The sequence below is a fragment of the Candidatus Gracilibacteria bacterium genome (genome assembly GCA_041660965.1).
Classification (GTDB): Bacteria; Patescibacteriota; Gracilibacteria; order BD1-5; family JAGOOR01; genus JAGOOR01.
The window spans coordinates 1-57671 of the sequence record JBAZVH010000002.1; the positions used below are offsets into that span (position 1 = coordinate 1).

At 40.2% G+C, this 57671-nt stretch carries 42 protein-coding genes and 2 tRNA genes (1 of these 44 running past the window's edge); 26 read left to right on the forward strand and 18 right to left on the reverse strand.

All coding sequences use genetic code 25. The annotated features are described in order from the left end of the window. The coding region (locus WC753_03505) for a hypothetical protein (protein MFA6080515.1) at window positions 1-324 on the forward strand (324 nt) is incomplete at its 5' end. A 24-nt stretch (window positions 325-348) separates the two neighbouring features. Here the strand turns inward: WC753_03505 and WC753_03510 are convergent. The 4 genes from WC753_03510 to WC753_03525 form a co-directional block, all read right to left on the reverse strand. Then, window positions 349-636 (reverse strand): YdeI/OmpD-associated family protein, encoded by a 288-nt coding sequence (locus WC753_03510; protein ID MFA6080516.1) that lies wholly within the window; start codon window positions 634-636, stop codon window positions 349-351. A 20-nt stretch (window positions 637-656) separates the two neighbouring features. After that, window positions 657-1373 (reverse strand): VIT family protein, encoded by a 717-nt coding sequence (locus WC753_03515; protein MFA6080517.1) that lies wholly within the window; start codon window positions 1371-1373, stop codon window positions 657-659. Between the two features lie 76 nt (window positions 1374-1449). Next, entirely contained in the window at window positions 1450-2025 is a 576-nt protein-coding gene (locus tag WC753_03520; protein ID MFA6080518.1) for a histidine phosphatase family protein, read from the reverse strand. A 32-nt stretch (window positions 2026-2057) separates the two neighbouring features. After that, window positions 2058-2615, reverse strand: a complete 558-nt coding sequence (locus tag WC753_03525; GenBank protein ID MFA6080519.1) for a hypothetical protein — start codon at window positions 2613-2615, stop codon at window positions 2058-2060. Window positions 2616-2764: 149 nt separating this feature from the next. Here WC753_03525 and miaA point away from each other — a divergent pair, with 149 nt between their 5' ends. Then, window positions 2765-3733, forward strand: a complete 969-nt coding sequence (gene miaA / locus WC753_03530; protein MFA6080520.1) for a tRNA (adenosine(37)-N6)-dimethylallyltransferase MiaA — start codon at window positions 2765-2767, stop codon at window positions 3731-3733. Between the two features lies 1 nt (window position 3734). Here the strand turns inward: miaA and WC753_03535 are convergent, their stop codons facing one another. Together WC753_03535 and ychF are read right to left on the reverse strand one after the other, a co-directional pair. Continuing rightward, complete coding sequence (locus tag WC753_03535) at window positions 3735-4280, reverse strand: hypothetical protein (protein MFA6080521.1); 546 nt, start codon at window positions 4278-4280, stop codon at window positions 3735-3737. Window positions 4281-4283: 3 nt separating this feature from the next. Continuing rightward, window positions 4284-5375 (reverse strand): redox-regulated ATPase YchF, encoded by a 1092-nt coding sequence (gene ychF / locus WC753_03540; GenBank protein MFA6080522.1) that lies wholly within the window; start codon window positions 5373-5375, stop codon window positions 4284-4286. A 237-nt stretch (window positions 5376-5612) separates the two neighbouring features. Here ychF and WC753_03545 point away from each other — a divergent pair, with 237 nt between their 5' ends. From WC753_03545 to WC753_03555, 3 genes are all read left to right on the forward strand, one after another. Further along, window positions 5613-6971: a hypothetical protein gene (locus tag WC753_03545; protein ID MFA6080523.1), complete on the forward strand. Its 1359-nt coding sequence runs from the start codon at window positions 5613-5615 to the stop codon at window positions 6969-6971. Between the two features lie 37 nt (window positions 6972-7008). Then, window positions 7009-9885, forward strand: coding sequence for a hypothetical protein (locus WC753_03550; GenBank protein MFA6080524.1), 2877 nt, complete (start codon window positions 7009-7011; stop codon window positions 9883-9885). Between the two features lie 81 nt (window positions 9886-9966). Further along, a complete protein-coding gene (locus WC753_03555; GenBank protein MFA6080525.1) occupies window positions 9967-10962 on the forward strand; it encodes a hypothetical protein in 996 nt (331 codons plus the stop codon). Window positions 10963-10971: 9 nt separating this feature from the next. Here the strand turns inward: WC753_03555 and glmS are convergent, their stop codons facing one another. Further along, a complete protein-coding gene (glmS, locus tag WC753_03560; GenBank protein MFA6080526.1) occupies window positions 10972-12783 on the reverse strand; it encodes a glutamine--fructose-6-phosphate transaminase (isomerizing) in 1812 nt (603 codons plus the stop codon). A gap of 167 nt (window positions 12784-12950) precedes the next feature. On the opposite strand from glmS, the gene WC753_03565 reads away from it, so the two are divergent. Genes WC753_03565 through recJ form a run of 3 tightly spaced genes read left to right on the forward strand, consistent with a single transcriptional unit; the run spans window position 12951 to window position 16201 of the window. Beyond that, window positions 12951-13253 (forward strand): hypothetical protein, encoded by a 303-nt coding sequence (locus tag WC753_03565; protein ID MFA6080527.1) that lies wholly within the window; start codon window positions 12951-12953, stop codon window positions 13251-13253. Between the two features lie 8 nt (window positions 13254-13261). Further along, the gene (locus WC753_03570) at window positions 13262-14557 is read left to right on the forward strand and encodes a thioredoxin domain-containing protein (GenBank protein MFA6080528.1); all 1296 of its coding nucleotides are present in this window, start codon (window positions 13262-13264) and stop codon (window positions 14555-14557) included. A 9-nt stretch (window positions 14558-14566) separates the two neighbouring features. Beyond that, window positions 14567-16201 carry a single-stranded-DNA-specific exonuclease RecJ gene (recJ, locus tag WC753_03575; protein MFA6080529.1) on the forward strand — a complete coding sequence of 545 codons (1635 nt, stop codon included), beginning with the start codon at window positions 14567-14569 and terminating at the stop codon, window positions 16199-16201. Window positions 16202-16245: 44 nt separating this feature from the next. On the opposite strand, the gene WC753_03580 is transcribed toward recJ, so the two are convergent. Next, window positions 16246-16321 (reverse strand) — tRNA-Lys (locus WC753_03580). Between the two features lie 124 nt (window positions 16322-16445). Between WC753_03580 and WC753_03585 the strand changes: the two genes are divergently transcribed. Both WC753_03585 and WC753_03590 read left to right on the forward strand, forming a co-directional pair. Continuing rightward, window positions 16446-17693 (forward strand): DUF4215 domain-containing protein, encoded by a 1248-nt coding sequence (locus tag WC753_03585; protein MFA6080530.1) that lies wholly within the window; start codon window positions 16446-16448, stop codon window positions 17691-17693. Window positions 17694-17785: 92 nt separating this feature from the next. Beyond that, window positions 17786-18715: a CorA family divalent cation transporter gene (locus WC753_03590; protein ID MFA6080531.1), complete on the forward strand. Its 930-nt coding sequence runs from the start codon at window positions 17786-17788 to the stop codon at window positions 18713-18715. On the opposite strand, the gene WC753_03595 is transcribed toward WC753_03590, so the two are convergent. From WC753_03595 to WC753_03630, 8 genes are all read right to left on the reverse strand, one after another. Next, a complete protein-coding gene (locus WC753_03595) occupies window positions 18712-18948 on the reverse strand; it encodes a DUF167 domain-containing protein (GenBank protein ID MFA6080532.1) in 237 nt (78 codons plus the stop codon). The two genes, WC753_03590 and WC753_03595, sit on opposite strands and share 4 nt — an antisense overlap. Before the next feature lie 11 nt (window positions 18949-18959). After that, a complete protein-coding gene (locus tag WC753_03600; protein ID MFA6080533.1) occupies window positions 18960-20858 on the reverse strand; it encodes a DUF4153 domain-containing protein in 1899 nt (632 codons plus the stop codon). A gap of 406 nt (window positions 20859-21264) precedes the next feature. Then, a complete protein-coding gene (locus WC753_03605) occupies window positions 21265-22380 on the reverse strand; it encodes a hypothetical protein (GenBank protein MFA6080534.1) in 1116 nt (371 codons plus the stop codon). A gap of 5 nt (window positions 22381-22385) precedes the next feature. Next, window positions 22386-23060, reverse strand: coding sequence for a queuosine precursor transporter (locus WC753_03610; GenBank protein MFA6080535.1), 675 nt, complete (start codon window positions 23058-23060; stop codon window positions 22386-22388). A gap of 48 nt (window positions 23061-23108) precedes the next feature. Then, complete coding sequence (locus tag WC753_03615) at window positions 23109-23612, reverse strand: NUDIX domain-containing protein (GenBank protein ID MFA6080536.1); 504 nt, start codon at window positions 23610-23612, stop codon at window positions 23109-23111. A gap of 542 nt (window positions 23613-24154) precedes the next feature. Further along, window positions 24155-24364: a hypothetical protein gene (locus tag WC753_03620; protein ID MFA6080537.1), complete on the reverse strand. Its 210-nt coding sequence runs from the start codon at window positions 24362-24364 to the stop codon at window positions 24155-24157. Window positions 24365-24696: 332 nt separating this feature from the next. After that, complete coding sequence (locus WC753_03625) at window positions 24697-25395, reverse strand: hypothetical protein (protein ID MFA6080538.1); 699 nt, start codon at window positions 25393-25395, stop codon at window positions 24697-24699. A gap of 50 nt (window positions 25396-25445) precedes the next feature. Beyond that, window positions 25446-27068: an AAA family ATPase gene (locus tag WC753_03630; GenBank protein ID MFA6080539.1), complete on the reverse strand. Its 1623-nt coding sequence runs from the start codon at window positions 27066-27068 to the stop codon at window positions 25446-25448. Between the two features lie 157 nt (window positions 27069-27225). Between WC753_03630 and WC753_03635 the strand changes: the two genes are divergently transcribed. The 3 genes from WC753_03635 to WC753_03645 are packed head-to-tail and all read left to right on the forward strand — an operon-like array spanning window position 27226 to window position 30183. Further along, window positions 27226-27885, forward strand: coding sequence for a hypothetical protein (locus WC753_03635; protein ID MFA6080540.1), 660 nt, complete (start codon window positions 27226-27228; stop codon window positions 27883-27885). Window positions 27886-27922: 37 nt separating this feature from the next. After that, the gene (locus WC753_03640; GenBank protein ID MFA6080541.1) at window positions 27923-29440 is read left to right on the forward strand and encodes an RsmB/NOP family class I SAM-dependent RNA methyltransferase; all 1518 of its coding nucleotides are present in this window, start codon (window positions 27923-27925) and stop codon (window positions 29438-29440) included. A gap of 20 nt (window positions 29441-29460) precedes the next feature. Beyond that, window positions 29461-30183 (forward strand): hypothetical protein, encoded by a 723-nt coding sequence (locus WC753_03645; GenBank protein MFA6080542.1) that lies wholly within the window; start codon window positions 29461-29463, stop codon window positions 30181-30183. Between the two features lie 323 nt (window positions 30184-30506). Here the strand turns inward: WC753_03645 and WC753_03650 are convergent, their stop codons facing one another. Beyond that, window positions 30507-30938 carry a hypothetical protein gene (locus tag WC753_03650; protein ID MFA6080543.1) on the reverse strand — a complete coding sequence of 144 codons (432 nt, stop codon included), beginning with the start codon at window positions 30936-30938 and terminating at the stop codon, window positions 30507-30509. Between the two features lie 382 nt (window positions 30939-31320). Between WC753_03650 and WC753_03655 the strand changes: the two genes are divergently transcribed. From WC753_03655 to WC753_03675, 5 genes are all read left to right on the forward strand, one after another. Further along, complete coding sequence (locus WC753_03655) at window positions 31321-31677, forward strand: hypothetical protein (GenBank protein ID MFA6080544.1); 357 nt, start codon at window positions 31321-31323, stop codon at window positions 31675-31677. Between the two features lie 509 nt (window positions 31678-32186). Continuing rightward, complete coding sequence (locus WC753_03660) at window positions 32187-32363, forward strand: hypothetical protein (GenBank protein ID MFA6080545.1); 177 nt, start codon at window positions 32187-32189, stop codon at window positions 32361-32363. 57 nt (window positions 32364-32420) lie between these two features. Beyond that, window positions 32421-34904, forward strand: a complete 2484-nt coding sequence (locus WC753_03665; protein ID MFA6080546.1) for a S8 family serine peptidase — start codon at window positions 32421-32423, stop codon at window positions 34902-34904. Window positions 34905-34914: 10 nt separating this feature from the next. Beyond that, the gene (locus tag WC753_03670) at window positions 34915-35826 is read left to right on the forward strand and encodes an ATP-binding protein (GenBank protein MFA6080547.1); all 912 of its coding nucleotides are present in this window, start codon (window positions 34915-34917) and stop codon (window positions 35824-35826) included. Window positions 35827-36249: 423 nt separating this feature from the next. Next, complete coding sequence (locus WC753_03675) at window positions 36250-36966, forward strand: SHOCT domain-containing protein (protein ID MFA6080548.1); 717 nt, start codon at window positions 36250-36252, stop codon at window positions 36964-36966. A gap of 2138 nt (window positions 36967-39104) precedes the next feature. Here the strand turns inward: WC753_03675 and WC753_03680 are convergent. Beyond that, a tRNA-Thr gene (locus WC753_03680) sits at window positions 39105-39180 on the reverse strand. A 106-nt stretch (window positions 39181-39286) separates the two neighbouring features. On the opposite strand from WC753_03680, the gene WC753_03685 reads away from it, so the two are divergent. From WC753_03685 to WC753_03720, 8 genes are all read left to right on the forward strand, one after another. Next, window positions 39287-39922, forward strand: coding sequence for a 3'-5' exonuclease (locus WC753_03685; GenBank protein ID MFA6080549.1), 636 nt, complete (start codon window positions 39287-39289; stop codon window positions 39920-39922). 104 nt (window positions 39923-40026) lie between these two features. After that, on the forward strand, window positions 40027-40983 hold the full coding sequence (secF, locus tag WC753_03690) for a protein translocase subunit SecF (protein ID MFA6080550.1): 957 nt from the start codon (window positions 40027-40029) through the stop codon (window positions 40981-40983). Between the two features lies 1 nt (window position 40984). Next, window positions 40985-42490, forward strand: coding sequence for an LCP family protein (locus WC753_03695; GenBank protein ID MFA6080551.1), 1506 nt, complete (start codon window positions 40985-40987; stop codon window positions 42488-42490). Window positions 42491-42530: 40 nt separating this feature from the next. Further along, entirely contained in the window at window positions 42531-45692 is a 3162-nt protein-coding gene (locus tag WC753_03700) for a transglycosylase domain-containing protein (GenBank protein ID MFA6080552.1), read from the forward strand. 62 nt (window positions 45693-45754) lie between these two features. Next, window positions 45755-46060 (forward strand): 50S ribosomal protein L21, encoded by a 306-nt coding sequence (gene rplU / locus WC753_03705; GenBank protein ID MFA6080553.1) that lies wholly within the window; start codon window positions 45755-45757, stop codon window positions 46058-46060. An 80-nt stretch (window positions 46061-46140) separates the two neighbouring features. Then, on the forward strand, window positions 46141-47085 hold the full coding sequence (locus WC753_03710; protein MFA6080554.1) for a LysM peptidoglycan-binding domain-containing protein: 945 nt from the start codon (window positions 46141-46143) through the stop codon (window positions 47083-47085). Window positions 47086-47091: 6 nt separating this feature from the next. After that, window positions 47092-48249 (forward strand): LysM peptidoglycan-binding domain-containing protein, encoded by a 1158-nt coding sequence (locus WC753_03715; GenBank protein ID MFA6080555.1) that lies wholly within the window; start codon window positions 47092-47094, stop codon window positions 48247-48249. A 107-nt stretch (window positions 48250-48356) separates the two neighbouring features. Next, a protein-coding gene (locus tag WC753_03720) for a VCBS repeat-containing protein (protein ID MFA6080556.1) crosses the window boundary here: on the forward strand, window positions 48357-57671 show its 5' portion. It continues 2769 nt past the right edge of the window; the window shows 9315 of its 12084 coding nt (coding positions 1-9315); its start codon is at window positions 48357-48359; its stop codon lies off the right edge, out of view.

Sequence of the window (57671 nt, forward strand, 5' to 3'; positions counted from 1 at the left end):
CAGAAGAATATTGACGCTGTCCTTGCTGGAACTATTGTGTGTGAGGTCACAAAGAAGCCCTTTAAAATAATTCAACAAGAACTTCTTTTCTACATAGAAAACAGCATTCCTATTCCTACTAAACATCCTGATCAGAGACATACAGAAAGAATGGATCTGAGAAATCCAAGGAAACTCTATGAAAGCGTTTGTTCTGAGTGTAAAAAGGATATAATCACTACCTATGCACCGGAAAGACCTGCCGTTCGAGGCTCTGAAGAGCCCTCAGGCTCCTGAAGAGAGAAAGTTCTTTGCGAGGAGTGTTATAGGTGATTAGTGTACTAATCTGAGGTAGTATCTGGAAAAATTTTAGATCTTTTTTCAAAACCATTTTGCTGCGTTTGGCCTACGATGAGGACATCCTGGCCAGCAACATGGCCTTTTTTTGCCATCTGCAATATCTGCACACAAGCGCTCGATATGTTCTTGTCTGGTTTCTGCCCTTTTTACGATAGTTACCCAGCAAATCCATTCATTGCGTGCAAGAGGGGTGAGCGCATTCCATTTTTCTCTTACTTCCGGATGCGCTAAAAGTACCTCTTTGAGATCATCAGGTACTTCATGGATGACGCCTGTTGCGATAAATTCTTGTTTCATAGTGATTTTTCCAAAAAATATTACACGACATTCACTCCAAAGAGGTATCCAACAAAGTTTGTAAGGAACATGGCAGCTGCACCCCAGAAGACCACACGGAGAACTGCTTTTGTAGCGCTTGCTCCTCCTGTCTTTGCGGAAACAGTTCCTAAAATAATCAATGAAACAATAGCGGCTCAATAGAGTGTATACACCATAAATTGTATTGGTGCGAAGAGAGTTATCATAAATGGGAGGATACCGCCACTGACGAATGCTATTCCAGATGACCATGCTGCCTGCCCAGGTCGTGCTTGACTGGACTCGGTGATGCCGAGCTCATCTCTCACATGTGCTGCGAGTACATCGTGATCCGTCAGTTCATGTGCTACCTTTGTCGCCGTTTCTTGTGATATTCATCTTCTGGTGTAGATCTCGACCAAGCGTCGAAATTCTAACTCGGGCGCCTCTTCGAGCTCCTGTTTTTCTCGGAGAATATCTGCATGTTCGATATCGGTTTGAGAGCTCACAGACACATATTCTCCCGCTGCCATAGAGATGGCTCCAGCGACGAGTCCTGCCAGTGTCGCGAGTATCACAGGCGTATTACTCGTGCTCGCAGCAGCGACACCGATAGCGAGACTGGATATCGAAATAACCCCATCATTTGCTCCGAGCACAGCAGCTCTGAGCCAATTACTTTTGTGAATATAGTGTTCTTGGAGATGTTCTTCCAGTGTTTGTTCGCGAGTATGCATAGTTGTTACAGTATAGTGTGGGATGAGGGAAATTCAATTTTTTATATTAAAAAATTTTTGAAGAGTAATTAGGAATTTATCTGACTACATCTTTAATAACTGTGTAATTTTTTATAATACCCCAATCACAGAAATCATTCTTTTGTGTTCTCTCATACACTTGATCCAATTGTCCCAATAGTTGAGAAAAATACAAGTTTATCGTAAAACCGTGTCCACACACAATAATATTTTTTCCTTCATATTGGGTATCAATTTCTTTGATTTTCCGAGAAAATCTCTCCAAAGCATGAGATGCGGATTCCCATTTTCCCTGTGGGGTTTGATACGGTGTATCTAAATTCATTAGGCATTCTTTAACGGCGTTTTCATACTCATCAAATTGCATGAAACCACCTGTATCTCTATCTAATTCACTGATTTCATCATAACAAATGATCTCTTTATTGAGTTTATCAGCAAGCGGTTTTATTGTCTGATAGGATTTTGTTTCTCCAGAGGCAATTATGATATCGGTATCATAGAATCTACTTTCATTGAGCAGATTCTGTGATTGCTCCTCTCACTTTGAGGATAGCACCCATTCACTTATTGGTTTTGTGTTGTCGACTTGAGTTTTGCCATGCCTGATAAAATAAAATGTATTATTCATATGTTAAACACTAAAAAATAAATACCTATTTTCTATATCCATCCAAATAATTGTAAGATTGTAGTACAATTTTCTTCCGCTTCTTTGATACAATCATCGAAAGTAAGTAAAGCCCTTTTTTGATTCATTTTCTGGATCACTTTATCTACTGCTTCTTCAAAAGGAACTTGCCTTATTCCTAACTCATGTAACAAAATCAGACTTCCTTCAACAGTCACGAACTTGAAACATTCTGCATTTTTTACAACTTCTGCAACTTTTGATTGAGTCGGAACCTTATCATGATGTGCTTCGATAGCATTGAGAATTATTGCTTGTTCATGTTCATCAACGCCCCATTCATCCAAATATTTTTTTACAAAATCAGAGCTTAATTTCGGATGATTTTTTTGAATATCTCCTTTCCAAACCGTACTAAAAATAGTATGTGCAAGATATAATGACGATAAAACCAATCTCTCATCAGTATTGTATTTTTTTGAAAGCTCTTTTCCTTTTTTTATGGCCAGCTCTGTCAATAACCATGCAGGAGCTTTATTTTTTAGAGTTTGCTGACGCATCAGATCTTCAGATAATTTGATAATGTCCATATTGTTGGAATAAAATCCTTTTAAATAAAAATATTTGAGTGTCTTAATCTTGTTTTTTTGAAACAGCAATACTATTCTCTTCTTTTTACACTGAATTGCAATCATTTTTCTCATCTTTGCTTTCTCCTACAAATCTCTACAATATCGCTATGTTTTCCGATATCTCCACATGGCTTAATATACTATCCGATAAACCAAAATTGCTGGTTGTTTATTGACCGACAGCATGCGGTAAGACGGCTTTGACAGTAGAGCTTGCTCGGCAATATAATGGCGAGGTGATTTCTGCGGATTCTCGGCAGATTTATCGCCGGATGAATATCGGAACTGGGAAAATTACACCAGAGGAGATGCAGGGAATACCACATCATATGCTCGATATTCGAGATATCTCTGAATCATATTCTGTGGGGGAATATGTACCTGAAGCAAAACGCATAATTGCTGAGATTCATAGTCGTGGAAAACTTCCGATTCTCTCGTGAGGAACGGGACTTTTTATTGATGCTATTATTGGGAATTTTGACCTCTGACGTGCAGAGCCAGATTGGGAGCATCGTGCAGAACTGGAGAAGATTCGTGAGGCAGAGTGAGAACAAAAATTGTGGGATATGCTTGCCGAGATAGATCCTGACTATGCAGCAGAGTTAGACCCAAGAAATTATCGCTATGTGATGCGAGGATTGGAGGTATTTCGGACGACAGGGAAGTCAAAAAAATCTGATAATCGACTCGGAGAATGACAGTATGATACATTTTTTGTGACGCCTTTTGATGGTGATCGAGCGGGATTATATGAACGCATCAATGCCCGAGTGTTGGGGATGTTTGAACAAGGACTTGTCGAAGAAGTTACTCATTTAATACAAAGTACATTCGCCGCGGCGAACAAAGTACAAAGTGAAGGAAGTGTTTTCTCTCCTTCAGAAATACTGGAAAAATTGCCAGGACTCAATGCGATTGGCTATCGAGAAGTGATTGATTTTTTGGCGTGAGCGAAGACTCTGCCGGATGTAATAGAAGCGGTGCAGACAAATAGTCGACATTATGCAAAGCGACAACTGACCTGGTTTCGTCGGTATCAAACAGAAAAAATTGATGGATTTTTTGGAGCGTAGATTACTTCTTTTTTTCAGGTATTATAAGGGGGTTTAATGGCTCCTCTTTTTTTGGAAGGGTTTTCTCGACAGCATCTTCGAGAGCTTCTTTTACCGTCGATTGAGCTTCCGTTTCGGTGAGAGGTTTTTCTGCTGTATTTTCTGCAGGTGTTATTTTTTCTATCTCGCCTGTTTTATTTGCTGTAATAGTTGCATCAGGCGTGATGACTTGTATAGCGGGTTCTACACCATGAGGATTGATAATGACTGTGTTCCTTGGCTCCTTTTTTCCTGTAATAATTTTATTAACTTTGGTAGTAATAGTGCTTGAGGTGGTATCTATTATGAGAGGTGCTCATTTTTTTTCTGCCTGTGATTGCATTCCAGATATTTCTCGAGCATCCTTCTCATCTATATTTTTGCGAACAAGGAACCATATAGAAAGAGCAAGAACACAAGAAACTGCTTTTTCTATTCTTCTCTCCAACTTATTGGCTGGTTGAATCCGTTTTGGTTTCTTTCGAGTTGTCGGAAATTCTTCATCAGAAAATTGACTTCTTCTAGACATAATTTATCCTCAAAATTTAAAAACTACTGTATCGCCCTCTTGCATCACATATTCCTTGCCTTCCATACGGACAAGTCCTTTATCGCGGGCACCAGCCCAGCCACCGTTATCGGCGATATCTTTCCAATTGGCAATTTCTGCCTTGATAAACTTTTTTTCAAAATCCGTATGGATTTTTCCTGCTGCTTGTGGTGCTTTCATACCCTTATTGATCGTCCAAGCACGTGCCTCGATTTCACCAGCGGTGAAATAGTATTGAAGCCCAAGCGTGTTAAAACACGTTTTAATGAGTTCATCAACAGGATTTTTTGTGAGTCACATATCTGCAAGAAATGCTTTACGATCTTCTTCGCCAAACTCCATCATCTCCATCTCGATTTTTGCGCAAATAGTCACTACCGGAATTTTTGTATCAGTCATTCCTATCTTTGCACGGAGAGTGGCTTCGTCCATTTTGAGATCAGATTCGTTGACATTCGCCGCATAGACAAATGGCTTCATCGTGAGAAGATGGAGGTCTCGTGCGAGAAGTTTTTCTTCGTCTGTCAGTTCGACTTGGATGGCGAGTTTTCCTTGATTTAGTCCTTCAAAAATTTTGGTATAAATTTCGAGAAGTTTCATAGCGTCTTTGTCTCCTGATCGTGCTTTTTTCGCGACCTCACCATCTTTTCTCTTTGTCAGCGTTTCGATATCTGCGATAATAAGTTCGGTATTGATGATCTCGATATCTCTTTTCGGGTCAATACTTCCATCGACATGATGGACATCGCCATCTTCGAAAACACGTACGACCTGGAGGATAGCATCGACTTCACGAATATGAGCAAGAAATTTATTTCCCAGACCCTCACCCTGACTTGCGCCTCGGACTATACCAGCGATGTCGACAAATTCGACCGTAGCTGGAACGACCTTCCCTGACTTCATGGTGCTTGCGAGTGCTTGCAAACGGTCATCATAGACATTTACCATACCTGTGTTAGGTTCTATGGTGCAAAAGGGGAAATTGGCCGCCTCGGCAGCATAACTCTTTGTCAGGGCATTGAAGAGGGTAGATTTACCAACATTTGGGAGTCAGACGATTCAGAGGTTCATAGAAATAAGACTAAGGCAAAGGAACAGGCTAAGGAAGGAATATTTGAAAAAGCACAGAGCAGAAAGCAGAAAGCACAAAGACCGAAGGTTCGCTGTGGCGAAAGGTATTGTTGGTTAGGGTAACTTATGAAACAAATTAAACGTATCAAACCTATTAAACTTTTTGGTTGTATTCTATGTTTTTCTTCTCTTTTGCAACTATTTGCTTTTTGGGAGAAAATGGGGTAAAATTTTTGTATGTCTGAAACTCCAAAAGATTCGTCTCCTGTCGTTCCTGCGAAAAAAGATCTTCCAAAACAAGGAGAGTCAGTGTGAAATAATCATGAATCTCTCAAAAAATCTCCAGAAACAACCGAGAAACCAGAAGAAAAACTTGTATCAATTAATAAAAAAGTACAAGATACATACAATTCCTATGCTACCGATAGAGCTCGACTCGCATCATGAAAAAAAGATTCATCCGAAAAGTGAGCGCATGATGATGAGGATGAAAAAAAGGCACAAGAGCAGCTGAGGATCAAAGAAGACGCATTTAAGACTATTGAAAAAACATATCAAGAGGCCATTGCTTCTGATGTTACTGCAAAAAAAGAAGAATCTACATCAGAAGAACAGAAAAAAATCGAATGAGCATTTCTCACAAAGAGTGTCACAGACCTTCATTATAGCACAGAACCACTTGATGAATCTCGAGTCCAATTTTTGGCAAAGACCTTTCCAGAAGCATGGAAGGACGCTATTGTGAATCCAAATATTGATCTGAGATCCAATACAGAACTGGCTGTGGTCCGAGAGAGAATTCAGGGAAAATTGCGCACCACGGAAGAAGAGATACTCAAAAATTCTGCGTGACTCTCAAAAGAAGAGGTGACAAAAAAATTAGCGGAAAATTTCCAAAAAGTCACTGGAATATCTACCAATCAAGAGACGTTTAAAAAATATGTTTCCGAGCAAGTAGATTCACTGCCAGTCGATAGAGGATGAAGGGATACTTCATCAGAATCTTTTAGTCCTTCTGCGACACAGGGTTTTTCTGCAGGGTGATCAGCAGATGTGCCAAGTGCTGATAATGGTGCAGGGGATATACCACCTGTCGAAGCTTCGCAAATGACTATCGCGAGTTATCAGTGGCAATGAAGCTGATTTAAGATGCGATGACCACTGAAGGACCTTCCAAAGGGTACCAAATGACCACCAAGTCTCTTGGCAAAACTCGCAAAACAAGGAACTAATCCAGGAGGAAGCACCGGAACGTGTTATAAGTCTGTCAAAAATCATCTTTGTGCTGCCGGATATGTGGAGTCGAGCTACAAAATGACCCAATGAAGCGCTCAAAATGCAGCCAGTGATCTCCAGAGTATCTGATTTTCAAATGTCTGACCAAATATCTGAAATGCACAGGTTGGCGATGTGTGTGTCTACTCCGGATGAGCTCACGGCCATATTGAGATCAAAACGGGTGATGGTTATGCGAGTGATTTTTTTGCAAGCCATCCTTCTGGAAGAAAACTTATCGGAGTCTGGAGACCACCAGTATCGGCACCAGTATCACCACAAGATATTGCATGAACAGATAAAAATTCTCAGATGTCCTAGATTTGCAATCCAAGTAAAATTAGGGTAAGATGAGAGCATGGCCGATAGAGAACATTCAATACCTGATAACAAAGATACTCCCCCTAAAGCAATTCCCGTTTTGGAGCAGGCGAAGTGAGTCCAGAAATGACTAGAAAAAAAAGATACAAAATCTCAAAAAACTGATATTGAAATTAAAAAAGAAACACCTGAAAAAGAATCAAAAAAATCAGATAGTACACCCGAGCAATCAAAAAGAATGAAAGATCGGGAAGAGATGGATTTCAAGTATCAAAAACAAAAGGAATTATTGGAAGCAAAAAGAGACGCGAGTACTATGGGTGAAAATCTTGCCGGAGTATTTCCGTTCGTACGGTGAACATTGGAATCTAACAAGCCCCTTATAGACATATCAATACAAGACGCCGAAAAAAAGTTTTCTGATTCTTTTCGGTTGAGGCACAATGCTATAATAGCTGAAAAGATATGAGAAAAAAACTTGGCAGATATTTCTCCGGAGGCGCGAGACGATGCCTATAGAACGATGTTCATAGGGAAGATTGACTCTCAGAATTTACCCGATAAAGCAAAAAAAATAGAGGAAGCTAAAAAATATCTCCTCGAAAAAGAAAAAGAATTTCAAAAACTTCCGCCAGCTGAACAAGAAAAAAAGATTCTTGAGAGAGTTGTCGAGCAGCAAACCGATGTGCTTGTGCGCGAAATAGAAGTATTTAAAAAACTCTCTCCAGAAGAGCAAAAAAAGCCAGAAAATCTCAAAAAATTACAAGATGTCGCCGGAGAGAAGACGAATCTGTTAGAAGTATTGCAAGACGAAAAAGTAAAGGAACAAATCATAAAGAGCATCCAAGAAAAAGGTATGGTAGAGAGCGGTATTGATCCTCAGAGCGAAATAGGTAAGAAACTTATCGAACTTTATGGCAGAAATATTCATGAATATTTTGATCCTTCCGGAGTTTCTATAGATAATGATATCACAAAAATTTCTGACGTTGTGCCATGAGCGTATATGGATATTTTGGTTATGCCATCATTTGATATACAAAATAATCCAGCCCTCAATAAGAGTCTTCAGGAAGCTCGAGATGCTTTTAAAACACGTAATTTTGTACAAGAAGTACGTCGAGAGGACTATCATTCCCCAGAAGCATATTATGATGCCATGAGTGCTGTGGCAAAAGAAAAAACAGGTTTATCACTCGATATTATACAAAAAAAAGCTCAAAATACACGGGGGATAGATTTCGAGAATATGAACCCTTCTTTGAAGCGACTTCTGACTTTTTTGGCACCATTCGGTGCCTCCTTTTGTGGTCCTCCTCAAAAAGATTTTTGGCAGTTTATCATGGATCGAGATGGATTAGCAAGTCCAGGGAATGACATGCGTTTATCAGAGGCAAGCAGATGACTCAGTGATAGTAATCGTGATGTGAGTTATAAGAGTGATGTGATGTCAAACATTGACGGAGTTTCTGTTGATATAGGTCCTATACAGGGTTGGGAGTGAACTGATTATGGAACCAATTATCCAGGATCTCCTCAGTCAGGATTTACGATTTGATATGGGTATGATCTTCGATTCAATACTCCGACTGATGTTGAAAAAGATTGGGGGGGAAAAATCGATAAAAAATATATAGATGTTTTGAAATCTTATTGTTGAAAAGCATTTAGTTTTGATGGAGCGAAAAAACTTCAAAATGAGCTCGAAGCAGTAGGTGGTTTCAAAAATTTCCGTTCCGCTATTGATACTGCAAAATGACCAGTATTAAAAGAGATTACACTTCCAAAATTTATAGCACAAACAAAACATATCTATCCACAAATTGTTAATCTACAAACCCCTGCACAGACGGCTCTTGTGAGCCTCGTATACAACCGTGGTCCAGCCCTTTCTGGCAGTGGACGTGGGGAAATGCAGGAGATTCAAGATCTTCTCAAAACATTACCAAATTATTCTAGTAGGCCATGAGATTTTTATAAGAAGTTGGCACAATTATTTGAGAAAATGAACCAGACTAAGAGTAGTTGGCCTCGTGGGCTCAAAAGACGTCGAAATGAAGAAGCAGCTCTGATACGCACATGCAGTGCTATCAAGACAGATGGAGAAGTGAAAGATTTTATAGCTAAACAGTGAACAGAACAATGAAAATGAGATATGCTTCTGAGACCATGAATTGATACCTCTCGTGCTCAATGAGAGTGAATTTGACTTGCTTGAGCAGAAGAATTATCAAAAAAACAAGAGTCTTATTATAAAAAAGATGGCTCGGGGAACATTCTCAAATGAGATAATGGTGAAAAAATGCACAATATGGATTGTATGCAATTTGTGAATGAATTTATTCGTGGCAGTGCTGGTGATTGGCGAGTTGCTCGAGAATATCAGGCCCAAAAATATGGCAAAGAAGATCTCTGGAATGTTTCTATGCAAGCTATGGAATTCGTGGGTCTTGGTGGAGCAAAAATGCGTGATAAAAATTGAGTCCTTAAGCGATGAGATAAGAATGATCCAACCACAATAGACTACTACATTGAGGAAAATATCATCGAGCGTGTCCGTGTTGCATGAGGATATGTGAAACATCCAAATAATGAAAATCTCCATTATTATAATTATTCTTATCAGCATGCAGGAAAATGATGACCAGAAGCTATAGTAGATGATATTGTTGCAAGACTCAATAATGGAGAACAAGCTGTGATGTGAGCGACTGGTGAGGGGACAAATAAACAGGGTCATGCTTGGATGGTATTTAAAGAAAATGGGAAACTTCGCATGTTTCATAGTGGAAATCATGGTGGTAAATGACTAGAGGACTGGAAAGTAGGTGAAGTAAGTGATTTTGTCGCGTGGCTCAATCTGAGAAAAGTCGCCCATCCTAGCGAAGCCATTATTTTTGCGAAAAAAGGATAAGAGAAGTTATTTTTCTAAAATGTAAATACATCTCCTAGTATCAGATTTGCGTCTCGGATCAAAGAGAGGCACTATGTATCTATGTGAAAATTTGACTCCCCTTCATTTCAGCCACCGAAAAAACCAGCTCTTGTACAGTTTGGGCATAATCTATGGAATAATTTAACAGGGAAAAACGAGCGTTCCCAGACCGCGATAGATAACTCACTGATAAAGAAACGAGAAGTTATCAAAAAACAGTCTTTCAAAGAGCGCCGTAATATCATGAGTTCACAGTCCATAAATACCTATAGAGCGTGAGAAAGACTCTCTCCTCAGGAAACAGCACAGAAAATTCGAAATATATTTGGTGATGTATCGAGTGTGAGTATTCCGCGGAGTAATGGTGGTGCTGAGCTGGCTTTTAAAAAATCAGATGGTCTTTATTATTTTTCTGGAAAGAATACACCTTGCTATCTTGGAAAAGGTGAGACAGTTTCAAAAAATACTGAAAAAAAGGAAGCTATCCCGGCTTCTGCAAAAAGAGTACAAGTGGAGACTCAATGAAAAATCAATAAGCTTTTGCCATGGAACTGGGGGAAAGGCGATATACGTGATACTCTTCTCAGCTCTCTCGGAGATGGGTATTATGCCAATCAAGATAAAAAAAATAATTGTTGACCAACAGCATGTGCGATTGCTGCGGCACGTTTGGTCAAAGGTTTGAATCCCTATAAACTCCGAGACATATTTACAAGAGCCGCTCCCTGAGCAATGTCATGGGATGCGCCAAGCCGTTTGCTTCAGCCCATGGGTCTGAATGTGCAGTCCCGATCCTCGCTGTCTCCTTCGGATATTGACTCACTTCTTAACCAGGGGAATGTCATATTGGCTTCGGCAACACCCAAGAGTGGCCTCACTACATGAGGTCATATCATCGCACTTACCGGTGCACGAGGTGCAAATCAGTGGGAAAATTCAGACCCAAATATTCGAAATATACAAAAATGACTGGGAATAATATGACCACAAAATCTCATGAATTGATGAGCAAAACAATACTGGATAGTTTCTAGAGGGAGTAATGCTGTAGCTTAGATTTTTTTACTACTCCACCGTCACACTTTTTGCGAGGTTACGGGGTTTATCGATGGATGTTCCGAGCTTCAGTGCGGCATAATAGGCAAGGAGCTGACATGGTACCACTGTCAAAAACGGGAAGAGTGAATCGAGCGTACTTGGTATTATGATGCTAGCGTCTTTATGATCTCCTATAGTATAGACTAATCCTTCTCGTGCTTCTACTTCATGTATAGCAGAAGCGGTCTTATCGTAGAGTGCATCCTTGGGATGCAGGACGACGCTCGGGTGTTTTTTATCAATCAGGGCGAGTGGTCCATGTTTGAGTTCTCCTGCTGGATACGCCTCGGAGTGAATATAGGTAATCTCCTTGAATTTGAGCGATCATTCGAGTGCGATAGGGGATTGGTAGTAGCGACCGAGAAAAAAACAATGTTCATATTGGGCGAGTTCTTCTGCTATTTTCTGAATGGTTGTGATATTGCTTAGCATGGTCCTGATTTGGTCTGGTATTTGCCTAAAGGATTTCAAAATACGAGATTTTGCCAAAACGTCGAGATTTCTTCGTTCACCAATAGCGATAGCCATCATCAAGAGGGCAGTTATCTGAGCAGTGAATGCTTTGGTAGAAGCCACTCCTATTTCTTTTCATGCATGAGTAAAAATCCCTGCGTCAGTTTCTTGAGAAATAGTTGATCCGGGAACATTGACAATACCGAGCGTCATCACTCCTCTATGTCTTGCTTCACGGAGGGCTGCAATAGTATCAGCAGTTTCTCCCGATTGAGAAATAACCAAAAGAGCTGACTCTGAACTCCAAAATTGTTTACTATATCGGAACTCCGAAGCAATCTCTACTCGTGTGGGTATTCCTGCTATTTCTTGCAAAAAGTTTTTCCCCACCAGTCCTGCATAATAGCTGGTTCCACATGCCACGATAATAATCTCTTTTTTTGTGAGGAGTTCTGGCATTATTTGTTTGATGCCTCAGAGCGTGACTTGTTCCGTCTCAAAATTGATACGTCAGCGGATTGTATTTTCTATGACTTCGGGTTGCTCAAATATCTCACTCAACATCGCATGAGCAAAACGACTATCTGTTGTGTCTGCATGAAATATCTCGAGTTTTTGTGCTTCTTTTACAAGTGTTTCTCCTGTAGCGAGCTCAATAGTAAAAGTACCATCACGATTTAGTATGGCGAGTTCTCCATCGCCCATTTGCACGACACTCAGTTCTTTTGCAGGGAAAGCGTGTGGATCAGACGCCACCATAATGCCGTCATCTACGGTGCTCAGGAGAAGCGGAGATCATCGACGAATAGCATAGATGTGCTCTGGGTGTTCTGTGGCGATAATGGCCAAACCATATGTCCCTGTAACTTGTGAGAGTGCCATAAGTATTGCTTTCTTGATATCTCAGACACTTTGAAGACAGTATTCAACCAAATTAGCGAGCACTTCACTATCTGTCTGTCCATAGAATGTGTAGCCAGCTTTTTGGAGTTTCTCCGCCAGCTGTTTATAGTTTTCGATAATGCCGTTATGAACAAGATAAATCATCCTATTCATCGAATAATGGGGATGGGTATTTTCTCGAGTTACGCCACCATGAGTGGCCCAGCGAGTATGCCCAATGCCAACAAATGCTTCCGATTTCTCAGGAATATGGGGAAGAAGATGACCTACTTCTCCTATTTCTCTCACGAGAGTGAGAGTATTGAGAGAGTCAATAGTTACAAATCCAGCAGAATCATATCAACGGTATTCGAGATTTTTGAGCCCTTGGTATATATGATTTTCTGGTGATTTATTCCCTATATATCAGACGATTCAGCACATAGATAAAATTATTAGATGCGAGGAGAATTATAGGAGATTATTTTTTTTCACAAACTAACTTGGTTTGGGTCGGCTCATTTTTTGTCAATTCTCTTTCTCGGAAATTCATTGACTCTCCTCTCAGCGAGACTATACTGAGACCATTGTAATTTTTAACCTTTTCTTTTATGGGACCACAGATTATTATCCAGATAGATGATTCTGTAGAGCATGATCGTGAGGTCATTCATCGCCTCGTTGGCATGGCTATGGGGAAAGTAGATTCATACCTCAAAAAATATGAAAACAAGCCCGACGCAATAGCTCGTATAGAGTTTTTTGTGAAGAAAAATAGCGATGATTCATTTCATGGGAAACTGCATGCCAATATCGATGGACAGATTATCCTCTTTGATCGTGAGAATTTTCGAAAACTGGATGATCTTATCAACCACGCATTTCAACATCTCAAAGAGCAACTCTCTAAGTAATTTATTCTATGAAAAAATTTTCACTTCTTTGTACTTTGTTCGCCGCGACGAATGTACTTTGTACTTTTGCTTACACGAGCAATGACTTCTCAAATGCTACTTATTTAGCCAATCAGGGTACAATCGTTACACAAAGTAGCGATACTCAATATCGACTCGACGATAGAGTGCTTCGTCAAGAAATTATTGGAATGGCACTCAAAATGAAATGAGTTATATTACCAGAGAATTATTCTTGCAAAAAATATTATTCTGATACTACGAACGGTGGTTGGGTCTGCGCGGCGATAGAAATAGCAGCTGATAATGGCATCATCTCTCGAGAAAATGCAAAGGCACGTCCGACAGATTTTGTCACACGAGCAGAAGCGCTCACGATTCTCCTCAAAACTGGCAAAGTATCACTGACTTCACCAAGAAGGGTGACGCAAGCTGACGGGTCAGTCTGGAGTCTCTACCAGGATCTTAAAAAGCTCTGATTCACACAATGGCAGGCAGACATGATGGATTCACTCCCAAATTGTCTCATTATCAATCATGGGGTATCTTGTGAAGATGGTGCGGATTCGAATACTGCAATTGCTCAATTTAGGCCGAACGTCTTCGCACTTCGTTCAGAGGTCTTTGAATTTGCCGCGATTATGTCTGGATTTATTGCGGAAAATAATGCAGGATGAATACTGGATGACCTCGATATACTTCTTCCAAAAATGATAGTGGCACCAAAGACTTCACTCATTTTACAAGACTCAAATCATCTCTCTACTGAGACGATCAGATCTCTTCTAGAAAATGAACCAATACAAACAATCTCAACATCTCCTACAATAGTATTGGTAGTATTCTCGGATCTTGAGTGTCCATTTTGTGGAAAACTTTTTCAAGATGTTCTCGCTCCTGTAATCGCGGATGCTACGATGAATACGGCACTTATCTATAAACAGTTTCCGCTTCCATTTCATACTTATGCCTATGATTGGGCTGTCGAATCAGAATGTGTTGCAAAAAATCTTTGAAGCAACCCCTATTTTGACTATGTACATACCCGTTATGCCGATCAAACTGCATCAGTCTATGATATTGCTCCAGGTCTTACGACGGCTCAGATGGATGCTTGTCTTACCGATGACATCATTGCGCAACGTATCAAAGATGAACTGGCACTCGGAGCTCTTTATGGTGTCAATGGTACACCTACGACACTTGTTATCAATATCAAAACTGGTTACTATGAAATCATAGTCGGAGCATATCCCAAGGAGACATTTGATACAGCTATCACAACTGTGAAAGACCACCAATAAGATTTTTTCATGATTTCTTTCCGCTGAAAACGAGTCATAGTAGAACATAAGACTCATCCTAATAATATCGTGGAAGTATTATTAGCTCTGCGCAATATGAATGCTGCGGGTATCCATGCAGATATTGTTCATGACCCATTTTTATTACCCGACATTCAAAACGCCATTGCAAGAATACTCTCAGCGAAAAAATCGGGGGAACGTGTGATGATATTTGGGGATTATGATGTCGATGGTATCTCTTCTACAGCTGCCTTGTTTCTCTTTCTACGAGATGAGTTTGGTATGGATGTCTCGTATCGACTTCCTCATCGTGTTCGTGATGGGTATGGGATGAAAGAGTATCACATCGAAGAAATAGCCGCTACAGGGTCCAAACTTCTTATCACGGTCGATTGCTGAACGAAAGATATCGAACCGATCAAAAGAGCATGAGAACTCTGACTAGACGTCATCATCACAGATCATCATTCATGCCCAGAAATACTTCCAGAATGTGTCGCTGTCGTCAATCCACGTAGAAAAGATTCTCTCTATCCATTTCTGGGGCTTTCTGGCTCAGGTGTGGTTTGGAAGCTTATACACGCGCTTTCTCTTACCTACTTTTGAGAAGAAAAAACTTATGCGATTCTCCAAAAATATGTCGATATCATATCGCTCGGTACGGTCGCCGACTGTATGCCTATGCTCGATGAAAATCGTACCATTGTACGTAGGTGATTAATGCAGGCGCGAGATTCACATCATCCATTTTTCCAAATCTTTTCAGGCATTCTGAATCGACCTATTGTAACGGAGGAGGATATCGGTTTTTTTGTCTGACCGATGCTCAATGCGGGTGGGAGAATCACGACGCCTTATCAGAGTATCAGTGCTCTCCTCGCCTCATCACTGGATGCCTATACTCGTGTACAGGACTTGATGGTAGTCAATGAAACACGAAAAAGTCTTTCACGCGATGCATACGAAAGAGCCATAGAAGATGTGGATTCTTCTGCGCCATTTATTATCTATATTGATGAAAATCTCGAACACGGACTCCTCGGCTTGGTTGCTGGGAAACTTTCAGAAATGTTTCATCGGCCCACAGCCGTATTTACCATCGATGGTGATCATTATGTTGGTTCCTTGAGGGCTCCAGAGGGTATTGATCTGGTCAAAATCCTCGATGCTTCTTCTGAATATATTCTTCGCTATGGCTGACATGCTGGTGCAGCAGGATGCACTATCATGCGTGATATGATGCCTCAGGCATGTGAGAAGATTCTTCTTGCAACAGAACAATCGTACACAATGCAGGACTTTATTCCCACTTTGATGGTGGATACTGTCTTAGATATGACAAAAATTGATGTTTCTTTTATGCAACAAATTGAGTCTTTGCGCCCCTTTGGGATGGGATTTCGATCACCTCTTTTTATGCTTCATGATATCACAAGTGCTCTTACACCACTTGGATCGACTGGACAACATTTCAAATGGGAGATAGAAACAAAAGGGCTCGATATTATCGGTTTCAACCTCGATGACATAATATCTGAGCTTTCGGACACGCCGGTACATTTAATTGGGAGACTTTCAACACGTACCTGGAGAGATACTATTACTCTCCAATTTCAAGTGATAGATGCCGTGAAGGCATAAAAAAACTTCTGAAAAGAAGTTTTTTTACGGTCTCTATGATTATTTGGTGGGAACGCTGGGAATCGAACCCAGGACCATCACCTTAAAAGGGTGCTGCTCTACCGATTGAGCTACGTTCCCAAATATATCCCCTCATGTGCGCGTGAATATAATAATAAAATTGTATTTGTCTAGTAAATAATAATAAAAAATATTTGACGACTATCAGATAGTATGGTACTGTACTCCAGTAATCCCTTATTTTATGCGAAAAACATTCTTTTTTCTTCTTGCTGCTTCTAGTCTTCTCGGTACTGCTTTTGCATACGAGATGTCTTCTTGTCCAGTCGGTTCTGGTTGTGACAGGTGTTTTCATGATACTCTCCAGGGCACAAATACCTCCACAGGATATCTCATACCAAGAGCATGAGTAAAAGAACAGGTTGATACGGCTACAAGTACTATTTTTGCTGAAGCATTCCAGTGAGTTAGTGTTACCCCCATTGGTGACATCAAGCCAAGCTTTAGTCTCAACGGTGGACCGAGTACTACGACTTGGGCTTGGGCGACTATGAATGGTTCTCTTATCGTAAAATGAACAGTTCCGAGCTCAATAGATTATGTGAGTCCGGTGTATCGTATCAGATATACGACGAAGTCTTATACAGTCGATAGTAATAATCAAAAAAATACTGGTACTGATCTCACCTATAATACATGTTCGTATTTTTATATTGATGCTCCAGTATCACAAGCAACAAATGGTCAGTGTAGTTCTTTGGACACATTTTACGTTTCTAATCCTAAAAATTCTTCTCTTTCTGGAGAGACACTGTGTACAAGGGGAGCATCAAGTAGTGTTACCTATAGTTCTGCAAACGAACGATGGTCTTATACCTGTTATGGTACAAATGGATGAAACAATGATTCCTGTATTGTAGACCTTGATGCAAATACTGATCCATCATGTCGTATCGAAGTCACAGATACGACTGGTACAGTTCCATTTGATTCTTCTTTTTCTTGTTCTGGAAATCCACAATGAAAAACGGCTCTCGTTATCAGCCGAAGTGGTACTATCATCGATGCTTTTGAATGAGATACACAGTCATATACCTTTGATGATTCAGGTACTTATAGTGTTTCTTGTTATCCCGATGTCGTAAATGATCGCTCCAATGTGTGTAAAAAAACAGTTTCTGTCTCTGGAGACTGTGGAAATGGCACAGAAGAATCTGATGAACAGTGTGACGATGGCAATACAGCTTCTGGTGATGGATGTAGTCATACCTGTCAACTCGAATGAGATAATGGTGCTGTCTGTGGAAATGGTGCTGTCGAAACTGGAGAACAGTGTGACGATGGTAATATCGAAAATGGTGACGAATGTACGAGTCTCTGTCAGGACACCGCTCCTGATACTGGGCCTGTTTCTGCACTCTTGGCTACCTTACTTCTCGCTCTCGTGGGTGCAGGATACTCTCTGTACAGAAAAAGCAAGATTGTTGCATAAGTACTCTTCATAAAAAAGAATCTCCAAAATGGAGACTCTTTTTTAGTCCTCTACCTTGCAATAGCTATATCTTTTTCTATAATTCTCGCACTATGCCTCCTAGATTTCTCTCTAAAGATTATACAACCTTTCAATACTACGAATATCGTGGTCTTGATGAATTTTTGAGAGAAAAACTTATACATGAATTTCATATTCATGAAGAGGATATCGAGGACGTTTTTTCACCAACACAGCTTTCAAAATTTGAAACTCGTAAAACCTATCTCTATTTTGCGCTCCAATTTCCGAGCATTCGTCCTGATAATCATCGTATCCAGACTCAACAAATACACGCTTTTGTGAGCAAGAAATTTCTTTTTGTGATTGATGAAGATGGTTTCTCAGCACTCAAAGATTTTTATCTTACTAGGAATAAGCTTGTTACCCGTGAACAATATAATAGTTTTGATCTTTTTTATGAGCTCCTCGATATCTCAGTTGTGAGTATGTTTCAGTTGCTCGACTCTGTCCATTTTCGAGTAAGAGAAGTGGAAGAAACACTCTTTTCTGAAGAACCACACGAGAGTGATCATGTCTCTGAAATCCAAGATATCAAGAAAGCTATTATTAATTTCAAGTTCATCCTCTCTCCACTCTATGAGCTCTTGGATGACATCTTGAGAAAAAATATTACCTTGATTGATGAAGTGAGTCGTGAAGCACTTGATGACTCTCTGGATAAGATCAAAAAACTCAATAATCGCCTCGATAATTTTCGGGAGACGATGAAACTCCTCACGGAGACAAATGAGATGCTGATTGCTCGTAGTACCAATGACAATATCCGACGTCTGACCCTCATCAATGTATTGCTCCTCTGACCGAGTGCTATCGGGGCCTTCTTTGGCATGAATGTGCATTTTGGTTGGATGACTGTTTCTGAAACTCAAAATCTGCTACCTGTTACTGTTGTTATTGTATTAATGATAGTTTCTACCGTTGGGATGTTTCAGTTTTTCCGATATAAGAAGTGGATCTAGTCAGTGTTTATTTCTACTACTTTTTCTCGCGATGTATGTCCGTGGAGTATTGTGATGCGTGATTGAGGGGCTTTGAAAAACAGAGAGAGTGCTTTGATAAGTCCTCGATTTGCCTCACCATCGATAGGTTTTTCGCGGATTTTTACTACCAGTGTTTTTTCTCCGAAGAGATTTTCTACCCATTGGATTGATTCACTCCGACTTCAGGGCTTAATATGGACCGTGATTTTCATCAGTTGAGGATTTAATTGACGAGGGCATACCCTATTATATTTGCGTACTCCTCTCTATCTTTTCCTATAAACTTCGGGTTTTTAAATGAGTAGGCCTGGAAGATGAGTTTTATACTGCGATTCTCTGCCTCTAAAACAAAGGTGAGATCATCAGAATTCAGAGTATTATTATCGCTATTATTATATTTTTTGAGAAGCTCTGCATTGATTTCCCGGAGAGAAAATATGGTCTCTTTTCTTTTTTCCTTGAGCGTTAGCTCTTCCTTATCAACATTTATCATCACATATTCTGGTATTAATACGGTGCCAGTGTCACCTGGATAGTAGCCCCTGATCATATAGAGGGTATCGTAACCTGCCACATTGAGTGGACGATCATAGATGTCGCTTTTCTGAGAGCCATATGTCAGATATTTTCTTTCGTCATTGATGCCGAGAGTCTCTCGCCACTGTATATTGATTGCCTGCGTCACGGCCGATAAGACTGTCCAACGATTCATACCTATATAGGGCTTGTCTTTGTTGTAGGGATTCTCGATCCAATTTTTTTCATCGAGCTTGTTTGCTTCTGTGAGGACACTCGCAAAAAGAGTCTGTATACGTGCACATTTTTCGAAGCCACAGACATACTCAATGCCTGAGTAGATACTATTTTCCAAAGCAGGATCGAGTGAGTCAGAGGATTTTGAGATGATCCCATTATTGAGAATTCACGCTGTTTCGAGATTTTTAATAAGGGCGCTGTATTGTCGATTGAGGGGGAGCTGGTAGACTCACCAAGGACCGACGGATATTAGGAGCGTAATGACGGTTAGTGTCGCAGGAATCACGGTTAGTGACTTGACTTTATTAAAAACGAAATAGAGAGAAATAATTGTGAGCCATATCCCAAATATTACCACAAAATATCGGTTCATCGTCAAATCATATTGATTGATACGTAGTAGAATAGCATATCCGAGCATAGGTATCTGAGGGATAACGACAATAGGAAAGAGTCGACGATAGAGTCACACGGTAATATGCTCTTCCTCGTATGATTTTGAGAAGATATATCCGAGGTAGCCAAAAATGGAGAATCCGATAACGAGCCAGCTGACTTCTCATTTTGGCCAATCAGAGATATTTAAGAGAACCTTGACACTATAAGCGTAGAGGATACAGAAATAGAGTGTCACAAATGGAATAACGATAAAACGGATGACAAAGGCAAAAAATTTATTGGTATCATATTCTCTCTCTCTGACCTCTATTTTTCTTGGGAGGTGCATCAGTCCATAGAGTGGCGCTGCGAGAGCAAGTGCTGTGACAGCCCAATTCTCATACATCTTCCACTCATTGATGAGCGCATTGAGATCAAAAAGTGTCCCTACTGCCCCGATAGCGATACTCCCGAGTGCCATCACGGCCCCTCAGACCAAGCCAGACATCAGAGATGCCCATGCGACTTGTGTAAAATAATTCGTATATTGTATAACATCTTTTTCTTTTTGTGCACGACGCAGGAGAAATGGCGCAAAAAATATCCATGCGATAAAGCCCACGAGATGGAGGATAAATAGTACGATGTCATCATTGAAAAAACCACTATTCGTATCCATATATCGGATAGAGAAGTAAAAACCGATACCATAGAGGATAGGAAGCACTGGCATCCATCTGACATATTTGTTTTCACTATGAGATTCACCAAATATCGCGATTCCCACAGAGAGAAAGAGGGTGACAATGAGTGTCATGATGACACGGAGTATCATATCAGATTCAAGAGCATTAGGATTATTGACCTGATACCATATAAGCCCTGCATTAGCGAGGACTAAAACGGCTGGAATCGGAAAACGCGTCCAGAGTGCCTGGGCGATTTCTCCGAGATTTTTCGGAGAAAAGAAAGAGAGAAAGTTTTTCATAGACTAATAAGTGTAGGTAAGAGGATATATGAGTCAATACCTGATACTTTATTCTTGCTGGACTTTATAAAAATGGTATTGCAATTATTTCCGTCATCCTGTCCGCCTAGGCGGATCGAGGCCTGTCCCGCCAAAGGCGGTGGTGGAATCTTATTCCCGTCATCCTGAACTCGATTCAGGATCTAGGTGATAACTCATACCGATTCGTTCTTGTACTTTTTCTGAAAAAAGTACCGGAGAAGTGAGTGAACCTCACTTCGAGTAGATTACAATATAATGGATCATTCGGGGGACAAAAACTCGCTATAAACCAAGTTCATCGAATATCTTTTTTCATCCCGCTCAGACAGTTTGTCCCCCAAAACCCCATTTCTGTATAGGGTCTTTTATGTGAATTTAATATTTATTACCTTAATCATTCCTTATACCTCCCGACTTTTCCTGAGAGCTCGAGAAGCTCGGCGCGAGTGTACCATTTTTTATGGATAAAGTCATTTGTAAGGAGAGCATGTTCCATTCAGTAGCTAATATATTTTTGATACCATGGATTTGTTTTTTTCGTCGTTACCGGCAGTCCTGCGGCATCTATAATTGTCGAGAGAACGGCGAGATTGCGTACCATATCATCCTCGGGATATTGCTTGATTTCCTCGCAGGCAGCATCGGTAGGGGAGAAAAACTGGCACATAGCGAGGAGTTCTTTATAGACGACATTTTTCCATGGTTCGACATTCGCTGTCCATCCTATTTTTTCCGGAGTCCAACCGTTTTTGAGGAGCCACGAGACATCGGGGGAATAATTCGCTTCCACGTAAATATCCGTGAGCGGAGCCAGTGGTGTCTCAGGTTTGATAGGGATAAACCCGCGCTCGGGATCAGTCGGGACGAGATAGACTGGGCCACGAAATTCTGTTCCGAGACTGCCGGAATTGACGTATGGCTTGATATGATCAGGTACTTGAGAAAATTCAGTGGGTCCGAGCGGTGCTTCCGCAGTAATACCAAAATAATTCACAAAATTTTGTGCGAGATTTGGTCTTTTTTCGAGATGTCCTTCAGCGACATTACAACCATTAAATCGTATACTGCCTCCAGGAACAAACGTATTGGTTGGAAGCTCGTAAATCGATGCCGCGATATAGTCACGGTCCACTCGCGGATCATTGGCATAGAGCGCACCATTGATATTGGGTGCTTGATTGATATAGAGTCCGACACTATTCCCATGACCAAAATATTCGAGATGCTCTATCGGCCCATTTTCTGCGACATACGCTCGCATCGCACTGATAAATTCATCTCCGCTATGCACGGTATAGCGCTTTCCATCATGTGTTTTTGCGTAGGTATCGGCTGCTCTTTGAAACATCGACCCTGATGGTCCACCTTCACCGATGATTATTAGGACAGGTTTTTTTGTTGTCACTTCTGCTGTCGGAGCGATGGCCGACGAAGTGAGATTATTCCCACAACTGGTGAGAAGAAATGCTGAACAGAGAAGAAAGATCAAAAACGGTTTCATAGCGTTTATTTCTTTGCCCAGTGTACTCCGAGGTAGACAAGCGGCGTCGTCATCACGGACATGCAGCACTTAAATATCCAGTAGGGAAGGATAATGCCCCATATCATCGCATGACCAAAGGTCGCAGTAAAAAATGCCAAGTAGACAAACGTCGTGGTATCGACAAATTGTGAGAGGATATTACTGATATTTGAACGAAGACCGAGATTGCCTATCTTATTTCGTAGGCGTGCGAAGATGACGATGTCGAGCAAATCAGAGAGTGCGAAAGCGATAATGCTGGCGATAGCAATACGCGTTGTCTGATGAAATATCTGATCGTATGCTGCTTCTGAACCAGAGAATATCTGACTCGCGGGGAGCCATGTCGAGAGTATAGAAAACCCAATCAGCCCCACGATACATCCGAGACCAATACGATACACAGTCTTTGCCATCTTTTTTCCATACACTTCGATGATGATATCGTTGATAGAAAATATCAGTGGCAGAAGGAGTATCGCGACGCTGACTTTGAGCTCTTTTATAAATATCGGTCAAAATCCAAAAGAGATATGATCGCCAAGCGGCACGGTTTTGATACCCAGTATTTCCGAGAGGAGGATACAGAAGATATAGATACCGACGAGGATCATCAGTTTTTGTTCTGATTTTTTTGGTTGTACGTGTTTGAGAGACATAAAAGGGAGGGTTAGGGAAAGTTTAATTAGTTTTGTTGGCTTAGTTTGTTATGAGTGAAGAGTTTTAGCAATAACTCATTTGAGAATTGGTGTTAGGTTTATTGAACTATAAAATTTTATATCCGGGAGTCGTGATAGCGGTATCCATTCTGCCAGTTTTGCATATTTTTTCTCATCTGCATCAAATCCTTCTGTTGAGAGTTCTCATCCTATGATATGTGCCGTGTAATAGAGTGCAATAGTTTGTGCGTGGATTCATTTTGTTCTCCAGGTAAAAAAACTATTCTCGCAAGTAACGAGAGTATCGAGTTCTGCCTCGTATCCGGTCTCTTCTTTTATTTCTCTCAAAAGACCTTCTTCCGGTGTCTCACCCAAATCAATGCCACCGCCAGGGAGATCATAACCATCCCATTGCGGGGAAAGGAGGATAGTATTATCACGGATAATAATCCCATACGCCGTAGGTCTCCATCGCAATTCTGCGATTGGCACCTCATGATGATGTCCATCTCGGTCAACTGTTGTGACGTGTGTCTGATTCATGGAAGCCATTGTATGAAAAAATAATAAATTAAAAACAATTTCAATTTCCGTTTCCGTCATCCTTTCCCGTCATTCCTGCGTAGGCAGGAATCTACCCCGTTTTCCGTCATCCTAAACTTGATTCCGTCATTCCAGCCAAGTCTGAGTTTATCGAAGACGCGAGGTGGAATCCAGGTGATAACCCATACCGATTCGTTCTGATACTTTTGGCAACAAAGTATCCAAAACTGCCGAAAGCACATAAACTCGCTCGCCAAATCTTCATCTCTTTTCTGTCATTCAGGACGCTCAAACAGTATGTGCTCTCGGACTCTCGTTTCTGTTTATGAGGAGAAAAATAGGATAAATCACACTCTTATTTCCCCCATATCCACGAAAGTGCCTATCTATAAGCGATTCTCACGTATAACTATTTTATACAAAGTGGTCGTTTTGCTCCATTTAAAGGCAAAATCGCAGTTTTTTTCGTCATTTTTTAGAGGATTTTCAGAAATGGCTTCTACAAGCCAAAAGGTGGCGATGAAATTCTCTTTCACGCATAAACCCTGTATTTATGCAAGAGATGCTAGACTGACTTCATCATGGTTTTCATATATAATAGCCGTACAAACTGTTCTTGTGCTTTTGGCAACATTGACTCACTGATTGGAGAGAAGTGTAACGACTTCTCACCGCATTTCAAATAAAAATACAGAGAGAGGGAATTGGTTTACCATTCTCTTTCATTGTTTTTCTATCGATGTCATCTGTTCTCCGCTCATTTTTTCTCTTGGAATTTCCGAGGTAAGGAATGAGCGGGGTAATCGGATTATACGATACGAAGCTGGGTGAAAATGCTTAATTACCGAAGGAAAGTCAAGGCCTCCGCTTCCTGTTTTTGTCGGGGTATGTTCTGTCGTACAGAACGCCTATGTATCCTAGATTCAGCAACAATAGATATTTATATCCTTCTGCTGTAGTCTACGAACACGCAAGAAGTTGTCCGATCCCAAGTTTATTACCAAATAACTTGGGATTTTTTTTGTTTAAAAATATACTTCTACGCTGCCAGTAAATCCTCCGCCAACCTTGCAGTTTGTTTAAAAATATACTTCTACGCTGCCAGTAAATCCTCCGCCAACCTTGCAGTTTGTTTAAAGATATCTGATGTGTGTGATCTGTAGTATTGTTTCTGAGGTGCATTATATGGTGTCTCAGTGAGGAGTGCCGCGATGCTCTTATATGTTGCAGTTGTGTAGTGTGTTGATGTGTATTCGGAGGGGATTTTTAGGAGGGGTGGGATTTGGAAAAATGGTGCTGTCTTAAAAGCAGATCCGTCAGCGAGTTTTTCGAGTTTTCCTTCATAAGCTACCACATATACGTTGCTTCCTACGAGAAAAAGTATCTGAAATACAGCAGACTTTGCAGTAATCTGAATTCGGAAAAATCCTCCTCGTGAAGTATTTCTTGCGTGAGGGAATGTATGGACGATATACTGTTGTGCCAGTGTGGAGATTTCTTGAAGCGTTCTCGTGTGTTTTGCTATGGTAGCAATAATCTGTGAAGCGGCTCATTGGATACCAGTGAGGACATCAGAAAGCCCAATAATAGAAGGAACGACGGCACCGATACCATTTGCGTGTCTATAATCACTTTCGAGTTCTTGCATACGTCCGATACCCATTGGCATATCTACCATTGTATTGGATACTTCATACAAGACACATTCCGACGTGATAGGCATTGAGAGTTTTGTATCAATATGGCGAGTCATCTGATTCGCTTCTCCCAGGAGGGATTGTAATTCTTTCATAATTCATAAAGAAGTATATCTTTACTGATTATTTTGCAAGAGCCAATTTTTTATTCCGCTACTTTCATATCTACGATAGCATCCACTCCAAAAGTCATTTCCTCATCGGTTTCAGTATCATACCCGATTACGCCGAGAAAAAATGCATCGCCCGTGTCGATTTCATCGATACTGTACGGCTTAAATGTGTGTTTGCTTTTGCGACCAGACATCTTATACGTTATCGTGATGATATCGCCATTTTCTATCGCGAGTCTGAGGAGATTCAGGATGCCTTTTTCTGGTTCTGGTTGGGATGATACAAACCCCCCATGCCCCCCTTGACAGGGGGGAGGATTCCCTTTACTCCCTGCTTGTAATCCTCGGACAAAGTCCGCGATTTTATCATCGAGGATAATATGCGACGCACGGAGAGGGCCGACGAGAGAGAGTCCTTCGAGGGTTCTCGCGCGGCTCAGGGCGACGTAGGCCTGACCATGGGCGAAGAGTCCACTGGCTGGGTCGATAACGACCGTATCAAAGGTTTTTCCCTGGCTCTTATGGATGGTTACCGCCCAGGCGAGTTTCAGAGGCATCTGTGCGAAGGAACCGATTTTTTCGCTATCGAGTTCATTTCACGCAGTGGTGTATTTGGTGATTTTCCACGTCTGTGTCGAGACGATGACTTCTTCGCCTTGATTCGGTCCCTCGCTGAGGATCTCGACGAGGACGGTATCGTCTTCAAATCCTACGACTTTCCCCATCGTACCATTTGCCCAGCCAGCATCGAGATTATTTGCGACAAACATCACTTGTGCATTGACCTTGAGACGCAGATGTTCCTCGGTCGGATGTTCTGATGGTCGGAATTCTCCCTTTATTTTTGCAGAAAATGTGTGGATTTTCCCGGGCAGTTTCGCGAGGGCTTCATCGTTGATTTCTTGCACGCGCGCATTGCGACCAGCGAGATAGATACTTCCTTCGGGGAGATTGGCGAGTTCACTCTCATCGATAACGCGCTCATTTATCATCCTGAGTTCTCGGTCTCAGAAGGTGCGATTACGAAACGCATTCAGGAGCGCGATAAAGGTGTTATCTGATTGTCGGTAGACTTTCTCCAGCTCACAATAATACATATCGTGAATTTCCTGCATCACGTGACTATCGAAGAAATACGGGCTCGGATAGACACTGCCAAAATGCTCTTTTTCGCTCACCTGGACGATAGGCGGGAGCTGATAGAGATCACCGATAAATATCATCTGTTTTCCACCAAATGGTTTGGAATTATCGAGCAGAGTTTTCAAGAATATATCGATACAGTCGAGGAGATCGGCACGCACCATCGATATCTCATCGATAATGATGGTGTCAAAAAAACTATACATCCCCGCGAGTCCTGCCTTCTCTGCTTTTTTAGCTTTTTTCTTCGCCTCCATCACAGTGACTGTCGTACTAAATCCGAAAAATCTGTGAATCGTCATGCCTTCGATATTCAGGGCTGCCACGCCGGTTGGTGCGAGCACGGCGACTTCTTTTTTGGTGGTTTTTATAAAGTGTTTCAGGAGTGTCGACTTGCCGGTCCCAGCTCGACCAGTGAGAAATATGGTTTCATGGGTATGCTCCATTCGCTCGAGAATGGCATCGGCGAGAGCGTCAAATCAGAGAGTAGGATATTCTTCAGTTATAGACATACGTAAGACCAATTTTCAAGCAAATTACTTCCTTTTTGAGAGATTTTTAGACTCTTCAAGAGAAGAGTACCACTCTATGAATTTTTCGTTTTTTACAAGGACGTTCGGCGACAGGAGAATTATTTGACATTCTGAAAATAGTTTTATTATACCGTCCATGATAACAACAAAAAGAGATACCTTAGAGTCTACTTGTCTTCCTTCTCTTCCTCGAGCAAAGAGGTCGGATATTATCAATGCTGCTGGGAGTATCTTAGCTGGTCTCCAACTTTTTGCGCAGTCAGACATAAACAAACTAAAACGAGTGTTCCACTGGTGAATAACTCGTGCTCTGAGAGTTCCTTGACTCTTTTGTGAAATACAGGATATTGTCCGACGTAATCGAGAACAAGTCATCTGTTTGTTGCGTTGCGAAAGATGTATGTCGGGGAATATACAACTGGCTAGCACCATTGTTGATGAGATACTAGCATTGACGCCTACTGAAGTAGAGTTTCGTGATGTTTCTCTGGAAGAGAGCGTGCCAGCTTCGTCCTTTGATATCAAAGATGGCCCCAGCAGAGAACAAGAGTATACCCCACTTGTATGTGAATGACAAGAGAAGACGTTTACACTTGTTCAAGGGGGGATACTGAGTATATGCCCGAATGATGCTGGTGAGTATACAATTCAGATAAGTATTGGTTGAGAAGATAAAACACCTGATTCATGCCATCGATACGAAGCTGATGTAGATGTTTCTGGAGGAGGATGGGTGACCATTTATAATCAATATAACGAGATAGAATGGTGATATGCATTTAATAGCCACACATAAAAGGTTTCTATTTTTTAAAACTTGGTAGAATACCCGCATGTCTCGATTTCGCACCTACCTCGAAAACACGTTTCATCTGACTTCCACGGAGTCGGAGGAAGTGATGAGCGCACTCGTGAAGCCACTCAAAAAAAGTATTCGTATCAATACGCACAAAATCAGCCGTGCGGATTTTATCCTCCATGCTCGTGAACAAGGATGGATATTGACTGAGACGGATATCCCTGAAGTCTTTCTCATTGATCGTGAGGATACTTCTCTCGCTCTTGGGCGAACGCTCGAGCACCAAGCGGGATGGTTTTATATCCAAGAAGTAGCGGCGGCACATCCTCCATTTCTCTTAAAAAGAGAAATAATGAAGAATGAAAAAAGCTCTCCCCGTCATTCCAGCCAAGGACGAATGCAATGAGGACGCGAGGTGGAATCCATTCCTGTTTCTGATACAAACGATGACATGGATCCTCGGATCAAGTCCGAGGATGACGGACTTCAGGGGGGAACTATCCTCGATATGTGTGCCTCTCCGGGTGGGAAGACGACACAGTTGGCAGATTATTTTCCTGAGAGTCTCATCATCGCCAATGAAGTCAATCGCTCTCGTACGCCACAACTCTTCGATAATCTCGACAGAATGGGTTACGATAACGTCGCTGTTGTCTCGTGCGATGGGCGTTTTTTCCAAAATTTTCCTGAATATTTTGATACTGTACTCCTCGATGCTCCGTGTAGTGGAGAGGGGACGGCGTTCCGTGATAGCTCTGTGATTGATCATTGGCATGAGAAAAATATTCATCGTATTGCGAAACTCCAAAAACAACTCTTTGAGACAGCGATGACTATCGTAAAACCAGGAGGATTTATCTCATATTCGACGTGTACGCTGAATAAGGAGGAAAATGAAAATGTTATTCTTCTTTCAGAAGAAATACAAAATACAAAAGACAAAGTACAAAATGAAGGAAATATTGGTTTACATGACACACTCAAAACTCAAAACTCAAAACTCAAAACTTCAAAAAGTGGAGCCAATATGTTCGAAAAACTTTTTGAGAAGCGCTTTTGGCCACATATCGAGCATACAGGTGGTTTTTTTGCTTCTATTTTTCGGAAGCAATCTGCAGAGATTCTTCCGCATGAATACCCACTCCTTCCTTCTCAATGACAAACCCCATTTGTACGACCTGCGACCAGGGGGGAGCGAGAGACGGTGGAACGATTTACCGTAAAACATCTCAAAACAGAACTCAAAAATACCCACCTTTTTATTTCCAAGGATGGTGTGTACGCGAATCGTCATAATCTCGGGCCACTGATGCAGTATTTTTTCTTCGTGCATGCTGGGGCAAAGATAGGGACTTTGAAGGGCAATGTATTTACTCCCACACAACATCTCTGGTGGCATCTCGAGGAGACAGCGCAGATACCAGTTATTATCCTAGACGACAAAGAATATGCTACCACAACACATGAGGATGGTTACTATACATGCACTCGTGGAAGAGGTATTATTGGCATAGGCCAAGTATTAAAAGGGAAAATATTGACAAATCTATAAAAATATAGATTATATCTTTTATGGAATCACAACCACGAACTATAGCTAGTGTCTATAAACAACAACCGTGAAATATAGCTGATGCCTATATTCCAGATTATTCTAAGGGAATTGTATATACCCCAGATACACTTACTACTCGGGGGTATAGAGAATATGTGGCGTCTAGAGTTCAACGAGTTCTCGTGCTCGGTGGGACTCACGTGGATTGCAATTGTTCTCCGATTTTCCAGGAAGCACATACCGAGGCGTACCTGCCAGTCTGAAAGATGGGTTTTATTGATCCACTTCAGATATACCGTATTTCACGGAGGCATTTTCGTGTACGACCCAACGCTTGTCTTACGTATCCCAAATTGTCGAGTAATGACTATGCTCAGGCGCAAGAATATATCCAATCATTGTACCAACTGGCTATACAAAAATGATGCAAACAAATGTATTGGGCATATGTCCCAATATCTGAGATGGTCCAAGAACAATTTGCTCTAAAAAATCGACCAGTCGTCGAAGTACAACCAGGTATGTATATTCCTACTACGACTCGTGGAGGAACCTATAGAACATGAGGACCAACGACAGAGATATCCACCAAGCCAGGAAGAATAGAAAGAGTCCCTATTTATTTACAGAGAGATTTTCTCAATCTGAAACATGTTGCCACACTCCCACGAACAAATAAAGAGGAAATACAGAAGTATCTTATCGCGAATTTACCCAATATCTTCCAGTTTTCTGAATAGTTTTAATATAAAAAAAGAACCTCTCTTTTTGCTCCCTCTGTCACACAGTGTGTTCGGCGACGATTGGCAAAAAAAGAGGCTCGAAGATATGTTCCATACTCATATCTCATGTTGGACCATTTCCTACGGTGCTTTTGGGAGATTCACCAGCTCCTGCATTCTGTTCTATCCGAAGACAGAGAGAGTGTGCAAAAAAACGTATCTATTGTTAGGACGTATGGCGACACATAAAACAGTTCAACAATCATATTAAAGCATATAATTGTTTACTTGTCAAATATATTACGAAAAAAATCTAATCCTTAGAGATACGCTCGTACGTATTATCTCATAGCTCTTATACAAATTAACTCAATTCCTGCCTCATCTCTTCTGTTTTTGTGTCCAGTGGCAGCCCTCGTCAATATTTTTTCTAATTCTTGCATTTCGTGAATCGAAGGTACAGATCTTGACGGTCATGCCTTTTGTTTCGGAATTGTTTTTCATGGAGTATCTTTTCTCATTTCTTCATCAGTCATGCATCAAGACAAAAGTCGTATATCTTCTAATATTTTTCCGAGCGATTCAGAATGTCAGTTAGATAGCATTTTCTTCATAGCAGCTTGCCTCGTACTCGTATACCAATTCTGATTTCAATCCACATCAAGACAGCAAATATAATCCACTTTTTGGCAAGTGCTTTTTGCAACATCTCCTATTGATCAGAGTACAACATGCACTTCAATTTCTCCGGATTGTAATAAAAACTCATTCATAAAAGATATTTTAATGGAGCCATCCGCCTAGGCGGAGATTTGAACCTGAGACCAGCGAATGCCTTGATCGGCATTCCGCGTGGCAATGGGCGAGGGTGAAATACCTTAAATGGAGCTCTAACATGGGCACATAGTTGAACTCTTTTGATCAAGTTTATAGAGAACTATGATAGAGTAAGGGAAAAGCATCTTCTCACGGAACAATTTGCGTTTAGTCATTATGATTAGTTCACTCATTCTCAAATGGTTGCACCCTTTTTATATAAAAGAAAATCACTATTTTATATATTCCAATAGGGTAATTGAAATAGTGTCTTTCTCTCTCATAAATTAACTTTCTAAATATCAAAAACTGTTATAATGATTATTATCTTATTTTACTATGACCTCCATCAAACAAATCAATGCAAACAGACAGAATGGTAAGCTCTGAGGAGTCAAAACTCAGCAAGGGAAGGATATCATAAGGACCAATGCTTTAAGGCACTGAATTACATCAAATTTACTCATTGATCCTCAGGAGCAAGCCATATTGGATCAGATTGAAGAGACTCTCATAGAGGAATACCAACCTATAGGTAGTATGGAACACTTTTTAGTACACAGAATCGCCCTCTCTATGTTTAGACTTCAGAGATGCTCCAGACTTGAGGACCACTATTTCTTCACCGCAAATGAAGAACATCAGAAGTGACAAATAACGGGGAGAGTACTTTCTGAATCAGAGCTCTGCGAATAACTATTTCTAATATGAAACCAACAAAACCAACTAAGTATGATATAGGTACTTCTCAAATGAGCGGATTTGAGATTTTATCACGGTATGAGACAAGTATACTCAATAATATGTATAGATGCGTACATGAGCTTCAGAGGCTACAATCTGAACGAATAAAAGTTGACCATACATAAGCGGTTTTTTGTAGCATCTCATTTACATAAGATAAAAACTTGTATTATCCTGTAATGTCATACATAGAGAAACATCTCCTACAACAGGAGGAAATTAGGTTCACAACTACACCTTCTAAAAGGCGTAATATTTTTATGTACGCAACAATTTTCTTTATTTTTTTGATGGGCGTGATAATGTTTTTTACAGATGCATGGTGGCTAACAATATTATTTATATTTTTTGTCATAGTACTTCTATTCTATACATTTCCTATCCATTATGAGGAATATTCTGTTACAAATAAACGAATAGTTCTTAAATACTGATTTATCCGTACCCATGCAACAGAGATTATGGCAAAAGATATAGTTACTATGAGTATCAATAGGGGAATTTTTGATGTATTTTTCAAATCAGGACAGATGGTCCTCATAACCAATAGTTGAAATAGGATATCGTTTGATTCAGTCGATAATTATGAAGAATTCAGGAGTGCAATTTATGCTCTTCGTGAAGATAAAGAAAGATAAATTGGGTTTGTTTGGTAATATTATGTTAATTGTTATAATCTGATAAATCCTATCGGCATGACTCCTGAAAATAAATTTCATCTATGTAATCCTCAAAGGCTACCTAAGTCTAAAGATGGTATAAGTCTTTGGAAGGGCAAGAAAATGACCTTTCCTTCTGGTAAAGCTAACACTGAGGATGAAGATGAAGACATTGAAGAGACTACTGAAGAGAAAAATTACATTTTCATGAGGCGGACATTGGCAGAAAGTTTATGAAAGGGGAGGGAGGTCTATTCTGCTAGATACAGTGATAGATTTTTAACTAAAAGAAAAGAAATTAACCAAAAACCAAAGATTTATATCAAATCGAATGTATTTAACTTGATCAAGACCTGAACACCATTTTTTGATGATCTGAAGCTAAAAGCTGTGAAATTTGATCCATTACTGAAGCAATATATTTTTGTTCAAAATGTTGAGGATTTCCATATTTTTGAGAGAAAAATAGAGGAATTTATAAATGAGGAGCCAGATTGGAAACAGACTGTAGTTTTGATTAAGGATTTCGAGATTTTCACCGCACAGGACAGAAAAGACAGTAACTATCTATACGCAGAGGGGGGAAGAAATGTAGATCTAAATATCAAGATTTTTCAAGATGCAAATCCTGAAGAGATCCTAGAGGTTTTTAGAAACCTTGGCATACCAAGCGAAAATATAATTCAAAGTAATACAAAAACATTTACTATCAAATCGGGAAGTATTGATGAGGATGCCTTGGAAATAATCTTTCAGTGTTGTGATTCTTTGGAGCGAATCGAAGGTAAATCTATATATGAAATTGGTCCAGATGGTCTGATGAAAGCTATAGAACTCCCCTATTATCCAGAGGTTGATATGACGACTACCCCTGAGAATATCGCTTGTGTTATAGACTCTTGAATTCAAAATATAGATTCCTATCAAAGCATTATTGATACCACGCCTTGAATAAATTTTGCCTGCAATTATGGAAATCCATTAGAAGATGCGATGGCTCCTTGCGGAGGACATTGAACTTGTGTTGCTTGAATTGTTGCATTTGGTAAACAAATTTTCAGAAAAAAACAGAAATTGGACCCAATTTGCAAAATTTGTTCTATCAAAATCACTATTCCTACATTTGAAGAAGATGAAGTGATAAATAAAATGATAGAACTTCATACTAGCTTCTGAGTTAGTGTCTTCAATCTATCATTTGGAGAAAAAGGAGCATCAAAAGATAATCAATATCCAAATAGTTTTACTAGTAAGTTGGATGAAATCATGCATAGATATGACTTAATATGTGTTATTTCAGCATGAAACCTGAAGTACCCCCCAGAAGAGACCAAAACTAAATTGTATGATAATTATCCTCGTATATGGCAGAGTGACGAGGCAAATATCCCTCATTTGGCATGTAGTATAAACTCCTTGGTGGTTGGTAGCCTTTGACACTGGAAGGATGAATTTTGAAGTGATTGAGACTTTTTTGTAACTTCACATTCCAGAAAGAGCCATATATCTATACTAGATAAAAGGCATTGATATTGGCATTATTCCCAGAAACCTGATTTGGTAGTGTTTTGAGGGGATAAACTTCAAAATAAACCGTTTTATACATTTTGATCTGAGGGGTCTATTGTAACAACTGCATGAACTAGTTTTGCAGCACCCTACGTCACTCACTTACTTTTACTTCTAAAGGATTTATATAGAGATTTAAGAATGCAGACCCTAAAAGCTCTAATCTTATTGAATACAACTGTTCCATCAAAATCTATTTGTGATTATTATTTCAAGTGACATGGTATTTCTCATAAAAAGATATATGGAAACTGATTTTTGTGAGAACATTGAGCAAACTGAGAAGAAGAGGTAAAATTACTTTATTCTAATGATGATTGTGTAAACATTATTATTGAAGATGAGATTGATTTTTCAAATTATGACGCTAAAAAATGATTTCCATTGTGTACCTGGAATTTGAAAATACCAAACCTTGAAGATTTAGTAAAATATAATAATAGAAATAGTATAGCAATTAAGGCTGTGTTGTGTTATAGCCCGCATATAAACAGTGAAGGAGAAATTTATTCAGACTATAATACCTGTCATATATGATTCATGATTCATAGCTGAGGAGCCACTTTAGGGGAAATAAAAACGCAACCAGGAGTGAGTAACCTGGAGGCAGAAAATATGGGAAACATGGACAAAAAGACTTGGTCTGATACACCAGGAAGGAATCAAATGTGGAATAATGCACAAATGAAATTTTTTAGAATCAATAGAAAAAACTATAAAACATTTGTGGATTGATGAATTCAGATTACAATAAAGTCACGTATTAAGGATAGTAAGGAGGCTGAGGAATACTACAAGAGAGTAGGGAGACAGACATTTTCTCTTGTGCTCCAGATTAAGGATGAGTGAATCAAGGAGGCATGAGAGGTATGAATACTATATGAATCGATTAAGAGTCTTAACAACTTAAAATTGGCAAATGATGTAAGCTTAATTGCAGAAGTGCACTAAATTCAAGATTATGATCTTCGACAAAACACATAAAAATGTACAAGATGTTTATAGTCTTCTTCGTGATTCTAAAAGATCTAATGGGGGAAGTAACGATATTGGCAGTGTCAAAACTCCCAATATCTCCAATTCAATCTTTATTACAGATTTTCCAAGTCCCATTAACGATGTTTTTCATATAGGTAAGAATGGATATAAATTTTCTGATATTGTTTTGCCAAAAGAAATAGAAGAAGAGATACAGAATATTGTATTTGAACACAAAGACGAAGATTTTTTTGTGAGTATGGGCTTGATGCCAACAAATAAAGTTCTTTTTTATGGTAGTCCATGATGTGGTAAAACCATGCTCACTTATACCCTGGCACAAATGTTAAGAAGAGAGCTTAAAATAGTTAACTTATCTAAGCTAGTTTCTTCACATCTCTGAGAAACTAGCAATAATTTAGCTAGCATTTTTTCTAAGTACGGGAATAGAGACACGGTCCTCTTTATTGATGAGTTTGATGTAATTTGACGCCTAAGAGGTGACACAGGTAATGATCATAATGAAATGAAAAGAATTGTTAATACTTTACTTCAACTTATCGATTTTTTCCCATCAGAAGGATTTTTGGTTTTTGCTACTAACAGTATAAAAATTATTGATGAAGCCCTTCTAAGAAGATTGGATAGAGTAATTGAAATACCATTGCCCAATCCATCATGAATACAGAAATATTTGAAGTTAAAAATGGCTCGGTATAATGATTTGATTGGAAAAATTGACTACAAAGAATTATCCAAAAGCTATTCCGGCTCTTCATTTAGTGAAATACAAAGACTTTTGCAGAAAAAAATAAAAAATAAAGTTATACAGCAAAGAAAGAGCGGGGTTATAGTGAAAATCAGAACAGAAGATTTAGAAAAAAATCAGGAATAATTTTTAGTCTTGCAAAAGTTGTTTTTTGGCTATCATAAACAAGCCAGAATCTTATTTATTTAACTTACTTTTTTAGTGTACTCATAGACAATAGAAAGGGGGGATTATATCCTCGCCTCCTTTGCTGTCTATGACACTAAATGAGTAAGATTCTGGCGAATCAATGAGGATTGATCTCCCCTTTGTTTTCGCCAGAGCTCAAAATAAAACCCTTTTGGCACTTTCTTCGGAGAGTGCTTTTTATAAAAGAAAGCCTCTCTATTATCTTCTTACTTTCTATTTATGAAAGATAGGCATGTAGCAGGTTTCTTGGCTCTATTCCTTTGAGGTATAGGGGTCCATAAGTTCTATATTGGTAGGATATGACAGGGTTTTCTCTATTTAGCATTCTGCTGGACCTACATCCCCCTGATATTCTCTATCATGGATGCTATTTATTACTTCAGATTCAAGTCAAATGAGGAGTTTACTAGTAAAGTATGCCCAGCACCTGAAAACAAGGCTCCTAGAGTCAATAAACTGGATGAGCTTAAGAAACTCAAAGAATTACTGGATATGAAAGCTATCTCAAAAGCTGAGTTTGAGGCTGAGAAGAAAAAAATTATTGCAGAGTCTCCAGCAAAATACACCTCCCAAAAGCCTCTCTTACAAAAAACAGAGATCAAAAAAAGTTCACTTCATATCAGTGATAAAAATTCTTGGATAGTTCTGGGATGTTTTTTGTTGTGAACGCTGATTTTCTTGGTTATTGTGGTAAATAAAGTGAATCCAGGCGGTAATACTCAAACACCTAACACAATAGGTTACACACTGATCAAGGATCCAAATCATTCAACAAGGGATCTTTGTAGAAAAGAGCTTGAAAAGAGAATTAAGAACATGAGTCAAACCGAAATTGCTTTTGAAGATATACGAGCGTATAATAATAAGTATGTTTTAGAGTGACTGATTCAGAAAAAATGACCGATTCCTTCTAGAAAGACCTATAGCCAGAATCTCCTAAATGATGCTAACTGTTTAGAAAAAGAGAAATCCGTTTGTCATCTCACGGCACAAACCGTTTATAATTGTGTAATACCATCAGACCAAAATTGAGTAATAATTGGTCCAACTGTCCTGAAATTTGATATGGCTGAATAATTTTATAGCTTTCTCAAGAAGATACATATACTACTAAATTGTTGGAACACCTATTCTCTCCATTTCTATTCACTTATTCGTGGTGTTTAAGTGAGTGAAGATAGAGCGAGTAGGTGTTGCGATTTTAACACCACACATATGCAAACACCACACAATACAAAGAGTTGAGATAAAAATAAACTCTCAAAAACTACTCCATCTGGGAAAGCAGAGCATGTATTTGCATACATGCGAAGAAGTACTAAAAAAGAAGAACAGTCAGAGAGTCTTTTGCAACAAGCAGAAGGTATCAAAAATATTGCTAATACACTTAATATTAGCCTCAATGATATTCGTTTTTTTACGGAATCACGAAGTGGTTTTGAAAATAGAACCAGACAAGAATGGAATAAAATGATAGCAGAAATAGACGAGCTTGGAAAAAGGGGTGAAAAGTGTACTTTATTGTGTAGAGATAGTTCTCGTTTGTCCCGAAATTCTAAGGATAATAGAGCTATTGCTGATAGGCTTTTCTGAGATAATGATTTTTATAAGAAACCAGTTATTGAAAATATCTATATGCTGGATGACGGTGTGAGTTTGCTTTCATGGGACCGAAGAACGGATAAAGAGTCGATTATATCCGAATTGCACAATAATTATATGTCGAGCCTCAGTACGAAGAAAAAATCACATGTGGGGAAAATAATAAAACTTGAGGCTTGAGAGTATACTATGAAGGCACCTTATTGACTTAAAAAAGTGAATTACAAAGGGAATCCTCGTGAGCACAAAAAACAATCCACCATCCTTGCACAGAATGAGCTTATGCCCCATATAAGAAAAGTTTTTGAGATGAAAGTGGCATGAAAGACCGCTAAAGAGATGTCTAAATATCTGAAACAATACGGAGGATTTTATATTAGTTCCAAGAAAATTGTAGAGACTATTATTTCAAATACTGTATATAAGGGGTGGTATACTGATCCAGCTTCAGAGAGGGTTTTTAAGATAAAGTTTTGGGAAGAGAAAACGCCCATTGAGGAATCATTATGGCAGAAAGCAAATGATACAGTCTGAAAGCGTGGAAATGGTTTTTGAAAATGACAAAATGAGCATTTGTTTGTTGGGAAAATCAAATCTGATATATGAAGTACTTTTCAAGTCTATATTGCAACCTGAAAGACATGAAAAGGGAAACATTATAATTATAAATGAACTACGAAAAATAAAGACTGAGAAACTACGAATATTTACATATCTGAGACAAATATATTGGAATATTTGGTGCAAGAGATTAGAAAAGTTGCAGATGCAATTATGTTAAGAATTCAGCGTATAGAGGAGGCTATTATTGTAAGAAATCTCCATGAATCTTTGAAAAAAGAAATCAAAATGATTCCTGAGATGGTCGATATGCCAGACGAAGAGTTAGATATGCATGTAAATAATCTTATTTTGGAATTTGAGAACTATATCACAGGTAAAGGTATCTCTGCTCCACTGTCGGGGTTAGGTGCTCTGTTCTTTGACTTTTGGCAGTGGAAAACAGGTAGAAATTATTCTCAAGATGAAAAAAATATTGTTGACCTTTGACTCACGAAAGATAAGGTCCAACGCATCAATGATGATCGGTTTGGTCATACGAAAGATCTAAGAGCTCTTTTAGAAACAAAAATACAATTGAGGGATGAGATCATATCAGAAAGTCTAGGGTCTTCTTCATATCTTCGAGACCTACAAAACGAGCTAGAATTACAGCAAAAGGGGATTGACCAATTACAAGAACAAAAGAAACAACTTGAAAAGGATTTAGAAGGCGTATACGAGAAGTGTTATGACCAAGGATATGACAAATCTTTTGCAGATAAGCAGTCTCAGAAGATCCATGAAAGATTAGATTGACTAAAAAGAACTATAGATGAACTCAAAAATAATGAGACTCTTCATGCTACATTACAAAAATTACCTACTATACTCGCAAAAATAGTTGAACTCAGTTCAGGAGCTCTTTGAAAAGCCAAAATCAAAGAGAGTAGACAAGAGATAAAACTCATACTTGAGATTATTGCAGTTGAACTCCAGATAGACAACAAAAAAGAGCTTAAAATAAAGCTCTTTGAGGGTCTCGAGGATGTGCTGGAGATGAAAAATGAGAATGGAGCCACCATCGGGATTTGAACCCGAGACCTCAGCCTTACCATGGCTGCGCTCTACCGACTGAGCTATGATGGCACGTAATTTCGCAGAGCGAAATAATGAAGAATGAAAAATGAAGAATGAATAATTCCTCAATTTCATACTCGCGATTATAGGAGTGGAGAGTAAAAATCAAAATTTTTTGCATTCTCTCTCTTTTTGATACAATGCCGCTATGAAGGTATTTGTTTTTGACACTGAAACGACTGGTTTTGTAGAGCGAGAAGGACCACTCGAGATACAGCCCTATATCATCCAATTTTCTGGTATCCTGCTTGAGATGGGTACTGATGGCGTTTTGACCGAGATTGATCGCATCGATGAATATGTGAAGCCACCGATTTCGATTCCTTTTGGGGCAAGCCAGGTGCATCATATCTATGATGCTGATGTGGCAGATAAGCCCACGATTGCCGAGAGTATGAATCGTTTTCTCTCCTATCTCAATGATGCCGATATCGTCGTCGGACATAATATTGAATATGATGAACAAGTTCTATATTACGAGCTTGAACGACTCAATAGAAGAGGGGATTATAGCCCCAAAAAAACACTCTGTACTATGAAAGAAACAATCGAATTTTGTGCTTTTCCTGGTCGTGGAGTTGGGTATAAATTCCCAAAATTGAATGAACTCTATAAAAAACTCTTTTGAGACTTTTTTGAATGAGCACACAGTGCTATCTACGATGTCGAAGCGACGGTTCGCGTTCTACAAGAATTGATAAAACTCAAGGTCATTAAATTAAAAACAAACGCTATTTTACGACTCTTTTAGAGACGTCGTATGCGAGAGAGCAAAATCCTCTCTAGGCAAGAATATTTTGCTTGCGATTTGGGATAAAAATCATACACTCCCCACATTACTTTTAATTTCACTGTATGCACTTTATTCATAACCGCAAGATATTTTACACTATCTCCGGGACCCTTATCCTACTTTCTTTTGTTGTTTTTTTCTTCGTTCCCAAAAATTTTGGTATTGATATGACTGGGGGATTACAAATAGAATATAGTACCACTGTGATGCCAAGTGAGGAGAAATTGGCTGAAATAAAAGATCAGATACTCGAAGAATATACTTTCGAAGGAAAAAGTGTTCTCTCTGAAGTCAATGTGTACCCAGTGAATGTGAATTTTATCCGTGCTGATATCGGTCTCAATGCTGAGGCAGATAAGGCGCAAGCTGAAAAAAGAACGGCCGATGTTCGCAGTAAAATCCCAGAGATTTTTAACAAAAATAAAATTCCGGTTACAGAAGCATCATTTATTTCTGTCGGACAATCATTTGGTAAATTTGTATTGGATCGTGCTATTCTTACCTTGATCGTCTGTTGTGTCGGTATTGCTCTCTATATTATGTTTGCCTTTCGAAAGTCTATCGAAGGTATGCCAAGTTCAGTTTTTGGAGGTATTACCCTGGTGACACTCCTTCACGATGTCACCATCGCTCCTGCTATATATTTGCTCCTCAGTATCCCATTTCCTTTTTTGAAAATTGATACCTTTTTTGTGACGGCTATTTTGACGATTTTGGGGTATTCTATCAATGACACTATTGTGATCTTGGACCGAGTCAGATCAGAGTATCATCATCGTAAACCCACTGATAAAAGAAGTGATAAGCAGGTCTTCGAAGACTCTATCCAGATCAGTCTCTGGCGTTCTATTTTGACTTCTATGACGCTTACATTGGTCTTGATAGCGATGCTCTTTTTTGGACCAGAAGCACTCTATGGTTTTGTTACCTTGATGCTTCTCGGTACTCTCGTGGGAACATACTCGTCTATTATGATCGCGGCGCCACTTGTTTATGACATAAAGATATCACGAAAATAGTATGATAAAGAAAAAACGCTTTCGTCCTCAAAAAAATAGCATTCTTTCCTCTCAAAAATGAGAGAATATTGAGAATGGAATGAAAGAGGATACTTCTCCAAAACATCACACACAGCATCAGCTTGAGACAATAGTCACGAATGTCTCAAAAACGTATGCAAAGCATAAAAAGAATAGTGCTTTAAAAAATAGTATCTTTTTTATTGTGCTGTTTGTGTTGCTCTTGACGAGCGTTGCGTGGACTCTGCCTCGTGTTCTCTCTTTTCGTTTTGATTCATTTGGCTCTCTGATTTCAGAGCTCAATCCTCGTGAACTTCTCGTACCAGAAAATACAGAACTCAATGTCCTCGCGCTCGGGGTAGGAGGCAATGAAAATGCTGCCCCCAATCTCACAGATTCTATCACATATATACATTATGATGGCAAAGACCCTGCCTCGGTTACGACCATATCAATACCGAGAGATCTTTTTGTCAATTCTCCTACTCTGGGGAAAGTGAAGATCAATTCAATCTATACCCTCAATAGGAAAACACTCTGAGAAGCAGCAGCGTTTCAGCAACTCATGGACATCGTGTGAACTATTGTCGGGAAAGAGATCACCCAGTATGTTTTGATTGATTTTGATGGATTTCGTCGACTGATAGACGCGGTGGGAGGTATCGATATCGATGTACCAGAACGTCTCTATGATGCTGCGTATCCGACGCGAAATTGGGGGTATACTGTTGTGGATATTCCAGTTGGTTTGCAGCATTTTGATGGAGATAAGGCCCTCAAATATGCGAGAAGTCGTCATTCTACGAGTGATTTTGATCGGTCAAAGCGGCAACAGTTGGTGCTCGGCGCTTTGCAAGCAAAAATGCTTTCTGCGAAAATCCTCACTTCTCCAAGAAAAATAGAAGGTATTTATTCTGTACTCTCTGATTCTATCAAAACAAATGCCTCTCTGACAGATATGGTGAAAATGGCAAAAAAAGCAGCAGCATTTAATCGGGAGAATCTGACAGGGCATATCCTGGATGAATCCTGTTTTGATGCTTTGCGATTGTGTCATCCTGGTGGTCTGATGTATGGTCCGAGTCGTGATCTCTTTGGAGGGGCCTCTGTAGTTTTGCCACGATGAGCGAGCTATGCAAATCTTTCTGTGTATTCAGATATTAAGACTTTTGCACATATTGTGACGACATATCCAGAGCTCACGAAGGCTCAACCGCTTGCCATCGTGAATGCATCTGGAAGAACCAATCTGGCCTATTCTACCGCTCTTAGACTTCGATCACTCGGTTTCCCTGTCGATGAAACCCAACTCAAAAATGCACCAGAAAAAGTGGAAAAAACTTATTTACGATACAATTCTTCCTTTATTCAAGCAGATGATCCCTTGCTCGAAGCCCTTTCAGTCTTATTCTATGGGGAGAAAAGACCTGCTACTTCGGAGGAACTCCTCACCATGGTAGAACCATATGAGCTCGTTCTCGGATTTGATGCTACTAGCTACTTTTAGTTTTCCAAAAATAATCATAACCATTTTTTAAATTATTTGTATGCAATCTCGACGACACTATCTCCACAGGAAGCTCTTTCTCTGAACTTCTCGCTGGTATCGTATGAGACATTTCGCTCAAGAACCACGTGTACGACTCTGGGGTGGTATTTCTCTTGCCTTTTTGGTATTGCTCTTTTATTTCACATTCCTTTTTGGGATGCCGTCTCTCTCAGGAATTCAGACAAACTTTAAAGAAAGCAGCATCATCTATGACAAAGAGGGTGGACAGCTCTACACATTTTATGGGGGCGATGAAAATCGCCAGTATGTTCCCTATGATCAGATCAATATCCGTATGACTCAGGCTATCGTCGCTATGGAAGATCAGCGTTTTTTTTCCAATATTGGTTTTGATTTTTTTGGTATCGCTCGTTCAGCTATTACGTGTGCAGCTGGTGGACAGTGTGGAGGATGATCTTCTCTGAGTCAACAACTCATCAAAAATACGATTCTCTCCAATGAACGTACGTGGAGACGAAAAATTCGAGAACTTATTCTCGCACTTCAGTTGAATGTACGATACTCAAAGGAAAAAATCCTTGAGCTCTATCTCAATAAGATTTCTTTTGGTGGAAATTCCTATGGTATCGAACAGGCATCGAGACGTTTCTTCAGTAAGACAGCCAAAGACCTCACTATTTTAGAATCTGCGATTTTGGCATCACTTCCGAAGTCGCCAACCGCCTTTAATCCCTACACAAATCGGGATAGATTGATGGGATATGTCTACTTTATGGAGCCAAAGGAGTCAGGAGTTGATACAGAAAAACAAATAGACAGCGTCAGTGCGCCACAATCATTCGAGCTTTTCAAAAAATCATTCGCTCGTATCATCTGGAAATCTGACGGTGGATCGATAGAAGCATGTGGCCTGGATGCTTTTCAGCTCAAATCACCATACAAAAAAGATTCTGATGCGTGTGAAAAAGTTTCACAATCAGAACTCATGGAATTTCTCAATAGTCTCCAAATCAAAACTCCACCCAATGAAGCTGGTGTTGCGACTATTTTGGAATATCAAGCAGGCCGTAAGGACCGTGTACTCATGCGTATGCTCGAAGACGGATATATCAGCGACGTGGAATATGGTGCTGCTGTTTCAGAGGGGATAGGATTTGCTTTTGCAGATCCAAAGGAATCTATTCGATATGCGCATTTTGTCTTCTATGTTCGAGAATATCTCGTGAATATTTTTGGGGAAGAGCTTTTTGAACAAGGAGGACTCAAGATCTATACGACGCTTGATCCAAAACTCCAAGATAAGGCCCAGGAACTCATAGATTCCTACGCAAAAACAACTTTTAAGAGTTATGGTATCAATAATGGCGCTCTTGTCTCGCTGGATTCGGTCACTCGCGATATTGTAGCGATGGTGTGAAGTCAGGATTATTCCAACAAAGATATAGATGGTGAAGTGAATATTATCACTTCTCTGAAACAACCAGGATCGAGCATGAAACCCCTGATTTATGCCCGAGCATTTGAAAAAAATAATCTCAGTACCGATACGCCTATTTTTGATGTGGAGCAGGATTTTGGGAACTATAAACCGAAGAATTTTGATGGAAAATTTCTCTGACCGATGACCCTTCGTACCGCGTTAGATGCTTCTCGAAATATTCCCGCTATTAAGATGTGGTTTATGGCCACAAAAGGTGATGAAAAAACCAGTGTTCAGCAGGAATATGACCTCGTGGAGTATCTCCAAAATATGGGGCTTACCACGATTCTGAAACAACCACAAGATAATCTCTACGGACCACCTATTGCCCTCGGTTCTGCCGAAGTTCGTCCGCTCGACTTTTCTGCTGCGTATGCGGCCTTTGCAAATAATGGTCAGTATCTCCCACCTAATCCTATTCTAAAAATTATCGACACGAAAGGGAATGAAATTCCTCTGGAAAAACCAGAGCCAAAGCAGGTGATAAAGTCTGGTGCTGCCTATATGATCACCCATATCCTCTCAGATAGTGAGGCTCGTCCAGCGGGATGGAATAGTTTTCTCGCACTCTCGGATGGGAGAAAAGTAGCCGTCAAAACAGGGACATCGAGCAAAAAGGTGGGGGAAAATACGCTCCCACGAGATCTCTGGACCGTCGGCTATACTCCACAGTATACAACAGTGGTGTGGACGTGAAATACGGATGGTAAAGCGGCAGCAGCTCGTGCGAGTGGCATGGAATCGAGTGCTCTTATCTGGAAAAAATTTATGGAATTTGAGCACACTAGTCTTCCAAAGGTTGACTTTGTCCGCCCAGATGATGTCTCTGGAAATGATAAATTCCTCTATATTGATGGTCAAAAACCAGAGATTCTCGGTTCTTTTTCTCCTGAAAAAATACAGGTAGACGTTCTCTGTAATGGTAAGGTCAATGAAAAAACCCCCAAAGAATCTATCCGTGATGCCGTTGTCCTCAATACTGCCTTTCCTATAGAGGATTCCTATCCAGGATGGCGTGTACCCGTAGATGCATGGCTCGGCAGTGATGCAGGACGCACCTATTTGATTGACAAGCTCGGAGTCACGGAAAATATGCTGACCGTCGTGGCTCCTCCTGAAAATATCTGTGATCGTCCGAGCGAGAGTGTACCTCAGTTCACGTCAAATCTTTCTGATGGTATAGAGCTCTTTTCAGGTATGTATCCTCTCGAAATCGAATTTCAATCCGAGCATCCGATGAAAGAAGTGCGTATTTCCATCAATGATGTCTTTTATCGTTCTGTCAGTATCAATGATATCAAAGATGGGAAAGTAAAAGCAGAGTTCGGTATAAGTATCAATGATGGTATTGACCAGGTGGTTACTGTTAGTCTCGTAGATACTTACTGATTCAGTAGTTCACGAAATTATCGTGTCAAAATTCTTGATCAAGATATTATACCGCCTGTTATTATCACAGAAAACCCCGATCAAATCACAGTAGTTTCCTGAGCATTATTGAAACTCTCTGGTACTGTGCAAGATACTAGCGCTATTTCAAAGATACAGATTTTTGTGGACGATATCATCTATGGTACGCTACAAGACGTCAAAAAGTATGCCTTTTCTCTCCAAAGTCCTTCTGAAATAGATGTTGGTATCCATAGTGTCAGAATTCAGGTAACGGACTTTCAGAAAAATGTTACAACGCATATACATACGGTCACTGTCAAGGAGTAGAAAAAAACTTGCAAGATAAAAAAAATCCATACAATGCAGACATTCCTTTCCTATATTTATTTATGATAGCAGTTATTGAAACAGGTGGTAAGCAATACATTGTCAAAAAAGGCGACGTATTTGTCGTAGATCGTCTTGATGAGACGCTTGACAGTCATACATTTACTCCGCTTCTTGTCTCTGATGGGACCGATACACAAGTGGGGGCTCCACTTGTGGATGGAATGAAGGTCGTATGTGATGTTTTAGAGCATGTTCGCGCTGATAAAGTCAGAGTCTTTAAAATGAAATCAAAAAAACATTACCACCGCACACGTGGCTTCCGTGCTTGTCAGACACAACTCAAAGTTGTATCTATTAGTGCGTAGTTTGTTTCTTAAAATCCCATTTGTTTTCTCGTATTCTCAATCATATTTCTTCTCGTGGACGCAGAGTCAAGAGAGCGCGTATGAGGAGATTAAAAGTATCGAATACTTTCTTTATCGTCGTACTCATCGGTATTCTCCCGGTCTATCCTGTTTTTGGGAGCGTACTCTATAATATATCATGAGGAGTACGAAATTTTCCTATTGATCAGGCAACTATTTTGACCGATGATTATGATCGAGAAGACGCTGCATTTATCTCATCTGATATCCCTCTTGATGCGAGTCATGAGTGGGCTGATCGTACAGAGATTATCGTCTATACTGTACAAGAAGGAGATACTATTTCCCAATTATCTCACGACTTTCATCTTACGAGTTCGACGCTCCGTTGGGTCAACGGTCTGTCTACGAATGTACTCCGTATCGGTCAAAAACTTGTCGTCCCTCCAGGCGATGGATATGTATACACTGTCAATGCTGGTGATACGATCGAGAGCATTACAAAAAAATATGCTGTTACCACAGAGATAGTACGCAAGAATAATCCACATATTTCTGATGGTGTAAAGCCCGGTATTTTGCTCTATTTACCAGGATTGAAGCCACCTGTGACGGTTTCCCAGAATACAGACAATAAGGCATGAAGCAGTCAGGTATCTGTAAAATATGTACCTAAGCTTCTTGCGCCAAAATGACGATGATTTGTTCCTGGTCATTGTACGTATTTTGTCGCAAAATACTGGAATGTGAATTGGCGATGACATGCGAAAGATTGGTATAAAAATGCTCAAAAAGCAGGATATAAAACAGGCAAAAGTGCACAGCCATGATCCATTGTGGTCTGGTATGGACCTGGATATAATCTCTCATATGGTCATGTTGCGATCGTATTAAGTGTCAATCGTGATGAGGGTACTATGGTGGTGAAAGACATGAATTATACGGGGCTTTGGAGAATCACGACTCGTACAGAAAAACTGAATAATAAATATATTATTGGGTTTATTTATAATGAAAAAAAATAATATTTTATGCGTCCAAAATTTGCTACTCGTCTTCGGCGAAGACAACGAAATCGACAAAGAACTCTGAACATGATGGCTCTTTTATTAGTCGTTATTTTACCTGTCTATCCAGCTTTTGGTAACTATATGCAGGACTATACGGGGGCGATCGTACGAGGTAACTATGATGAGAGTACTATCCTCGCGACGTATGATGGCAATACTGGCGCAGAAGTTATCACACATCTTTTTGATATCAATACGGATCCTACTGTAGAAACTGATACTTCTGATCCATCTTCTGTAGATGGTGCACCGCCTGAAATTGTGCTTGTTTCAAAGCCCCCAATAGTATCTGGCCCCAAAGAAGATCCTAAAAAAATACTCTATCCTGTCCATAGCGTGACTCCTAAACAAACTCTTGGAGAGATCACAAAACAATACAGCGTCTCAGAAGCAGCTCTTATGGCTACAAATCCTGGGCTCAATGCTGATCTCAAGATAGGTCAGAAAATTCTGATTCCTACTATTACATGAGTGGAATATGTCGTACGAAAAGGGGACACTCTCTCTGTTATTGCAGCTCAATACGGTATAGAAAACCTTTCTAGAATTTTGGTAGCCAATGATCTCTCAAATGCATCGAAGCTTCGTATCGGACAAAAACTCCTTCTCCCAAATCCTACAAAAGATCCAAATCCAAAAAAGCCCGCAACAAAAACTCCTGTTATCGGAAAAACAACTCCAAAACCTCAAAATACCCCACCTTCTCAAAAATCACAAATAAAACCAGCCGTTAATTCACTCAAAACGCTTACCTATGGATCCTATTCTCTCAATCTCAAAGTAGAGAAAGGGTGTCGAAATTTTGCTTGGGGAAACTGTACGTGTTTCGTCGCAAAATATAAAAATGTCACATGGCGATGAAATGCAAAACAATGGCTTAAAAATGCTCAAAAAGCAGGTGTTCCAACAGGAAAAGACCCAAAACCAGGCGCTATTATCGTCTATGATGGATATGGCTACTCTCCTTACTATGGGCATGTGGGTATCGTGATGGAAGTCGATAAGGATTATATTATCATAAAAGATATGAACTATAGTGGTCTCAATCAGATTACGACACGACGGGAAGAAGAATATGAGAACAATCGAGCCATTAAGGGCTATATCTATGTGGATTAATCTTCCTTTTTTACTCCACAATATTTTTGTCTTTTACAAGTAGATACGCACGAAGTTCCTTTCTGTTATTGGTAAAAATCTATACAATGGTGGGAGTAACATTCTCTGTGCCTCCTTTTAAAAAAATTATTACCTGGTTTTTGATTTTACTTCTGGTTTCTCAGGAGATTTTTCGTATTCCGTACTCACTCTCTACTGCTCAGGCGATAGAGATAGAGAACCATGAAAATCTGGTTTCTCTTGTGGTAGAAGAGAATCTTTTTAAAAAGATGGAAAATGATATCGAAAAATATGCTCAAAGAGTCCAGTCTGTGCTCCCTCATACGCGTACGGTTATTTTGACCTTTTCTGAAAATACACATCCGATGCTGATAGCATCTGCTAACGAACGGCTCTATTATTCAGGTCTTCCGGACCATGGTACCAAGACACAAAAACTCATTGGCACCATTCTTATTGGAAACATTCCTCTTCCAACCGTTCATAAAGATGCATCGAGTTTTCTCTCCGTGTATCCGTATATTGATTTTGATGAACCCAATTTTGTCTGGGACTGGGAGAAAAATGAGTATGACTATATTGCAATAGATCGAAAAAATGCTCGTCCAGAACTTTGGCATTCCGTCATTGCTCCTCATACAGGTGATCTCAATCAGGATGCCAAAAAGATTCAGGATTTCTTCTCTCGAGTCTATCAATATGATGCAAAACAGGGGCAATATGCGGATGTCTGAAAAGATCCACAAGCTCTCTATGTCGATAGTGTCCGTGATTCCGAGGCGACATCTCCAGGTTCTTTTGCAGCGTACGAAAAGATTTTTGTCCCTATCCAAGAATCACTCATTTACAATCGGTATACAAAAGAATTTGCACAATATCTCTATGCAAATTACATCACGTTAATGAAAAAAAATGGTGATGCTCTTGTTGCATCGTTTTCAACGTGGAAGACCCCAGAAAAAAAAGCATCGGCGCAAGCGGATTCCAAAATTTCAACATGGACAGATTCGGAAAGTAGTGTTCCTACCTTCCTTTCCAGCGCGACCGATATTTCTACTCGTATATTTTCACGAGAACTTATTCCGAGCTTTCTCAAAACGCTGAATGAGAAATATATTGGTGATATATCTCGTTGGGTGCACCAGGCGGGGAGATACTATGATGGATTTTCGAAGGTGCGTGTCGATACTATGCCTGAGCTGATACAGGCGCGAGATACGCTTTCGACACAGATGCTTCAGCAGATTAATACGACTTTTGAGACAGTCATCAATGACTACATCGAACATGCTCTCTCCATCGATATTCCGGTACTTGTGAGTCGTTCAAAAGAATTCTCGTGATTTCGATTTACCTATACGAATTATTTCTTTGGACAAAAAGCTAATACTCTCACTGAGGCCACTCAGTGTTCTCTTCTACGGGGGTCAACTTTTGGAGGATATACTACTACAGCAGAAATGAATCATGGATATCATATACAGTGAGCCCAAGATGACACCAAACTCATAAAAAAAGATATCGATGATGGTATAAAATGCAAGAATCAGACGAACTCTTATTGGGGAGGAAATAGTCCTCTGAATCTGACATTTACGGGCGGTTCCACAACTCTCAAAAATCACTGGTATGATGATTTTTCACAACCCGTTTATGATCCTGCTGGAGGAAAACGTGCTACAGGTGTCACTTCTCCTTTTGATTGTCTGAGGACTGATCTTATCCTCGAACCATATTCATATCGTGTACCTATCTTCCGGGGATCAGTGGTTTATGAATGGCCAAAAGAAACTTCTGGTAAGAGGTATTCTTGTGCAACTGATTTTCAGAGTCGAACACAATACTTTAATCTGGAACCAACTCCTGAAAGTCAGGAAAATATCTTTCGAACTCTCCTAAATTGTTCTGGATCAGGGAATGTGAAATTGCTCTGAAGAGACGGGAGACCCTCTCAGACCTGTACATCTTCATGACCTGGAGGCACCTACAAGCTCGTTTCTTCTCTCGTAAAACATACTTCCCCAGACACGGAAACTTATGGACGTCAGCTTACCTCACTTGCGACACCGAATATGCCAGTAGATGAAGAGAGATATGTCCTCTATGTCGATCGAAATCTTCAAGAAAAGCGCTTGAACTATCCAAATGTCTTTGATATAGTCGTGCCTATTGATGCGACGGATGATGTGATACGTTCGAAGATATTGACCTATTTTAGTGCATTTGATTCTCTTCTTGTTCCTGGAAAAAGTACTGCAAGTCTATGAGTTTTTGCTCATCTTGTTGCTCCTGGTGCGATGCCTGCGCAGACCTCTCTTTCTCAACTCGTTGCATCAAATCCTGATCTCCTCAATAATTTAGTCGCATCCCTTCGTTGGAAAAATCTCCCAACGGCTATGAAGTATCAAGTAGGCATACAAGATGTTCTCTCTGGTGATAAATCAGACAAAGTTGCCCTCTTTTGAGATACAAAAAAGAGCTATGAAATATCCTATTTATGAGGACAATGAGATGCAAAAAACTTTGTTATCGGATACCATCCAGATACGAATGGTGATTATCCAAAATGGTATCAGTCTATCGTGGACACACAAAATGCTTATCAAGATCAGAGCGCTATAACTTCTGATACCCAAGATCCGTTTACTCTTTCTCAGGAAGACTATAATGCTGTCCTAGGTACTCTCCCTAGCGATAGTGCAAAAACCAAAAAATCAGATACAAGTGATGATGCATGTACGAATGAAAATGCTGTTGTTATTTGGAAATGGTTGCCAGCTATCCAATGTTGGCTGAAGCACCTTTTTGACACCAAATGGGAAACAGAGGAAAGTGATTTTTCATTTGACTGGTCACCGTACCTCTCTGTTACATGGTGAAACAATACTCTCTTTTCCACGACACGTCCGACAGATATCGTCCACATTGATGCAAATCATAATACCGTCAATGATACACTGGAAAATAATGATGGCTCTTTTGCTCTGCGAAATATGGTCTCCGAATATGTGCTAGAACCAAATACCACACTTCAGCTGAATGCCTATCTCGAAAAAGGTGGCAATGTCGTCAATGAAGATACTTCCCCAATAGAGGTTGTCGTGACAAGAATCGCGAATTTGGATACAGGTAAAGTATACACCTCGAAAGATCCTGATTGGGAGGCGCTCAAAAAACAATATATTTCTCTGACGGGATCTGCAGTTCTCACAGATGGTCGAGCCACATGGACGGTGCGTTCTCTCACGAGCGCACGCATATCTTTTGAGATAACGACTCGTATTCAATCAGGTGGCACTGTCTATATGCAGTCTGAAAATATAACGCTTGTTCCAGAATCTCATTTTCCAGCATTTACTGTGATTTCGAGTGATGGATCGCTGACTCCAAATACCATCAATGCTGATGATGTACAGGGTATCAATATTCTCTTTACTTCCGATACTGTGCCTACGACGGTCGACATTGAAATCGCCGACTACCTCACCGATCAAAACATCTTAAAGCTCAATGCTGTTCCAGTACACAACAAAAATATCCGGCTCTGAAGCCCGGCTACTGATATCGTTCTCCATAAAGCAGGAAAATATGTTTTGAAAATGACGACGAATGGCACAACTGAGACGACTGAATTTTTTATTGCTCCGGGTGCACCGAAGAATATAAATTCTGATATTCCTCCCGTTTTGTTGGTGGGAGAGAATCATACTCTGGATATCGCCATCACAGATACTTGGTGAAATAGTATCAGTCCTCATTCTTGGAATGCTACCATTCATACGTCGCATCCTGTTATTTTTTCTGGTAGTTCTCAACCTGTTCAGGATCTGACATTCTCACTTTCAAAAAAAATACAATTTCGTGCTGTCAAAGAGAGTACAATTACATTTGATATCGTAGCGCAACACAATCAAAATACTGTGCAAAAGAGCACCACTTCTTCTGTACTCTCTGATATAGTCGTGGAACCTACGATTACACCATCAGGAATTGTGAAGGTGTGACAAGAGCTACCAATTGATTTCGTGGTCAAAACAAAAAATGGGACTGTTATCGAAAACTGGAACAGGCCACTTACGATACAAACAAAAGGAACAAAAGCATGACTCGTAGACGAGGTGGTTTCTTTTGTTGGATGAAAATGAAAGGGGACATTTAAAACAGGTACTCAATCGGGGACAACATATTTGTATCTTTCTGATGTGCTCGCTGGCAAAAAGATAGGTAATGATATCGAGATAGCGCCAGATATTCCAAGTCGTATCACATTTTCTGGACCAGATACTCTCCTAGCACGTAAGGGCCAATCACAAGCTCTCTTTGTCCACATCTTCGATACATATGGAAATACGATTCACCCATCAACAGTTGATATACGGATTGTAGCAGACAGAGAAGATCTCCTTGATCCGATTGGTCCATTAAGTCGTATCGAAGGAGAGAAATATGGCGTTCGTCTCACAAGTCGCGGATACCCATGACGAGTTTTACTCCAAGGAGCTCTCTATCAAAATGGTGTTAAAAATACAACAATTGGTTTAGAAAATGTTTGGAAGGTTCAGATTCTCCCTGTTATCTCGTCCGGAGACATAGCAAATAATACATGGAATTCTCTGACGCATGTACTGCTCTGAGGTCCATTTGGCCAGTTTGTTACTTCTGGATATTTTGGAGGAAGTCTACTTTTTGCTCCACATACGAGTGCTCTGAGTGTATCGACTCTTCTCGATAATCCACGATCTGGGCTTGCATCGATCTCGAGCTCATGAACCATACAACTCATAGGACAACCGCGCCTTGGTACTGGGCTTCATGTCGCATGGCAACCAGATGTACAGTCTGCGTTTTCTCTCGTCATATCTGATAAACGTCTCTGAGATATGGCTCGAGTGACCTATCCACGCTTTTCTGATGCTGTTCTTTTTTCTCCTTGTGCCAAAGGCACTCTCTGTGACAGTATGGTATTTACGCCAGCAGGTACTGGAGTAACCATGAAAGATAATGCTCTCATGTATGATTGAATTGTTCTCTCCACACTCAAAGATATCTTTGATGCGCCCGCTCTTTCATTTGCTGTTCTTTCGACAACTCCTAATGTTCAGCTGAATGTCCTCTATCGTGGGAAAAGTATTGGCACACTGACGCTTACTTTCGCACCTCGGACACCCTCTCTTTCAGGATTGAGTCCGAGCACTTTTTCAGTGGAGGTGATGATGTCAGATATTGTCTCAGATACTATCTGGTGACCTATTTCTTCGTCAGATATACGCGGCGTTATGCTCCTCGAATCAGCATCATCGGTACACTACACCGGAGGACCGACAGAAGATGGCTATTCATCTTATCCAGCAAAATATGGTATGGGTTGGACGGGCGATAATCTCGGACTTTTGCATTTTGCCTCGGGGGATAATTGGGCTCAAACGCAAAAAGATTTTGGTGACTATGTAACTGTGAATTTATGAGATCCACTGATAACACTTCCAGAATATAAGGTGGACAGCGCGACATGATTTGATTCTACGATAGGAGTTCCTGTTTTTACGTGAGCAAATGATATTTCTGATTTTTCTCTTACTGATCTCAATAATGACGGGCAAAAGGATATTGTCGTTGTCGATACTACAAATACTGTTTCTGCTGCTCTCAGTAAAAAAGATGGGGACTCTCTCGATATGGGTGAATTTTTGTCGTTTAAAAATGCCCGCAAAGCATCCATTCGAACCGGTGATTTTTTCTGAGACTGATATGCCGATGCAGTCTACATCGATAATAACGGTTCCCTTCGTCTCGCCGCACATGGCGTATTAGAGACCCAGGAAATAGATATCGTGTCCGATAGAGACAGAGATCTGTGATCGATTACACAAATGGAGGTATTCGACATGGACCATGATGGCCGTGACGATATTATTGTGATGGATATTTTGGGACAACTTTCTATCTTTTATGGGGCACCGAGAGAGCGATTTATCTATCAATTCGTTGATCATGTTTTTGATTTTTCTTTTGCCGAAAAATCCCTTTTCTCAGGAGCCATCACGTATGAATACCCAGGTTTTTCTTTTCCAGATTATACCCAAACACAGGAACTTATTTTTCGATCACAGCAAGAACAACTTCAATCACTTCTCTTTACGTCTGTGACATTTTCGAACAAGGGCAATATCCAAGCACCTACTGTCAGCACTTCTCTTGGATCACAATTTGCTGATACTTTTCAGAGTACTGACAGTACGACTGATGGTGCGTCACTTGCTGCAGGATATAATGATCTTCAGACATATTATGGCAGGGCACTTACTATCTCTGACACGAATACACATACTGAAACCCTGTCTCTCCTCAAGGCACCATTTATTGATAAAAATATTCTTGAAATCAGTAAAAAATTTACCTCGCTCGAAAAGGACGGGGTCATCATACCCGGATCACGTATTCAGGGTGTTATCACGGTGAAAAATACTTCTTTAAAGACCCTTTCAAATGTGGTTATTGCCGAAAAATTTCCTACCTATCTAGAATGACCTATTTCCGCGTATACACTCAAGCGTGCTGGAGTGAATACTAATAGGACCTTTGCTGATTCCTCGAGTGGGGGCGTCGCAGACCTCCGAGATATTACCTTAGCTCCTGGCGAAACTATTGAGATTCTCTATACGGCCAAATTTGCATCATTTTCTTTTGGGTCGTTTGACGTCGGACACCTCGAAGATAAAAATGATCCACTTATGAATGTCGATGTCACAAAAGATACAATTCTCACCATCAATCCCGAAGCAAAAAAATTGACCAGCATACCAGAAAAAGATTTCTATAATTCTGATCAATTTGGTGATATCAGAATCAATCCAAATGACACATGTGGAGGGCCGCTCTTTCTCTGGAGATCCCACAATATATTTGATCGCACCTATCAAAAGACACTTATTGTTCGCAATATAGTCGATCCTGATACGATAGCGATGGACATAAGTAATGACCCAACAAAGTCTCGTCCCAATCTTTCTTCCTCCTCTTCGGCTCAGTCTGCTGCTGCCTCTCTTTCGCAAGATTCTTCTTCCGCGTCTGTTGATGGAGTGTGACAACAGTACGCATCCACGACTCAGACACAGCTGGATACTTTTAATCATGATACTGATGGAGACCATATTCCAGATAGATATGATGAGGATACCAATGATGTATTTAGTATTAACACAAGTGGCGATTCTACACAAATCACTATCGGTCTCGGTAAATTTGATGGTATGATCGATAAAGCCATAGAAGGTGTAGAGACATTTATTGCTGGTCTCAGTTGTGGTTTTGGAGATCCATGATGTGTCTCATCCCCGATGAACTGGACATTTAATGTCCCATGAAACACCATCACAGCCCTGGGGTATGCTATCCCTCTTGTGAATAGAGCGCCAATTGCTTGTAACAAAGATGTCCGATGTGGCATGCCTCTTTTCTCATTTCCTACAGCTTCTACTCCGTATTTTTGGCCACCAAATCCAGATGAAGCGTGAGGGATGTTTGATATAGGATCGAACTCAAAAGTTGGGGTGACGCCAAACGGCTTTACTGGCTGATATGGTACTAGTCAGTTTCGACTTTTTCTCTGAGTGACACTCACGGCAGCGATTGCTGAAGTCCTCTGTTTCTGACCCAATAATGCTCCTACACTGAATTTCCCTGGACTCTTTCCTCTCGTGTTTGAAGGGAACTGTATCTATGCTACACAGGCCATTACACAATGTAGTGATGATGGAACAGATGATGTCGTCACAGATTTAGAGGTGACGCAAGATCTCTGAGATTTCCAAGTTTCCGATGCAGATAGTTGTCAATTTTTTACACCCACAACTGCCTATCCTGTCGCGCTTATTGATGCAGTGAATCGGTATATCAATCATCCTACTGCTGAAACACTCGATGCCGTGCGAGCGGAACTCTCGAAAAATACTGATATAGCGACAGGGGAGTATGAGAGTGATCAGAGTCTTCAGTTTTCTACGTCATCTCCCTACCAGAATATTCAATCCAGAACGAATAATAGTGTGATTACATTTCCAGAGATTGGCAGTGGAAGCGGGATGATAAAAGTGACTATAAATAGTTCTGGAATATCGCCTACGAGTTCTACAAGAGTTCTCAATATTAATCTCAAAAGCATCAGTGCTTTCCCAATGTTTATTATGGACTGGTATCATCGTCAAATGGATGAGATTGTGTCGAGTCTGAGTAGTCTTCCAGATATCAAAATATTTTTGCCAGACTTGAGTTCCGGATTTGCAGATGGTGGGTGGATACCAGAATTTGGTGCTTCGGATACTGCTCGTGCGACTCCGAGTAATTCTTCTTCCACAACTACATCCACGACATCGAATAGTACTGGCAGTTGAGATATTTTTACTCCTCTTGATATCGCAACGAATGCTAGAAATAGCGTCGTAGGGGGAGCACAACAAGCCCTCTGATCGATACAATCAGTGTTTGAATATCTGAGTCTCCTCCCCATGGTGAATGTACATCCAGAGACTATTGCTCTCGACCTCCCGTGGCTGGATCGTTCTGTAGGGCAAGCTTGGCTGTATCGAAATGAAGCCATTTTAGCACAATGGGAAAATCTCCCTGCCAATGCTCTCAAGAATGCTGTTGATTATAGTTCTGTTATTTCGAGCATTCGGTCCAATATAGAGACAGTGCGCTCCTATATGAGACTTCCCGAACAACTCCAAAATCTCTTTTATCTCAAAGAAAAACTTCTCTACGAGATTATGAAAAATGTGCATGCTGTCCAACAGTTGATGTGAGGATGGCTCTCAGATAATGGTGAACGTTTCAAAGCGTGGGTTGAAGCATTTATTCTCATCACACGGCTTTGGGATGTATGGCAGGTATTGATTGATGTATTTGATGATTATGAACAATCATGTGCTGTATGTCGTAATGAGCAATGGAATCTCCAGGAATGGTGATGGATTATTATCTCAGCTGTTGTGCCACCTATTCCTGTCATTAAGATGCCGAGATGGCCAGACATCGAGCTTGATTTTTCCGATATTGATCTTGCTTTCGATATCGCTTACCCAGTCTTTAATCTTTCTTTTTACCCTATCACTTTGCCGGATATGCCGACCCCGAGTTTTACAGGAATAACTCTCAAACCTCTACCACAGCTCCCACCACTCCCAGATCTCAATATTGATTTTTCTGTCCCAACTATCAATCTCCCAAAACTCCCAAATCTTCCTCCAGCTCCAAAGATTCCAGAACTTTCTGCTGCCATTTCGGTTGTTCTCAAGATATTTAAAATTATCACTTTGATTCAGTGTCTTTACCGAAAAATTCCTCTCTCTCCTGAATGGTATGTGGGCACAAAAATTGCGCATAAGACAGATCGACAAGGATATCTCCCGATAGACTTTCTCAAC